Origin of the sequence: Roseomonas sp. KE2513 (assembly GCF_016107305.1) — a bacterium.
GTDB lineage: Bacteria > Pseudomonadota > Alphaproteobacteria > Acetobacterales > Acetobacteraceae > Roseomonas.
Window position 1 is genome coordinate 1 of sequence record NZ_RCVR01000039.1, and the last position, 43,430, is coordinate 43,430.

Below are 43,430 nucleotides of genomic sequence, written 5' to 3' on the forward strand. Positions count from 1 at the left end.
TTCAGGAGAAGTCCCCATCGCCTCACCAACACCCCTTCAGGCCCGGCCGCGGCCGAGTTCCCTCGGCGCGCTTCGCGCACTCGTGCCGATCATCACCGCCGAGGCGGCCGAGGTCGATCATGACGGCGCCTTTCCCGCGGGGTCGGTGGCTGCACTCCGCGAGGCGGGGCTCCTCGCCGCGCCGCTGGCCACACGGCTGGGCGGCCAGGGCTGGGGCCTGGAACCCGACGCCTCCCACGATACCGCGACGGCACTGCGGCTGATCGGTCGCGCGAACCTTCCTCTCGGGCGGCTCTTCGAAGGGCACGTCAACGCGCTCCGCCTCGTCCAGCGGCGCGGCTCCCCGGCCGCGCTGCGCCTTGCCGCCGAGGAAGCCCATGCCGGGCTCCTCTTCGGGGTCTGGAATACAGAGGCGCCCGGCGAGGCGTCGCTGATCCTGAACAAGGATGGCGCACTTCAAGGACGCAAAATCTTTTGTTCCGGCGCCGGTCACGTCGCCCGCGCCCTCGTCACGGCCCGCAACGCCTCAGATCTCGCTGCGCCTCCCATTATGGTCCTCGCGCCACTCGGGCCGGAAGAGCGGGCAGACCTCTCACCTTGGTCAGCGCAGGGCATGCGCGCCTCGGCCACGGGCACGGTGGACTTCACCGGCCTGGTCCCAGGCGAGGCACGCCTGATCGGAGATCGCCCGCCGCCGGCGAGGCTGGGGCCGACCTCTGGCGCAACAACCCGACTAAGCGCATCTGGGGCGAGCCGGAGGACAAGGATCGGTCGCCGAGGTGACCGCCATTACCGCCGGGCGTGACGGGCGGAGTTACACGAAGGCACAGGCGGCGTAGCACCTTGAGGGCGGCCTCGTGCCCAATCCCGACGCGGTGGGCCGCTGCTCAAGTGCCTGAAAGCGGACCTCTGACTCCTCAGCCCGCTTGACCATGGCGGGCAGGGAGCAGGCCAGCGCCCCCTCCCATCCGCATGGTTTCACGCCGCTGCCCGGAGCGCCTCCGCCTTGAGACCCTCCCAACGCGCTGTCTCCTCGTCCGTCATGCCTGGCGCCGAGATGCAGCCAAAGGCAGCAGCGTCCGCCGCTGTCCGCGCCGTGGCATCGCCGCGCCGGTCCGGCCCGACCAGACGGAAGGAGGCGGGCGAGAGGGGACCAAAGAGCAGCGCGCGGCGCAGTTCTGGCCAGCGGTCCGGCTCCGGCTCCACGCCCGCGTTCCGCGCGAAGAGCAGGGCCATGGCGTGCATCGGTACGGCCTGAGGCCCATCACGGCGTGCCCGGCACGCGGCGAGGCCGGCCGCCATTGCCGCGGCGACCGGCGCCGCGACCGACCCTGACCAAGTATAGGCCAGCCAGCGCGCCTGCAGCTCTAGCACCGGGAAGAACGGGCCGACCTGATCGAAAAGGCCGAGGAAGGCAAGACCCTCGAGTTCCGGGTGGAAGGTGTGGTCGTGCAGGTCGATGTGCTGGTCATCCAGGCCGAGCGCCTGAGCGATCTCCGGTGCGAGGAACGGCAGCGAAAGGCCATAGCCGGTGCCGAGCAGGAGCGCGTCCGCCGTCTCCGAGCTGCCGTCGGCGAAGCGCAGCTCACGCCCGGCCACATCGGAGATCCAAGGGCGGATGCGGATGCGCCCCTCTGCGACGAGGCAGAGGAAGTGCTGAGACTGGGTCAGGCCTGCCGCGAAGATGTCGGCGTCAGGGGGTGGCGCGCCGACCTGCTCCGGGTTGCCTGCGCTCGATAGCACCAAGTTCCTCAACGCCTCCGCGGCGGCCGCAGGCGGCATGACGGTCCCGGCCAGCGCCCCAAAGCGCGTGAAGGCGACGTGATCGGTGGGCACGCCCGCAGTCAGCTTCTGCAGCACGTAGCGCTGCCGGCGCTGCGTCAGCGTCACCCGCCGCGCCCCGAAAAGCGCCAGTTCCGACGCGATCTCGAGTGCGCTGATCGAGCAGCCGGCGACGACGACGGAGCGGTCTCGGTAGCCGGCAGGCCCAGCGTAGTCGAAGCTGTGCAGCACGCCGCCGTCACCGGCAAAGCTGCCGAGCCCGGGAATGGCGGGCAGCAACGGCGCGTTGTAGCGGCCCGTGGCGACCACGACGCGCTCAAAGACCTCGGCGCGTTCCTCCCGGCCGCGCCGAGACCGCAGGGCCCATCCCCGCCCCCCTGGCGCGCGCGCGAGGTGCTCGACACTGGTCCCGAACCGGATGCGCGGCAGGAGGCCGGCCTGGGCGGCGTAGCGGCGCAGGTACTCCAGCACCTCCTCCTGCGCCGGGAAAACTGGCGTGCCCGGCAGGTGATCCAGGTCAGCGAAGGCCGTCAGAACGCGGCTCGTGTTAGTGCGCATACCCGGCCAAACGCCGCTCATCGGCGAGGCCGCGTTCCACTGGCCGCCGAGATCTTCCGCGGCCTCGAACAGCACGGGCGCGAAGCCCTGGCGCGCCAGCCAGGCACCGGCCGCGAGGCCCGCAGGGCCGGCGCCGATGACCGCGACCTCGCGCGGTGCCATGACAATGAAATCCCGCTCGTTCATCTCGGCCCTCCTCAGCCGTGGTGATCTGCCGGATTCCTAGCCGCGGCTGCCGCCGGACCGCTTCCTAAGTCTTTCCTAAACGCGCCTTGCGCTTCCTAAGACTTTCCTATCTGCCTTAGCCTCCGTACCATGCGGTCCACCCTGAGCGGCCTGATCGACACGGATCTGGCCACCTTCCTTGAGTCACCGGTCATGATCATTCTCGGCACGGGCGAGGAGGGCATGCCTGAGATCGGACGTGGGCTTGGCGCCGCAGTCCAGGAGGACGGCACGGCGCTGCAGGTGATCGTCTCCGCCTGGCAGTGGCCCGGGACGGTGGCGAACGCGCGCATGAACGGGCGGATCGCGGCCACCTTCGCCCGGCCCGCCGATTATGTGACATACCAGGTGAAAGGACGCGTGGACCTCGTCGCGCCGCCGACGCCCGCGCTCCGGGCCTGCGCAATGCGCTACGCCACGCGGATCTCGGCGGCACTGGCGGAGCTCGGACTGGCGCCGGAGCGCACGGCACCCTGGCGTTCCGATCGCGATCTCGTCGCGCTCCGCATCCGGCCCGAGCAGGTCTTCGTACAGACACCCGGTCCCCGGGCCGGCAGCCTCGTCGCGGAGCGCCGCGGATGACGCTCTCTCTCGCTGCACTCGACGCGTGCTTCGAGGGCGTGGTGCCCTCCATCCTTTGCACCCTCGCCGCGGACGGCACCCCGAACGTCTCCTACCTCTCCCATGTCACACGGCTGGGCGAGGCGCAGGTCGCGCTCTCCAACCAGTTCTTCTCGAAAACGGCGGCGAACCTGCGCGCGAATGCCCGGGCCGCGCTGCTGGTGGTCGATCCGACAGACAGCGCGCAATACCGGCTGGACATCCTCTATCGCAGCAGCCTTCAGGACGGTCCGACCTTCGGGCGCATGGCCGCGGATCTGCGCGCGACAAGCGCGCAGCTCGGCATGGACAGCGTGATGCGGCTGCGCGCCGCGGCCGTCTTCGATGTTCTGAGCGTGCAGCACGTGCGTGGCGGTCGCGCCGAGGCGGCGCCGGGCCGCACCCCAGGCCAGGCCCTGGCGCGCGCGCTCGCCGTCACCGGGGCGCTCACGCGCGCGACGGAGCTGGCCGGCGTCGTGGATGCCGTGCTGGACGCACTGGCGGCGGCCTTCGGGCATGAGGCGAGTCTCGTGCTGCTGCATGACCCCGGACGGGGCTGCCTTCTCGCGCTCGGCAGCCGTGGCTATGGGACGAGCGGGATCGGCGCCGAGGTGCCGCTCGGAGAGGGGCTGATCGGCCTTGCCGCGCAAGAGTGCCGCGTCCTGCGCGTGGGCGATGCGAGCCGCCTACGCCGCTACGGTGCCGCCATCAGGGCCAGCTCGGAGCACGAGGCACGAACGCGGTCCGTCGCCCTGCCGCACCTGCCGGCGGCCATGAGTCAGGTTGCGGTGCCGATGGAGGTGCAGGGACATCTGCGGGGCGTGCTGTTCCTCGAGAGCACCCGGCGCATGGCCTTTGATGCCGAGGACGCGATCGCGCTCTCCCTGGTAGCGCGGCAACTCGGGATGGCGATCGCCCTCGCCGAGGCCGAGGCCGCGGAAGCTTCGGTCGCCAGCCCAAAGGATGCGGCGCCCCGCGCGACGGAGCGCCGCATCGGGGTGGTGCACCACGCGCAGGACGACAGCGTGTTCATCGAACGCGCATACCTGGTGAAGGGGGTGCCCGGCCGTTTGCTGATGTGGATGCTCGATGCCTACCGTGTGGAGGGCCGGGTGGATTTCACGAACCGTGAGATCCGCGCCGATGCCGCGCTGCGCCTGCCGGAGCTAAAGGACAACCTGGAGACAAGGCTCCTCCTGCTTCAGCGGCGGCTGGAGGAGAAGCAGGCGCCGATCCGTCTTCTGCGCCCGGGGGGCGGCCGCATCCAACTGGAGGTGCAGGGGCATCTGGCCGTCAGCTCAAAGGCCTCGTCGGGCTGATAGGAGACGCGGGCAGAACACCGAGGCAGTCCCTGACCGCGTGCCCGCTGACCACTCCCACGCGGCGGAGTAGCTCGCGGCCAGCAGCGAAGGTCCACGCCCATCCTGTCTGCTCCGGCGGCTGCCGCGCCGCTATCGGCCAGACCTCTCCATCGGCTCGGCGCTCAAGGCGGACGGAGGAAGCAGCTTCTGGACGGCTGAGAAGTGAATCGTGCGACCGGAACGGGCAGGACAGTGAGGGCCCACCTCGCAGCAGGTCGGATCGGCGGCCACCTGATCGCTCGAAGCCAGCCTCGTGGTCTAACCGGCCTGATTGCTGCATCGCGGATGATCCCGGCATAGCGCGCCGTCTCCGAACCGACGAAGTCACGAAAGGATGCCGGATTTTTCGGCATGGTACTGCCGCCCAGTCGCGCAAGCTCCTCCCGGCCCCCATCGTCAGAGAGCCTCTCGTTCACCGCCGCATTCAGGCGCGCCACCGTCTCTTCCAGTGTGCCCCGCGGAGCGCCCAAGCCGAACCAGGAGCCGCCCTCATAGCCAGCAGCACCTCGGCCACGTCAGGGTTTCCGGCAAGACCCCGGCTCGTGCCGGACCCATCGTGGCGAGTGGGATCAGCCGTCCGGCCCGGACATGCGGCATCGAGGAGGGCGCGGGATCGAACATCACCTGCACGCGTCCTTCCAACAGAGCGGCGAGCGCCTGTGCCGATCTCAGGTATAGGGCCAGGGCAAGCCACCCCCGGCCGTGTGCGAGAGCAGCTCGATCGCGACGTGCTGGGGTGTTCCGGTGCCCGTATACGGATCAGCTCCAGCACCGACCGCACTGGCAAGGAGGGGTGCACCTCTCCTCCGCCCCACGCTCCATTGGGACACCCCGCAAGCGGACGGTATCCGCGGATGGGGTGCACGATAGCGGCAGAGACGGTGGATGCCGCTGGTCCTGGCCGGGATGGTCGAATGTCGCGGCAGCGCAAACGGGACGCGGTGCTGCGGCTGCTCCGGGGCGAGGACCTGGGGACGGTCTCGCGGGCGCTAGGTGTCACGGCGGCGATCCTGAGCGGCTGGCGAGGCGAGCCTGGCCACGCGACCTGCTGATGGCGAGGCGCTGGAGAGCGAACGTCTCAAGGCCAGGCTGGGCGAGATGCTGCTAGAGCGCGAGTTGCTGGAGGCCAAGGTCGCGGCGCTCGAGGGCGGCCGCCCTTTGGTCCGGCGGAGGTCACGGCCATGAGCCTGACCTGCTCGCCCGGCAGCGGCAGGGCCTATGGCCTGGCGCGAGGATGCCGGGTCTGGCGGGCAGCCCGTGCCACGGTCTACCGCCATCGCCTGCCACCCCGAACGGAGCCGCCCAGGCAGCCGGGGCCGGTCGGGTCCATGCCGGATCCGGAGTTGGTCGAGACGATCCGGCCTGTCCTCGCGGCCAGCCCCTTCCACGGCGAGGGTCACCGCAAGGTCTGGGCAAGGCTGCGCAAGCACGACCTGCTCGCCCCCTCTCGGGTCGCAGCCCCTGAGGCTCGCGCAACCACGACGGCACCATCATCCCTGACACGGTGGACGCCATGTGGGGCACGGACATGACCAGCACCTGGACGGCTGAGGGCCAGGCGGCGGTATTCGTCGCCGTCGACCACCACAGCGCCGGGTGCGTCGGCCTGCATGCCGCCCGGCGCGGCACCCGCTTTGAGGCGCTGGAACCCTTCAGGCAGGCCTGCGCCAGCACTTCGACGGCTTCGCCAAGGACATCGCGGAGTACATGTCGGACGCCTTCCAGGGCGAGCTGACGTTCCTCGGCATAGAGAGTTCGCCCGTCTTCGTGCGAGGGGTAGAGCGGCTTTGTCAGCATGGCCGCGTCCTGGGAGCACCGGCAGAGGATGCCAAGGCAAGAGACCGTGGCCACCATCGACTAGTCTGACTCACCGGACCCCTCCTGGCGGCCGGAGCGGTGCCACATCGACTGGCTGCGGAGCACGCTGGCGGTGAGCGGGCCTTGCGAGGAGGTGGCGCGGTTCCGGGCCGTGGCCGCAGGCTCGGGCCAGAGGAGGGGGAGAGCCGGGCCTGGCTCGCCGGGCACTGGGGCGTGACCCGTCTGCTCCGGCATGTCGAGGAGCTGCCCGGCAAGCTGGATGGGCGCAGGAAGAAGATGGCCGATTTCAGAGTGGGCTTCTGGTCGGCCGACTGGTCGCTCTGGCAGGCGCTGCTGCGGCTGCGACGGAGCTGGCCCGAGCTCCTCTTTGTGCTCGTGCCTGACTACGCGCCCGGCGGGATGGAAGGGCAGGGTGGGACAGCCGCGGAGGCGAGCCCTGGCGAGAAGACTGATCCCTCCTCGGTGAGTCGGGCCCGGCCACGTCGTGGCTGAGGCGCTCGCCCTGGACGGGGACGTCGGCGGAGAGGAGCAGGGGAGGGACGATCTCGAGATCGGCCAGAGCAACGCCCCCCCGCACCTTCGGGTAGAGGGCTACGAAGGGCCGCTCGACTTCCTGCTGGAGTGGTGCGCCGCCAGTGGGTAGACCTCGGCCCGCTCTCCATCCTGACGCTCACCGACCAGCTGGTGAGCGCCATAGAGAACAGCGGCAGGGCGCTCGGCTGGAGCGGCGGGCGGACTGGCTGATCATGGCAAGTCAGCTCCTGCTGCTCAAGGCGCAGCTGCTGGCGCCGGTCGGCACGGGGACCTCCAAGGAGGCAAACGAGGAGGCGAGGCGTCTTCTTGAGCAGCTGGACGCGCTTGCCCGTGCACGGGCCGGCGCCGAGTGGCTCGCCGCACCGCCGCACCGCCGCACCGCCGCACCGCCGCGCCGCCGCAGCTCGGGAGAGAGGTGTTTGCGGGAGGGCAGGGTGACCAGCCAGCCCCACGACCCCAAGCAGAGCTGTACGTGGCCTTCCTCGGGGCAACCCTCGCGATGCTGGAGAGGCGGGAAGGGCAGGGGGCGGACTCGCCACCTAGCTACTGCCCCACCCGACCTCTGGCGCATCTCCGATGCTTGGCAGCGCATCAAGGAACTCCTTCATCAGAGCCCCACGAGCCTTCCCCTCGAGCGCTGCTCTCCGCCAATCCCTTCAGACAGCCCCATTCAACAGCTCTAGGCTCGGGCGGCCATAGCCAGCACCCTTGTATCCGGGCTGGAACTTTCCCATAGCGGAGTGCTCGACATCCATTAGAGAGAGCCGTGAGGTCCTGTAAGCATGGCGGCCTGTTCGGCATAGCGCGAGGTCCACCACGGCGATCTCCGAGGATGGGGCGAGATGCTGTATCTTGTTGGCAGCAAGGGAGGAACGAAGAACCATGCATGTCGGCCGCCGCAGCGCTTTGTCTCTTCTACTCGCCGCCCCCACCATCGTTCGGGCGCAGGAGGCTTGGCCTTCGCGGCCGGTGACCATGGTGACGGGATACGCGCCAGGAGGACTGACGGACGTCATCACGCGGCTGATCGCTGCGCGCATGTCGCGGGAGTTGGGCCAGCCTCTCGTCGTTGAGAACCGGGTTGGCGGCGCAACCTCCGTGGCCGCCACGGCTGTCGCGCGTGCTGCACCGGATGGCTACGTCACGCTGATGGGCGCTTCTTCCCTGGCGATCAACCCCGCCCTGCAGCCGAGCCTGACGCCGCGTGAGCCCCTGAAGGAGCTCTTACCAGTTGGAATGGCCTATCGTAGCGCCTTCGTGTTGCACGTCCATCCCGCGGTGCCGGCGCAGACGACGGCAGAGTTCATCGCCTATGCGAAGGCAAACCCGGGCAAAGTAAACTTCGGCAGCTCTGGTACCGGGGCAGTCAACCACCTCTGCCTTGAGCTGTTCCGCAGGCGCGCAGGTATCGATGTGGTGCACATACCTTACCGCGGGGGCGCGCCCGCCCTGATCGACCTCCAGGCCGGGCGCATACAGGCGATGTTCCAGGCGGCGCTGGAGGCAATTCCTGCGATCCGCGACGGCAGGACACGACCGCTCGCCGTCTCCTCCGCCGCTCGCCTCGCGCTCCTGCCCGATGTGCCGCCGGTCGCCGACACTTTGTCGGGGTTCGACGCGGTATTCTGGCAAGGCCTCTTCGTGCCGCTCGGGACACCTGAACCGGTCGTCGCGCGGCTTGGAGATGCCCTTCATGTCGCAACCGAGGACCCCAATCTGCGCGCTGCAATGGCAGCGCAGGGCGTCGCTACCGAAACGGGCGACGCGGCCGCGCTGCACCGCCTGCTGGTCGAGGACACGGAGGTCTGGGGCAAGTTGATCCGTGAGGCTGATATCAAACCGGATTAGAGGCTCGACCTTCTTCCAACTTGGGTCTTCGCTCCTGGGACATCGCTAGACCATGGTGTGGGGAGCAGGCGTTAATCCGGAATAGGATAGAACTGGAACCAAGCGTCCCGATGTACGACGCAGAGACTGCATCAGCCGTTTAATGTGAGAAGGGACCAGTGCCACCGAATCTGCGGCAGCTGTCTCGGGACACTAGCCTCAATTCTGCAGCTGCTTCGACCCTACATCGCGGCGCCTAACCACACGACTTGAGCCCGCGGGCGGAGCTTCCTGAGGTGCCCCAGCCACGCAGGCAGGCAAGTCGGCCTGCCGCGTGGGCAGTAACGAACCCGGCACGTCTCCAGGTTGATGAAGCTTTGTGTGCCGTGAATGGGCACGCTGCAGGGCAGCTGGGCGAGCAACCAGGCTAGCGCCACCTGCGGCGGCGCCGCGCCTTCGGCATTGGCCACGCGCTTTGATAGATCGACGAACGCTCGGTTCTTCGCCATAGCCTGTCCTCGGCTACATCTGTAGCTATCAGGCCAGATCTGACGCCTGTTCAAACCGTGTGTCCGTTTCAGCGCCGATCATGCCGACCCTGGTCATGGCTTCAAAGGGCGATATGCCGGCGAATGGTGCGATCTGATCGGCCTTCTCGACCGCATCGAAGAACGTCTGGTGCGCGGCCGGGGCGATGCTCAGGAGGCGGACGAGTTCCGGGCCATCGTTGTAGAAGCTGTGCGCCACTTCCGGTGATGCGATCACCGTTTGGCCGACTGAGCAGCTGAACGTCTGGCCAGCATGATCACGGAAACGCAGGGTGCCAGCCAGGACGTAGAATACCTCGGTGTAGCTGTGGCGGTGCGGCGGCACCCCTTCGCCCGGCGATAGCGTCTGCTCGAAGAAGCAGAAGTTGCCACCGGTCTCCTCGGCTCTGGCCTTCCAGACGAGGTGAGCGCCGGCGATGTCGAACGTACGGCCGGTCGCCCGTACGAGCAGGGCGTCTTCGGATTGCTCTTCCATATCTTCCTCGCGGTAGGAGCGCGAGCTCAGCTGAAGCAGCTGAGTTCACGTATGTCGGCGGCCAGCCTCGTGCCGGCCACTCTAGGGAATTAAGCGATCGATCGTACGGCGCCGCTATCAACGCGCAGGGGGCTCCCGGCGGTCGCCGACGGCTGCCGCAAGCAAATCTGGACGACCATGTTGACGATCTCCCCGGTGATCGAAAAGCGCTCCAGCAGCGAGGTCGCACAGTTCTGCTCCAGGAGGTCGGTCTTCAGCTGCTCAATAGTCTGCCCGGGCTGCCGCGTCATGCTCGTAAGAATGTCGCCGGATCCTGCTCGAGAATGCTGGGCTGATGGGACCGAGTGATGCCTAGTGACCTCGGTCGCACGATACTTCGCGCTTGGTGACGTAGCAGAATGCTGGATAGCGGGTCATGGCAGACCCGTTTCCGCGGCAGGGCCCCGGCGTACAACCGGAGTAAACTCACGCTGCGAAAGCGCCCACCTGGCAATCTCGTCCTTCCTGGCGAACCAGACTCCGTCGTGGCTCTTTGCATACTCGAAGAAGCGGTCGAGGGCACGAATTCGATTGGCGTGGCCACTGAGCCGGTCGTGCATGCCGATCACCATCATCCGACGCCTGGTCGAAGCCTCCGCGTAGAGTTGGTCGAACTCATCGCGCAGCGCCTGCTCGTGGGCAGACGGATCATAGCTTTGGAAAGGATACACCATGTCGTTCATATGGAGTGTATAAGGTACCATGGCGAAATCACGGCCGCGCACCGAGATGATGAAGGGCTCGTCACGGCTTGGCTCGTCGATGCTGTATAGGAACCCGAGTTCCTGCAGCGTCTCGGTGATATGGATCGAGTTGCGCATGAAGTAAGCGTTCCAACCGACTGGTTGTACGCCGGTGATCCGCCCGATGGTTTCAACCGATTCCTTGATGAACGCCTTCTCCTGTTCGCGCGGCAGATCATAGGAGGTCGACCAGGTCGTACCATGCGCGCCAGGCTCATGGCCGCGGCGGACGAGTTCCTGCGCCAGCTCAGGGTGCTTTTTAATGGCCTCACTGATCATGAAAGAGGTGACTTTGATGCCGTGCTTATCGAACAAGTCGAGCGCGCGGGGGATGCCCTCGTTCACGCCGTAGTCGAAAAAGGCGTTCGTCGGCTGATCGGGAAAGCCGGGCTTGATCGGTTCCGGCAGCGCGCCGCCTGCGCCCGAGATCGGCTGCCCGCCGCCCTCAAACATCAAGGAGATGCTGATCGCCAGACGTGCGCCGTTGGGCCAGAAGGAACCTGACTTATCGGAAGCCAACGCCACGCGTTCTGCTTCTGCCCCCACTCCTGACGCCACGGCGGGAGCTGCCGTCGCGAGTGCACCTGTCGCTGCAAGATCGGCGAACGCCTGACGCGTCAACTCGATTTTCTCCATGTCGAACATACTGATGCTTCCTTGCCCATCTGATCTGGTACGCCGTCGTCAGCGACCTCAGGCACGCTCGGCGTTCTCGTGATCATCAAAAGGTAAGCGCCGGAGCAAAGGTGAGAAGCGGTGCCCATAGCACGACAGTCGTTCCCGCAAGTCTGCAATCTGATCGCCGCCTTCCGCCATGTTAGGCACCGTCGTCCCCGCGAGGACAACTGTCACATTGCGCGCGCTTCATCTCGGCAATATTTCGGATACGAAGTCGATGAAAGCTCGTACCTTGGGTGAAAGCTGCCTGGCCGACGGAAACAGGACGGAGATGGGCGGCCCATCGACAGCATAGTCCTTCAGCACCTGGACCAGTGCGCCCGACGTCAGATGCGGCTCAGCCATGTAAGTGTGAAGCTGGACTAGGCCGACTCCAGCCAGCCCAGCCTCGACCACGGCGTCATTGTTATTGAAGGTCATCGTTCCGGCCACCGGCCGCTGAAAGGCCTTGCCGCTCTCTGCACTGCGGAACCACCAGGATACGACACAATCGCCACCTGGCGGCAAACGTTGGATGCAATTGAACCGGTCCAAGTCTTCGAGGCTATGCGGCGCTCCATGAGCGGCGATGTAGGCGGGCGTAGCACAGACGATATAGCGCACGGTGCCGACCCGCCTAATCATCATCCTTTCATCGCGCGGAAAACCGATGCGCACGACGGCATCAAGCCCAGCGACGATAGGGTCGGTCAACGTATCAGCGAATGTAGCCGTGATCCGCAGTTGCGGATAGCGCGCCGTCAGTCGGCTCAGCTCAGGCACAATCTTCAGACGCCCAAGCGCAGTCGGCATTTCGATCCTTAGTAAGCCGCTAGGCTTGGCGGCACGCTCGCGCATCTCACGTTCAGCCTGTTCCAGGTCAGCCAAAATCGTGCTGCACCGCGCTAGGAATGTTTTGCCGTCCTCAGTCAGCGCGAGCGAGCGGGTCGTTCGCTGGAAAAGGCGCACGCCCAGTCGATCTTCCAGCCGTAAGACGCTCTTGCTGACAGCTGATGGCGAAATCCGCAACGCCCGACCAGCCGCGGCGAAGCTGCCCTGCTCGGCGACCTTCACAAAGGCGGCGATGCTGCCCAACCGGTCTAATCCCATGCCTTATCCAAACCTTTCAACATCAGATTGGCGAATTTCGGGAACGAAAGCGAGGACATTGGCGCGACTTATGTGGACCGCTGCGATCGCTCATCTGCTGCCCATCAGCATCAAGCATAGGAATCGGTCCCATGAACATCGACCTGACCGGTAAGCGCGCCGTTGTCAGTGGTTCCACCGCCGGCATCGGTCTCGCCATCGCTGCCGGCTTGGCTCGCGCCGGCGCAGAAGTTGTCGTGAACGGTCGCAATGACGAGCGCGTCCAGAGCGCCATCGCGGCAATCCGCAAGGTTGCTCCCGCAGCGATCCTGTCTGGCATCGCATCCGACCTGAGTACGGCCGAAGGCGCTGCCAAGCTCGCCGCCGAAGCCAGCGAGGCCGACATCCTCGTCAACAGCGTGGGCGCCACGTTATTCAAGTCATTTGACGATCTCAGTGATGAGGACTGGCTGTTCATGTACCAGCTCAACGTTCTGAGTGGCGTACGGCTAACGAAACATTATCTTCCGGGCATGATCGAGCGCGGCTGGGGAAGGATCGTCTTCATCAGCAGCGAATCCGCGCTGAACCCCCCGAAGGAAATGATTGATTACGGGATGACCAAGGCTGCCGTGCTCGCGGTCTCGCGCGGTCTCGCGCGGTGTCGCCGAACTGGCGGCGAAGACCGGCGTCACCGTCAACGCCGTCCTGCCAGGCCCGACGCGCTCGGAAGGGTTCGGCGCCATGCTGGAGGGCATCGCGCAGCAGACTGGGCAGAGCGTCGAGCAGGTGGAGAAAGGATTCCTTGAACAGAACCGCCCGACGTCGTTGCTCGGCCGCTTCTCAACCACGGAGGAGATCGCCAACATGGTCGTCTATGTCTGCTCGCAGCAGGCCTCCGCGACCAGCGGCACCGCGCTGCGTGTCGATGGTGGCGTGGTCCGCTCGATCGCCTGATTGCGTTGCGGGGCCTGCTCAGAGCTGCCCGGGTACCCGCACATCGCCCAGCAGGCGGGTGTGCAGCACGAGGCTCTCAGCCGCGGCGGGCGCGAGAGGCGGCGCGTGGTGGGCGGCCGGGGCGGGGAAGGGGGCGCGTCGTCGAGCATGCGCCACGCTGGCGCGCCCTTCGCCGTGCCCCCTGTGACCGTGCCGGCCCACCCGTCAACCACGCGGGAACGGTCGTCCGGGTGGACGACGTCGGCCCAAATGGTGCCCAGCCACTCCTCGAACGTTTGGCCGGTGAAGGTGCGCCAACTTGCGGAGTCCTCGCGCGCCAAGCCCTCAGCGTCTGTGGTCCAGACCGTGGCGGCAGTGGCGGCCACCAGCGCCCAGAAGCACTCCTCGCTCCCGCGCACGGCCTGCTCGGCCTTCTTGCGGCTTGTGACATCGAGGACGAACTCGACCACCTCAACCCCGACCCGGCGTGGCGTGAAGAGGCCCCACCAGCGCGAGCCGTTCTTGCGGAGGTATTGCTTCTCGTAGGGCACGGCCTCGCCGAGGGTGGTCACCTGCTCAACCGCCTTCCACAAGGTGGCGTGAAACTATAGCTCGGCCGTCAAGGCGACATGGAGGCTGTGGTGGGCTGGCATCACCGCTAAGTAGCCGGGTGTAACCAGGGTGTTACCCTGCTTTTGCGATACAAGCTACTTCGTTAGAGGCTGCCGATGCCTTGCGCCTCTGCCTTCAGCCTCCGCAGTCGAGACTCTACTGCCCTTGCGGCCCACACGAGGGCAAACGGCTGACCGTCTTGAAGGCCTGGAATTCACTCGATCCGACCTATTGGCGGCCAGAGGCTCATGTCCGCTTTGCGGTTGTCTGATGAGCCACCTAGAGGTTCGGGATGGGCGCTGAGCCGACGGGCGAAGCTGGCCGAAAGTGGAACGGCTGCTTGCGAGCTGCCTCTCGCGAGAAGCTGGCAATAGGGTGCAGCGCCGCGCGGCGAGGTGGAGCGGCGTATCAGAAGTCCGTGTTATAGGACTGCGGTGCTTCTTGCCGGATCACGTGGTGGGTGGCGTCACGCACCGTGACGGGCTTCTCCAGCCGGGTCACAGTGCCGAGCCCGTGCGCACCGCAGCTAAGCCCTCTGCCATACTGACGAAGAGCCCGGTCACGATCGCGCCCGCTCAGGTCCACAGCTTTGCCGCGTCTCGTGATGTTTCCTGGCGCTCGGCCAGGGGCAGGGCGATGTGGCAGCATACCCCGTCTGTCCCGAACATGAGTTGCGTCTCAGCCTTTAGTTGGTACGGAAGAGCCTGCTCGATCAGCTGGCGGCCGAAGCCTTGGTACGACGGTGTTCCCCCGTCCGGCATGGGTACACCCGTCTCGATCCAGTCGAGAAGCAGGCGGCGCCCCTCTCCCTCTCCCTGTAGCCTCCAGGTGATGGAAAGGCGCCCCTCTGGCCGCGAAAGGGCTCCGTGCTTCAGGGCATTGGTTGCCAGCTCGTGCAGAGCGAGTGCCACCGGCTGCACCTTTTCCCCTGGAAGCCCGACCGCCGGACCATCGAGGGACGCGCGTCCGTTTCCGTCGCCGGCGGCTTGCAACTCAGCCTTGATGACGTCGTGCAGTGAGGCGGACCATGAACCGCTCTGGGCGAGGAAGCCTTGCACCCGCCCGATCGCGGCGAGGCGGGCCTCAAATTCCTTGAACGCCTCGCAGTCCGCGAGTGTCCTCGATGCGATCGCCCGCACCACGCCGAGGAGGTTTCGCGTCCGGTGCTGCAACTCGGCGAGCACCACCCGCAGCTGCCCCTCCCTCTCGCGCAACCCGGCCTCGCTCTCGCGCAGCGCGGCCTCGGCTTCGCGTCGCGCCGTGAGATCAGCGGTGACGACCAGAAGACGATCCGGCGTTCCGTGACCACACCGGAGGCGATTGATGCTGCTCTGGGCCCAGACGAGAGTTCCGTCGGGCCGATGATAGCGCTTGTCGAGTGTTGCCGCCGCGTCCGCCTCAAGGCTCCTGGCTACTGCCTGCAGGCTCGGCGCTAAGTCCTCTGGGTGGGTCACGTCGGGTACGCCGAGTTGCAACAACTCCTCCCGCGTTCGGCCCAGTAGGCGGCAAAGTTCCTCGTTTACCCTGAGGAACCGCCCTTCTCGGCTCACCTCCGAGAGGCCGACTGAGGCGCTCTCAAAAACGGCCGTCAACTGCTCCTCACTCTCGCGCAATGCGGCCTCCGCCCGCTTGCGTTCCGTGACGTCGAGGGCGAGCACGTAGAAGCCTTCGACCACATCGCCCGGACCGCGCCGGGGCACGTAATGCTCCTCCGTCCACCCCGCCTTGCCTGTGCCAAAGCGGTCGGGCTCGAGGTCCTCGAAGTGAACCGCCTCACCGGCGAGGGCCCGCTCCATCCAGGGGCGCAGGCGGGCGAAGGCCCGCTCGCCCACGAGCTGTGGGACCGTGCGACCGATGATCTCCTCGCGTGCCACCCCGAAGAAACGCGCAAAGCCCTCGTTCACCCAGGCGTAGCGGAGGTCCCGGTCGTGGTAGCCTATAAGCGCGGGGACGTTATCCGCGACCTCCCGCAGCGCCGCCTTGGCCGGCAACGCCGCGGGAACGATCACAAACACCCCGGCCGTCCTTCCGTCCGCTCTCCGGACGGGGCTGACCGAGATGGGATGAACGGCAGAACAGGGCACCTCGCTGGCGTAGACATGCCGCACGATTGGGCCGAGCTGGTCCCATAGCTCGCCTCTTATCGTTGCCAACGACCGGCCAAGGGCGTCCGCCTCGCCCGCGAGAAGGGGCACCAAGGCGTCGTTGTAGAGGATGGTGAGGTCCGGACCCCAAGTAAGGACGGCAGGTTGAGTGGTCTCGAGCACAAGGGCCGCCGTGGTCCGCAGCTCGGCAGGCCAGCTCTCGACCACGCCGAGCGAGGTGGCTCCCCAGTCGTGCATGCGGACGCGCCGGGCCATGGCGCTGTTGCTCTGAAGCCATGCGGCCGCGGCTGGAGGGGGATCGGCCATGGCCTACTTTAACGCGGTCGGAGCGGCAGCGTGGACAAAGTTTTGCGCCAGCACCCGCCCACTGAGCGCCCCGCCCGGTTGCTGCTTGGCTTGCCAGATGACTGTCGAGGTCCGGACCGCCATGCCCTCTTCCGGGATGCAGGTCGCCGCCCTAAACGACCGCCATGAGCGCAAACCAGAAGGCAACGGTTTGGGCGAAAGCGGAACGGCCGCTGTGGAGCGCGTGTCGCATGATCCCGGACATCCTCCGTCGCTCTGTCAACGACCGGTAAGAGGCGACGTCGCGCGGCCGATGGGCCGGCCGGCGCCATCGTTCATGCCGCGGTTGCGTTATGATGCCGCATGTCCCAGCCCGACCCACTCCCCGCGACCTGGCCGACCGGCGAAGGTGAGATGGCCCGCCGGGTCCGCACGCACGACTGGGCTGCGACCCCGCTCGGCCCTGCCGCGGCCTGGCCCGAGGCGCTCCGCGCGCTCGTGGACCTCACCCCCGCGAACGGCTCTCCCGCCGTCGTCCTCTGGGGCGAGAACCTGATCCAGATCTACAACGACGGCTACCGCGACCTGATGGGAGGCAAGCACCCCGCCGGCCTCGGTCAGCCCACGCGCGAGTGCTGGCCCGAGGTCTGGCACATCAACGCCCCGATCTACGATCGGGTCCACGAGGGCGAGATCCTCACCTTCGAGGACGCGCTCTACCCCATCACCCGCTCCGGCACCCTCAAGGACGCTTGATTCACGCTCTCCTACACCCCGCTCCGCGACCGGGATGGAGGCATCACCGGCATTCTCGTGACCGTCTTCGAAACCACCGGCCGCGTTCTCGCCCACCGAGAGCGCGAGGCGGTCGCCGCCGCCCTGCGGGAGAGCGAGGAGCGGCACCGTGCCCTCGTCACCGCGAGCTCCTACGCGACCTACAGCATGAGCCCGGATTGGACGGAGCTGCGGCGCCTCGACGGGCGCGGCTTCCTCACCGACACCGAGCGGCCGACCGGATCCTGGCCGGACACCTACATCCCTCCGGAAGACCGACCGGGGGGGTGGGCGGCCATCGCCGACGCCATCCGGAACAAGTCCGTCTTCGACCTCGAGCACCGCGTCCGCCGTGCGGACAGCACCCTTGGCTGGACACATTCCCGCGCTGTCCCGCTTCTGGAGGCGGACGGGACCGTCCGCGAATGGTTCGGGGCCGCGACCCACGTCACGGAACGCAAGCGGACGGAGGCGGCCCTGCGCGAGCCCCGTTGGCAGCAGACCCAAACCCAACAGGCTGCTAGGCGCCTCCCTTTCGAGTGCCGCAACTCACCCCATTTCCCGGCGTTCGCCCGGCTGGCCTGACGTGGAGGCGTCCCATCCGAGCCGTCCCGTTCCTTCTCCTCCTGCTCGCCGGCTGCGATGACGCGCAGCCGGCGGCGCTGCGCGTTGCGGGCGGCGACCCGGCGCGCGGGCGTGAGGTGGCCCAGGCGAGCGGATGTGGGGCGTGCCACGTGATTCCCGGTATACGTGGCGCGCAGTCCTGGGCAGGGCCGCCTCTGATGGAGTGGGCACGGCGCGGCTACTTGGCCGGGCATTTGCCAAACCGGCCTGAAACCCTCGTCGCCTGGCTGCGCGACCCTCAGGCCTTATCCCCCGGCACGGCGATGCCGAATCTCGGCCTGACAGAAGCGCAGGCGCGCGATACGGCTGCTTTTCTCTTCACTCTGGGAGTGACCCGCCTGCCGCCTGTGCCGGCCGGAATGCCGTTGGGCCCGGACGGAGCCGGCCCACGCGGGGAACCGCGGATCCGTCCACGGGCCTGAGACCAGACCCCGCTTCCACCGAGTGCGGAGGTGGCATCACCTGCCATCGAGGCAATGCGACACAGCAGAAGTCACAAGCAGATAGGGTGAGCGCAGGCGGGGCGGCGTGGCTCTAGCGGCAGGCTGGCAGCACCAAGGCTGGCACCGCCTCGAACAGCACTGCGAAACCTGCCACGATGCAAGCCGCGGCACCGAACCAGCGGGTGAAGTCCGGCTCCGCCTCTCCGGCTTCGGAGGCTCCACGCCGTCCCACCCGAGTGCCATGCCAGGACCGACGGAATAGAAGCGCCAGCACTACCAGCGCGAGGCACGTAGCGCCCATCACCAGCACCGCCACCCAAGGCAGGCCGAGCAGGCTGCTGGTTGCCATGTCGCGCTCGCAGGCATGGGCATGCACCGCGTAGACTGTGCCGAAATGTCCTGCCCAGACCACGAAACCTGCCGAAGGCAGCATCACCGCCCGTACGATAGAAGCGGCCGGCATCACAGCAGCCGTGGAAAGCCGTGCAGCAGCACCAGCCCCACCCCTCCCTGCCCGGCAGCGTAGAGCCAGAATAGCATCGTGTTGTCGAAGGTCAGCCGCCGCGTCCCGTCGATCATGCCCGCCCAGGACCGAACCTGGGTGTAGAGCGCCATCAGGGCCGCGACGGCGGTGATCACCCCCTGCCAGAACAGGATCGCCCAGGAGATGGCGGCATGGGCGTGGCTCTCCGGCCGCAACCCTGCTTCACGTAACGCCGTGAAGTCGGCGCCGAAGGCCGTCAGCAGAAGCAGCAGCGCGAGCGGCATCGTCCAGAAAGGCAGTCGGCCGGACCGCCGTAGCAGGCGGCCCGCCAGCGGCAATACCGCGCCGGCAAGGAGGTAGAGAAGGAAGGCAGCGAACCCCCATTCGATGCGCGGGAGACCGACCCCGGCGGGCGGCCACATCCCGTCTCCGTTAACTAGCCAGAGGAACAGGTAGCTGCCGATGAGGCAGGCGTAGCAAGACCCCATCACCAGCATCAGCACGTTCATCGCCCACCAGGAGGTGGAGAGCGGGCCAGTGACGTAGGTGGGCAGGACGATCCCGCCGCCAATGTCGCCGCGTCCGCAACCGATCGGCCCGAGATCCGTCCCCATCCAGAGCCAGCGCAGGAAGCCGCCCAGTGCCAGCACGGCGAATGCGGCCGCAGGTACCAGCCACTCCACCGTCAGGACCAGGAAAAAGCCCGCCGTGCCGATGGCGGCGACGAGATGCGCCCAGGACGGTCCAGGCAGGACAGCAACATATTGCGGCGTGCCCTCGGCGGGGCTCACCACCAGCCCCTCGCGCAGCCCGGTGATTGTGCCGGGCAGGTAATGCCTGCCCGCTGCCACCTCCTCGGCCAGGCCCGGATGGCGCCAGAGCGGATAGCGGCCGTCCACGGCGGGGATGCTGCGCGGGCCGTAATCCTCGTTAGGCAGCCATTCCAACGTGCCGGCATTCCAAGCATTGCCGCTGCTGTCCGTGGTCCGGAAATTCCGCACGAGGTCCACGAACAGCACGACGCCGCCCGCCAGCACGACCAGCGCCCCGATCGTCGAGATCATGTTCCAGATCTCGAGTCCGATCCCCGCCGGATAGGTGTAGATGCGCCGGGGCATGCCGAGGAAACCCGACATGTGCATAGGGAAGAAGGTCAGGTTCACGCCGAGGAAGGTGAGCCAGAACACCCATCGCCCCAGCCGCTCCGACAGCGGCGTACCGATGCAGGGCGCCCAGTAGTAGAGCGCGGCGAGCACAGGGAACACCATCCCGCCGATCAGCACGTAATGCAGGTGCGCGACGATGAAATAGGTATCGTGCGCCTGCCAGTCGAAAGGCGTGACGGAGACCATCACCCCTGTCAGTCCGCCCAGCGTAAAGATGAACAGGAAGCCGAGCACGAAGAGCGTCGGCGTCGCGATCCGCACGCGCTGTCCGGAGGCGAAGGTGGCAATCCAGGCAAACACCTGCACGCCCGAGGGAACGGAGACCGCGAAGCCCGCCGAGGCGAAGAAAGCCAGGCTCAGCCCCGGAATCCCCGTGGCGTACATGTGGTGAACCCAGAGCCCGAAGGAGAGGAAGGCTGTTCCCACCAAAGCCAGCACGACCAACGAATGCCCGACCAGCGGCGCGCGCGCCATCGTCGGCACGATCATCGAGACCATCCCGGCCGCCGGCAGGAAGATGATGTAAACCTCGGGATGCCCGAAGAACCAGAACAGGTGCTGCCAAAGCATCGGGTCGCCGCCGCGCTCCGGGAGGAAGAAGGGCCAGTTGAACGCCCTCTCCATCTCCAGCAGAGTGGAAGCGATGATGACGGCGGGGAAGGCGAACACCACCATCCCCGCGAAGACCAGCATCGCCCAGGCGAAGATCGGCATCCGCCCCAGCGTCATCCCCGGGGCGCGGCAGCGCAGGATGCCAACGATCAGCTCGATCGCGCCGGCGATGGCCGAGATCTCGATGAAGCCGATGCCCAGCAGGTACATGTCGGTGTTCACGCCGGGCGAATAGGCCTTACCCGTCAGCGGCGGGTACATGAACCACCCGCCATCCGGCGCCGCACCGAAGAACAGCGAAGCGAAGAAGGCGGTGCCGCCGATCAGATAGATCCAGTAGGCATAGGCGCCCAGCCGTGGCGTCGGCATCTCCCGCGCGCCAAGCATCGCCGGCAGCAGCGTGATCCCCACCGCTTCCACCACGGGCACGGCGAAGAGAAACATCATCACCACGCCATGGGTGGTGAAAACCTGGTTGTAGGTATCGGGACTGAGAATGGTGAGGCCGGGAAAGGCGAGCTGCAGCCGGATCACCACGCCCAGCAGACCGGCCAGTAGAAGGAACATCAAGGCGGTGCCGAGGAAGAGCGGGCCGATGAGGTTGTTGTTAATCTCGGTGACCACGCGGAAGCCGCGGGGAAAGGCCCAGGCATGCTGCAGCCGCCCCAGTTCCTCAGGCGGGCGCGGCAGCGAATTCGGCAGGCCGCTCAACGCAGCGATCCCAGCCAGGAGGCAAGAGCAAGCAGGTCGGAACCCTCCAGGGCTCGGGCATAGGCGGGCATGGCGTTCCCAGGCTTGATGTCCTGCGGCGCCGCGATCCAACCCGCCAGGTTTCCATGGGTGTTCGGAAGCGCCCCGGCGGCAAGTGTGGCGCGAGACCCCACCCGCGACAGGTCGGGCGCGATGCGCGCGGCCCAGGAAGTACCGCGCACGGCGTGGCAGGCGCCGCAGCCGGCCTCGCCGAACACCTGCATGCCGCGCCGGTGCTCCTCCGTCTCCGGCTCGGGCACCGGGGCGCGCTGGCGGGCGACCCAGGCGTCGAACTCCTGCGGTTCCTGCACGACGACATCGAAGGCCATCAGGCTGTGCTGCTGCCCGCAGAATTCGGTGCACTGCCCGCGCAGCGTGCCGAGCCGGTCCGCGCGCAGGCGCTGGCGGTTCACCCGTCCGGGGATCATGTCCAGCTTGCCGTGCAGGTTCGGCACCCAGACGCTGTGGATCACGTCACCCGAGGTGAGGTTCAGCTCCACCTCGCGCCCCAGCGGCAGGTGCAGTGCATTGGCCGTCACCGCGCCCTCCCCGAGATCGGGGTAGCGCACCTCCCACCAGTATTGCCGCCCGATGATCTCGATCCGCAGCGGCGCGTCCGACATCGGCTGCGTCAGTGCGCGGGAGACGCCGAGCGAGTAGCCCAGCAGCGCCGTCAGCACCGTGGCGGGAAACACAATCCCCATGCCGATGAGGAAGCGCTGGGAGCCCATCAGCGCCCGCATCCGCGCCGGCGCCAGAATCGCCAGCGCGAGCGCGGCCATGGTGATGAGGAACACGACGGCCCCACCCCAGAACAGCACATGCGTCAGCGTCGCGATCCGGTCCGCCTGGATGCCCCAGGGATCGAGCGGAGTCTGCGCGCCCGAGCACCCAGCCAGGGCGCCCAGAGCGAGAAACAGTGCGATCGGCCTCACGCGGGGCGATGATCCGGTGTGCCGCGCAGCGCGCGAGACAGGGCAAGCAGCGCGAGCGCCGCGAAGGCCACCCCGCCCGGCACCCACATCAGCAGCCCGCCGAGCTGCTGATCCTCCAGCGGCGTCAGCCCCCAGGGCAGGGTGGTCAATGCGTGCGGCATGAAAAGCGGCCGCGGCGCGATCGTCAGGAGGGCGCCCAGCGCTCCCATCTGCGCCGCCGTCGCCAGCCCCGAGAGCAGCGCGGCATCGGCCCGCTCCACCCCCAAGACGCCCCGCCACAGCCACACGGCCGTGCCTAGCAGCGAGAGATGCATGGCCCACCAGGCGGCATCGGAAACGAAGGTCAGCGCATAAGGCCCGGGCAGGTGCCACAGCCACATCATGATGGCGAAGGCCGCAGCCGAGAGCGCCATCCTGCCCGCCGAGGCCGCCTGCGCACGGAACGCCACTGCCAGAAGCGGCGCCGCCACCAGCGCCACCAGCAGGTGCTGCCCCACCCGCGCCGAGAACAGCGCCACTGCTAGGCCGCAGAGCGGCGAGACCAGCACTGCCGCGAGCACGCCCCATCCCGTCAGGAAAGCCCGGCGATCCGCCGCCCACCGTCCAGGCACCAGCCCGGCCAGAAGGGCAGCCAGCAGCAGCGGGTCGAGGCTCCAGGCCAGTTCGCCCGGCCGTGGCGGCAGGCCGCAGAAGGGCATCAGCTCCGTTCCGGTCACGCGCGCCCCTCCCTCCGAAGATGACGGATCATACAGGCTTCCGCCCGGCGCGGCTCGCCACCCGCGCGGCCAGGAGCACCGCCAGCGCCACCGCAACGATCACGATCGAGTCCACCCAGCCCTGCGGCCTCCCGTGCGCCGCGCCGGGCGCCAGCGCCGCATCCGGCCGCACCGTCCAGAGCAGCAGCGCGCCATGGGCCAGGATCAGCAGCCCGCACACACTCCGCATGCGCCAGGGCCGCCATTGCGGCACGATGGCCAGGGCCAGCGCCCCCAGCAGCGCCGGGGCCGCGACGGCCACCTTTACCCAGAGCCAGGCGCCCTCCTGCCGGCGGAGATACCAGGCCGCCTCGGGCGGCAGGTCGGCGGCCCAGACGGTCAGGAACTGCACGAACCACAGCCACAGCGTGAGCACCGCCAGGGTGAGCAGCGCGCGCTCCATCCCCGTTCGCGCCTCGTCCGTCTCCGGGCAGCCCCGGAGCAGCACCGCCAGGGAGAGCGAGGCCGCAGCGCCGTCAGCAAACAGGGCGAGACCGAGGAGGCTGCCCGTCCAGCCCGGATCTCGCGAAAGGGCCCAGTCCTCTAAGCCGATCGTGGCCGAGAGCAGCAGCAGCATCAGGCAGAGCCCCGCCGCCCTGGGCGATGCTCCCGACCGCGCCAGCACGCGCCCGATTCCCGCCCAGAGGAGCAGGATGACCGCCGAGGCCAGGCCCACGGCAAGCGTCTTCCCGCCGCCCCAGGGGTAAAGCTCCTTCACCATGGCGGCGAGCGGCAGGGCGAGCACCGGCAGTAGCCAAGCCATCCGCGCCACCGGGACCAGAACCGGGCGGAGTGGATCCACCCAGCTCTCCTGCATCAGGATGCCCGCCGCCAGCACGGCCAGCGCGCCCGCCCCCAGCGTCGCGGCCAGGAGGAAGGCGAGCAGCCAAGCCTCGGCAAAGGCGGTCATGGCGCGTCACGCATCAGCGCCTCCACATGCCGGGCCACTGCCCAGCGCTGCCGGGCATCGAGCCGGTCGGCCATGGCGTGGGCGCCCAGATGGTTCACTGCGATCGCCGCCATGCTCCGCGCGGGGTCGCCCGGCAACGGCGCGATGGGCGGATGCCCGCGGGACACCACCACTCCGTCCCCCAGCCCGCGCGCACCATGGCAGGGCGTGCAGAAGATGGCGTAGCGCTCCGCACCTTCCGCCAGAAGCGCGGCATCCACCGGCGGCCCGGGCGCCGCCAGGGCGCGCGCCCGCGCCGCTGCCCCGCGCGAGACCGCGCCCTCCGGCGGCGGAAGCGGCGCGGGCGGTTTCGGGCTCTCCGGCCAGGCATCGCAGCCCGCGAGCAGGAGGAGGAGAAGAAGCCGCCTCACGCGCCCCGCACCTCCGATACGCGCAGCGGCGACAGGCCGCGCAGGAAGCGCGCCGTGCTTTCCGGGTCGTAGAGCGGGTCCTCGGCCGAGAGGAACAGGCAGAACCGGTCCTCGCTCACCCGATGGAAGCCGCGCGCGAAGAAGGCGGGGTGGTTCAGCCGCGGCAACCCGTTCAACGCCAGCATCCCCAGCAGCGCCGCCGCGCAGGCCCAGAGGATGGCGACGAGATAGGTGGTGGGCATGAAGGCCGGCCAGGCGTTCAGCGGCCGCCCGCCCACATTCACCGGATAGACATGCACCGAGACATACCAGGCCGTGCCCGCCGCCAGCACTGCCCCCACCGCGCCCGCGCCGAGCGCGATGAAGCCGATCGGCGCGGCGCTCACCCCCAGCAGCTCGGCCGCCTCCGGTACCGGGAAGGGCGAATAGGCCTCCAGCCGTCGCCAACCGGCCTCGCGCGCGGCGCGCACCGCGGCGGTCAGCGGCTCCGGGTCATCGAACTCGGCCATCAGGCCGAAGGCGGGGTGCTGCGTCACCGCTCCTCCCTCTCGGCCTCGGTCTCGCTCTCCTCATGCCGCGTCTCGAACATGGACACCGCCGGCACCAGCCGGCCGAATAGCAGCAGCACCATTGCGAAGAGCGCGACCGAGCCGCCCAGCAACCCCCATTCCGCGACGCTCGGCGCGTATTCCGGTCCGACCGCGGGCATGTGGTCCCGCAGCAGTCCGCCCACCACGATCGACCAGCGGTCCAGCCACACCCCCGCCGCCGCCAGCACGCCAACCGGCACCACGATCAGCGTGCGCGTGCGCAACGCCCCAAGCCAGAGCAGCTGTGGCAGCACGGCCGAGAGCAGCACCGCGCCACAGTAGGCCGGTGCCCCGCCGCCGAACACGCGGGCGGCCAGCGCGTCGCGGGTGGTGGGGTCCTCCTCCAGGAAGCCGACCAGCAGCTCATGCGCATAGGCCATCCCGGCCGCCAGCCCGGCCGAGGCGAGGAGACGGGCCAGCAGGTCCATGTCCCGCTCGTCCACGTAGCGCTCAAGCGAGAGCGCCTGCCGCAGCACCGCGGCCAGCGCCAGCACCACGCCCAGCCCTGAGGGCAGGCCGGTGACCACCACGTGCAGCGGCAGCCGCGCCTGGTGCCAGGCCGGCACGAGGGTGGTGGCAAATTCCAGCGCGACCACCGTCTGTGCCCAGAGGAGCAACGGCAGCACCAACGCCGCGACGAGGCGATACGCCGCCTGGTGCCGGTGCCAATGCGCGACCGAGCCGCGCCAGCCCAGCGCGAGGATCCCGTAAGCCCGTGCCGCCCGCATCCGCCCGTGCCGCGCCGCCCGATCCCGCATGGAAGCGAGGTCCGGGATCAGCCCGATGAACCAGAACAGCGAGGTGACGACGACGTGGGACATAATGCCCCAGAAATCCCAGACGAGAGGGCTGCCGAATTGCGGCCAGAGGCCCGTGTAGGCCGGGTAGGGCAGCGTCCAGAGGAACAGCCATGGCCGGCCAAGATGCAGGATCGGGTAGGCGGCGGCAGCGAGGATGGCGGCCAGCGCCGCGGCCTCGGCGAAGCGGTTCACGGCGGTGCGCAGCCCGTGCCGGCGCAGCACCAGCACGGCGGCGAAAAGGCTGGCAGCATTGGCGATGCCGATCCACCAGGCATAGGCGATCAGGTCGAAGCCCCAGACATGGGGGATGTTGTTCCCCCACACGGCGACCCCGCGCACGAGCACGGCCGCGACCGAGGCGACCAGCACCACCACGCCCGCTCCGGCCGCGGCCATGGCGAGGCGGAAGCCCCAGGCGCCCGGCCGCAGCGCGGCTTCGGCGACGGGGATGGTGTTGTCGCTCACGACGGCTCCTCATCGGCCGCGACGCGGGCGAGATAGGTGGTGCGCGGCCGCGTGCCGAGCTGGCCGAGCATCGCGTAGTGCCGCCCGTCCCGCCGTGCGCCGGAGACGGCGCTGCCAGGATCGTTCAGGTCGCCGAAGGTGATGGCGCGAGTCGGGCAGGCGCGCTGGCAGGCGGTCTCCACCTCGCCGTCCTGCAGGGCGCGCCCCTCATTCGCGGCGGCGCTGCGCGCGCCCGCGATGCGGTGGCTGCAATAGGTGCATTTCTCCATCACGCCGCGCGGGCGCAGCGACACCTCAGGGTTGCGTGCCGGGGTGTCGAGGCTGCGGCGGTGATCAGCCCAGTTGAAGCGGCGCACCTTGTAGGGGCAGTTGTTGGAGCAGGTGCGCGTGCCGATGCAGCGCGCATGCACCATCACGTTCAGCCCCTCATGGTCATGCAGGGTGGCGTTGACGGGACAGACAGGCTCGCACGGCGCCTGCTCGCAATGCATGCAGGGCACGGGCTGGAAGCTGGAGGCGGGGTTCTCCTCCGCGCCGTGGTGATAACGGTCCACCCTCAGCCAGTGCATCGCCCGCCCCTGGCTCACGGCCAGTGGGCCGACCACGGGCACGTTGTTCTCCGCCTGGCAGGCCAGGGCGCAGGCGTTGCAGCCGATGCAAGCATCGAGGTCAATCGCCATCCCCCAGGCATGGCCGGGATAGGGCCAGTCCGGGTGCAGAGACGCATCCCGCGTCGGCTGCGGCAGGGCGCCGCCAGGCTTGACGCTGCGCACCGCCTCGACGGGATCAATCTGGTGGTGGGAGTCGGCCGTTACCGGCGGCGTGCGGCGCCCCGTGGACCGCAGCGACAAGCCCGGCATCGTCCAGGCGCCGGAGGCGGGGCGGAGGGCGTAGGCGTCGAACCCGCGCCCCTCTCCCACCGGTCCGCCGGCGCGGCGACCGCCGCCCAGCGGCAGGGTGACGCAGCCCGGCACGTGGCCCGGCACCGGCCAGCACGGGGCGAGCACGGTGCGCCCCTCCAACCCCAGCTCCACCTCGTCCCCCGGCGAAAGGCCAAGTTCGGCGAGGGTGGCGGGCGCCATCAGCGCGGCATTGCCCCAGGTGATCTTGGTCAGCGGCCGGGGCAGTTCCTGCAGCCAGGCCTCATGCGCCTCCGCCCCGCCGTGCGTGCCCGGGTCGGGCGCAAATGCCGCGACCAGCCCGGCTGGCATCGGGGGCGAGGGCTGGTCCCATCCCTCCCGCAGTTGGAGAGACAGCGGGACGGCTGCCCCCCCTGCCACGCCCGTTTCCAGCGCCTCAGCCCAGGCCGCGTCAAAATCCCGTCCGGCCCAGATGGCGCGCCAAGTCGCCTCGACCGCCGCCCGGGCCGTCACGGGCGCGCCGAGCAGGGCAGAGAGCAGCTCCACCGGCCCCCGCGCCTCATCGGCCAGGGTGGCGGTGACGGGTTGCCGGATGGAGGGTGTGCCGTCGAAGGCGCGGCAATCGCCCCAGGCCTCTAATTCATGCGGCATCGGGACGTGCCAGGCGCAGAGGCGCGACGTCTCGTCCTGTCGGGCGCCGAGATGGAGCACGAAGGGCACCCGGCGCAGCGCGGCCTCGAAACCGAGGGCGGCCGGCGCGTCATAGGCCGGATTGGGCCCGAGGATCAGCAGATGCGTCACCTCCTCTGCCACCATGGCCGAGGCGAGCGCCGCGAGGGAGGCCGCCATCGGCTCCGGCCGGGCCAGCGGATGCGGCAGAGTGCGCAGCACGGTGCTGCCCAGCCGGGCGTTCATCGCATGGGCCAGGGCATGCACCGTCGCCCCCTCCCTGCGCCCGGCCAGGACCAGAGCATCCGGCCCTGCAGCCATCAGTTCCGCCGCGATCTCCGCTGCCGGATGCGTACCGGCGGCCGCGAGCCCCTCCACCCCCAGCGCCTGGGCCACCCCACGCGCAAAGGGCTCGGCCTCGGCGGGGTGGAGAGGGATGCGGCGGTCGGCGCGGGCGCCGGTGATGCTCGGCGCGGCCTCGGCCACGATAAGCCTCGCTCTGCGCCCATCCCGGCGGGCCGTGATCCAGTCGCGCGCATGGCGGAGATGCCCGGGCATGTCGCCAAGCGGATCGGCGCCGAGGCACAGCACCGCCCGCGCGCGGGACAGGTCCGGCACCACGGCCAGGGGCTGGCCAAAGGCGCGCACCGCACCCTCCTGCGCGCCGTCGCCCGCCAGCGGGTCGTGCTGGTGCCAGGCGGCCTCCGGGAAGGCGGCAAGCACCTCCCCTATCACCCGCGCGAGGGTCGGGGAGGAGACGGGGCCGGTGAGAATCCGCAGACCCCGGCCATCCCGCGGCACGAGTTCCTCCCGCGCGCCGGCCAGGGCGGCGTCCAGCATCGGCCTCGGTACCGGACGGCCGTCTCGCCGGATGCGGCGGGAGCGGTGCGGGTCGTGCAGGGACAGCACGGCCGCTTCGGCAAAGATGTCGGTGGCGCCCAGGCTGGCGGGGTGAGCGGGATTGCCCTCCAGCTTCACCGCGTGCCCGCCGCGGGTGCGCACGACCACGCCGCGGGCCAGCCCGTCCAGCTCCAGCACCGTCGCGTAATCGGCCGAAGCCGCCGCGCCATCAACGGCGCGGGCGGGGGCATGCAGGGGATGGCCGTGTTCCGGCGCCTCGTCGCAGCCGCCCAGAGCTGCAAGGGCCAGGGAGGCGCCCACCAGCAAGAGCGCATCGCGCCGCTCCACCGGGCCATGCGCGCCGGCGGCCAGGGCGGCGGGCTGCGGGGGCTCGGGGGTGGAGTCCGGGCCACGACGGGGGGGAGCGCTCATCGGTGGCGCCTCATCGATGGCAGGTCGAGCAACGGGTCATGGGGGAGACCTCCACGCCGAAATGCCTGTAGCGCAGGGCGCGCAGACCGTGCGGGCGCGGCGTGAACGCCGCCTCGCCGGCCGGGAGCCCGCCGGTCGTGGTCTCGACCGCCCTGGGCTGACCGGAGGTAGGGTCGCGGTGGCAATCCAGGCAGAAGCCCATCGAGAGCGTCTCCGCCCGCACCGTGCGAGGCATCTCCTGCACCGCCCCGTGGCAGGAGACGCAGCCGACTCCGGCCGTGGTATGGGCCGCGTGATCAAAGCGGACATGGTTCGGCAGGCGGCTGACCGAGGCCCATTGCACCGCAGTCCCCCCGGCCAGCGCGGCCCGCAACGGCGTAAATTGCGCGGCGACGTTCCAGACTCGGTCGTGACAGCCCAGGCAGGTCTCCGCGCTGGGCATCCCGGCATCTGCGGTCCGCTCCACCCCAGCATGGCAGAAGCGGCAATCCAGGCCGAGCCCGCCGGCATGGACAGCATGGCTGAAGGGAATGGGCTGTTCCGCCGGATGCCCGACGGCCCAGGTCTGGCCGGCCCGTACCAGGGCGAAGCCCGTTGCGCAGGAGAGCAGCAGCACCGCGCAAGCAAAACCGATCGCGAGGCGCAGTCGGGAATCCGCCCTTTTGGAGAAGAGCTGCGCCATCGTCTCCCGCACCGACCAGACCGGCACGCGAGGAGTTGCGGCCAGGTTACCGGCCGTTCATGCGGCCAGACCAGCCGATCGACAAGAGGCGACGGCCATTTTGCCCGGCAGCCGCGACTTCTGGCTGCTGCGCCTCATGCCCGAGCTGCGCTCCATAGCAAGGGTTGCCTCGGCGACCTGTTGCCGTGCTGCTGCCCGAAGGCCAAACCTGGTGCCGCCGCTCTGGCAATGGCTCGCATCTCTGCTTCTTCCGTCGATAACCCTCCACATACCGCTGGCCGACGGGGGAAGCTGGTGCGCGGAGCGGACTGACTTAGCCACCTCGTGGTGCTGACAACCTGGGCAGGGTTCAGTCCTCTGTTGATTTGGACGCTCGCTCCACGATCTGATTTTCAGACCGAATTGCCTCTCGATGCCGGACGTGGGCAACAGTTCCGACGCACAGTCAGCCAGCAATCCCCACTCTCTGCTTGCACCCAACTACAGGCTGTGGGCCGGCCCTCGCGACATTCTATGGGGTGGCGTGCCAGTAAGGGTGAACAAGCCTCAATTCTATGCCGAAAACGCATCAGGACGGGCGCGTTGCCGGACAAGCGCTTGGGATAGCCTTGAGCTCCGACACGAGCGCCCGAATGGCTGGAGATGGCAGCCGCCGGGGTGCCAAAGCCCAGCGCACATCCATCATCATCGGCGATCCGCTCAGATCAAGCTCTACCAGGCGCCCGGCCGCCAGATCTTCTTCCACGCTGCGTCATGGTCAGGAGCAGCCCTGTTCCTGCCCTGACCAGGGCTCGGACCGTATCGTATTCCGTCGTTCGTGCAGGAGCGATCTTCGTACGGGGAAGACCTGCCGCGGTGAGGAGCGCATCTAACTCCTGGCTGAGGAGAGATCTCCGTCCTCCGCGAACGAAGGGCCAACTGACAAGTTCAGCCGCCGACAAGCCTTGCCGTATCGCTAAGGGGTGAGTGGCCGAGGCCACAATGCCGAACCGCTCACGTCGAAGGAGCTGGGAGGACAGGTTAGCCGGCGGATTGTTGGTGAGGAAACAGCCGATATCAGCACTGCCGGAGAGAAGGTGATCGATGACCTCCTCCTGTCCGCCCGTCCGGATGTCCAGCCGGACATCCGGGTGTTGCTGGGAGAAGGTGGCCAGGAGGTCCGGTAGGACGAAGTTCGCGACGAGCCGCTGCGCCGAAAGCTGAATACGCCGGACCGATCCGGCACGATCCTCGGCCAGTGTCGCCGCCGCCGCAGCCGCGTCCTGCAGCAGAAGGCGCGCTTGCGGCAAGAAGGCCAGCCCGGCGGAGGTGAGCAGAGAGGGGCGGCCTCTCCGGCGCTCCAGGAGAGGCGTCCCGGCCTCCTCCTCTAACCGGCGGAGCTGCTCGCTGACGGAGGGCTGGGTGATGCCCAGGCGCTCGGCCGCTGCTGCCACCCGGCCCTCCTCGGCCACGGCGACGAAGACTTCCAGGCATCGCAGCGAAGCTCGAAGCATGCGTCATCGTATAGGCGATATCCTATGTGTTCCACAGGAACCTGCCCAATTGCTGCCGACCAGCGACCGGCGCCACAGTCTCGAACAAGGGACCGGGCAGCAGCGCCGGCCGGAGGGAGCGTCGTGATGCAGTATAGGAGCGCCGGCCTCGGCGCGTTGCGGTGGCTGGCTGCTGGGCTAGCGACTTTGTGGACGGGTGTCGGGTCTCTGAGTGCCCAGCCTGCCTTCCCCGACCGGCCTATCCGAATCATCAACCCTTTCCCGCCGGGCTCGCCGGTGGATTTCATCGGCCGCTTTGCTGCTGACCGTATGGAGCAGGCTTGGGGGCAGCCGGTCGTCGTGGAAAGCCGCAGCGGCGCGGGCGGCACGGTGGGGGCCGCCGTGGTCGCTCGCGCACCAGCCGATGGGCATACGCTGCTGGTGACCACCCCCTCACTGATCACGGCGACAACGTTACACCGCGACCTTCCCTATGACCCCCTGCGCGACCTCCTGCCGGTCTGGGGGGTGCTCTCCAGCGGCCTCGTGATTGTGGTGAACCCCAGGGTGCAGGCGACCACGCTGGGGGAGTTTATCGCTCATGTCCGGCGGAACCCCGGCCACCTCTCTTATGCCACCTCTGGCCACGGTACGACCCAGCATTTCGGGGCGGAGCTGTTCCTGTCGCGCACGGGCCTCGCGATGGAGCACGTGTCATATCGCGGCGGTGCCCCGGCGGCGACAGGCCTCATCGCCGGCCACGTACAGGCCATGTTCGACGCTCTATCCAACCAGCTTCCGAATATCCGGGACGGGCGCGTGCGGCCGCTGGCCCTGATGCGGGACCGCCGTTCCCCCGCCCTGCCCGAGGTGCCGACGACGGCCGAAGCCGGGGTAGCGGGCGCCGAGATGCCGGGTTGGGTAGGCCTCTTCGCCCCCGCTGGCACACCCTCCCCGATCCGCCAGAGGATAATCGCCCTTCTCTCCGCGGCGATGGAGGAGGCGGCTGTCCGCGAGCGCATGGCCGGGGTCGGGCAGGAACCGGACGTGACGGCTGGGGATGAGTTCGCCAGCCGTGTGCGGCGCGACGCCTCGCTTTTTGTGGACATCGCCCGCACCGCGGGCATCAAACCGGAGTGACGGGGCAGCCGCCATGAAGATCACCCGGGTCGAGGCGATCGCCATCCAAATGCCGCTGCCGCGCGACTTCCCCGGCAGCTCCTACAGCGTCGTGAAGAAGGAGGCGATCATCACGCGCCTCCATACCGATCACGGGCCAGTTGGCCATTGCATCAACGGCGAGGGGCAAGGTGCCCTGCAGCCGGTGATGGTGCGGATCATCGAGGAGGAGCTGGCGCCGATGCTGATCGGCGAGGATCCCGGCCGGATCGAGGCGCTCTGGGCGAAGCTATGGCGTGCCACATCCCGCGGGGGGCGCGATCCGCGAGCGGCGGTTCGAGCGGTGGCCTGCGTGGACAGCGCGCTGTGGGATCTCGCCGGCAAGGCGGCGAACATGCCGCTCTACCGGATGTGGGGTGGGGCACGAGACCGGCTGCCGATCATCGCTATCGGGGGGCAGTACCACGACGACTACGGCATTGCGGACTACGGACGGGAGATGGAGGATTATCTCGCTCTCGGCCTTGCCGGCTGCAAGTTCAAGGTCGGTGGCCGCTCGCCCGAGGAGGACGCCGCGCGTACCGGGGCAGCGCGCGCTGCGGGCGGCGAGAGCTTCATTTTGGCAGTGGACGCGAACCGCGGCTGGACGCGCGCGGAAGCGCTGGACTTCATCCGCCGCACGCCTCGGCTGAACATCCGCTGGTTCGAGGAGCCTGTCCTCTGGGCAAACGACCGCAAGGACATGGCCCTGCTCCGCGCCACCACCGGCCTGCCCATCTGCGCCGGCCAATCCGAGATGTCGGCGGAGGACTGCCGTGATTTGATGCTCGATGCCGCGATCGACGTCTGCAACTTCGACGCCAGCTGGGGTGGTGGGCCAACGCCATGGCTGCGGGTAGCCGCCATGGCCGCCCTCTTGGGGGTGGAAATGGCTCACCATGGGGAGCCTGTGATCGGGTCCCACCTCCTCGCGGCTGTGGGGAATGGCACCTACGCGGAGACGCACCATCCGCAGCGCGACCCGGTCTTCCACCGAATGCTGCTCGGCCGCGGCGCGATCGAGAGCGGGGACTACCTGCTACCCCAGGGGCCGGGCTGGGGCGTGAATTTCGACCAGGATCTCGTTCGCGCACATCGCGTGAACTAACGCTGGCCCCTGCACAAAGGGCTGAAGAGGGGAGCATGAGTCGCTTGAAGTCCCGTGTGATCGCGCCCGCGCTGCTGCTGGCGGGCATGGCCCTGGCGACGCCGGCGGGCGCGCAGGAGGCCCGCAGCGTGGCGGAGCTGTTCAGCCGGCCACAGACGCAGGCGCAGCTTATGCGCATTGAGGTGGCGCTCGCCCGCGTGCAGGCGCGGCGAGGCATCATTCCAAACGAGGCCGCCGAGGAGATCGCCCGCACAGCGACACTCCAGGCTGTGCCGCCCGCCGCTGTCGCGGAGGAGCAGCGTCGGGTCGGCCATCCCCTCGTCGCCCTTCTGAATGCCTGGGCGCGGGTGGCGCAGAACGGTGCGGGCGAGTGGATCCACTACGGCGCCACCACGCAGGACATCTACGACACCGCCCAAGTGATCCAGACCCGCGAAGCCATGCGCCGCATGATCGCGACCATGGAGCGCGCCGAAGACGCCATGCTGCGCCTAGCGGCGGCGCACCGCGCGACGCCGATGATCGGCCGCACGGTGGGCCGCCACGCCCTGCCGATGACCTTCGGCCTGAAGGTCTCCTCCTGGCTGGCCGAGAACCGCCGCAATATCGACCGAATGAACGGCTGGCTGGCCCGCACGAACACCGGAATGCTCTCGGGCGCGGTGGGCAGCTACGCGGCGCTAGGCCCCGACGCCTTCGACATCGAGGCGGAGCTGATGAGCGAACTCGGCCTCGGCGTGCCCTGGCCGGTAGACTGGAAGGGCGCCAAGGACATGTTCGCCGAATACGGCGCCCTGCTCGGCATCGCCGCACGCAGCTGGGCCCGCGTCGCGCAGGAGGTGTTCCTTATGCAGGGAGACGACCTGCGCGAACTGGGCGACCCGGGCTCGGAGGTCGGCTCCTCCACCATGCCGCACAAGGTGAATCCGGGTCCGTCCCGCGCTGTGGTCGCCCTCGCGCGCGTGGTGCCGCATCAGGCGGAGGTGCTGAACGAGTGGCAGGTCTCCATCGGGGAGCGAGACCAGATCAGTAATGCCGACACGCTGGGCGAGATCAGCGCGACCATGGACCGGCTGCTGACCGCGGCAGCCACGATGATGGAGGGGCTGCAGGTCTTCCCGGAGAATATGCTGCGCAATCTCGGGCGCACCAACGGTCTGGTCATGGCCGAGCACGCGATGTTCCTGTTGGGCGGGCGGGTAGGCAAGCACACGGCGCATGAGGAGGTGCGGCTCGCTGCACGCGCGGCCTGGGAGAGGGGAACGACGCTGGTCGAGGAGATCGCGGCGCGACCGGGCATGGGGCCGATCGTCCTCGAGCTCGACCTCGCTAACCAGCTCGACCCGGCCCGCTACCTCGGTCTCGCCCCAGAGACGACCGACCGAACCATCGCTGCGATCCGCGCGGCCCGGGCCGCAGCGGCACCAAGGTAGGAAGGCCAGCTCAAACGGGTTCGGAGAGGAGATACTGCATGAAGACGGACCTCCTGATGGGGAGAAGGGCGCTCGCCGCCGCCTTGGCGCTGCCGGCCCTCCGCGCCACCGGCGCTAGTGCCCAAGCCGCCTACCCGGATCGCACCATCCGCATCGTCAATCCTTTCCCGCCCGGCTCCCCCTTCGACCTCCTGGCGCGGTTGGCGACGGACCGGCTAGACCGGGAGTTCGGCAAGCCCGTCGTGGTCGAGAGTCGCAGCAGTGCTGGCGGCACGATCGGCACCGCCGCCGTCGCGCGTTCCCCGGCGGACGGGTACACGTTGCTTGTCCACTCTACCTCAATGCTCTCCACCTCCTCCTATCTCTATCGAGCGCTTCCCTACGACATGGCGCGAGACCCGGTCTCCGGTGGTGCTGGAGGTGCCCACGACGCGGGAGGCGGGGCTGGATGGCCTTTCGCTGCCAATGGGAGCCCTCGGCCTCTACGCGCCCGCTGGAATCCCTGCGGAGATGCGCAATCAGATCGCGGCTGTGCTGACCCGGGTGGTGCAGACCGATGCGGACATGCAGGCGCGACTGGCAGGGGCAGGGCTGAACGAGGGAATTCTGACAGGGGAGGAGTATTCCGCCCGGCTGTTGCAGGAGCGCGATTTCTACGCCGGCCTGATCCGCCAAGCCGGCATCGAGCCAGAATAAGGGAGTACGAGATGCGCTTGGCAGACAAGGTGGCAATCGTCACCGGTGGTGGCTCGGGCTTCGGCGAGGGCATCGCCAAGCGCTACGCAGAGGAGGGGGCGCACGTCCTCGTCGCGGACATCAATCCCGACGGCGGGGACCGCGTGGCGGGCGAGATTGCGGCGGCGGGAGCAGGGCATCGCGTGGCCTTCGTGCGCACGGATGTCACCCAGGACGCCTCCATGGCGGCGATGGTGCAAGCCTGCCTGGAGCGCTTTGGGCGGCTAGACATCATGGTGAACAACGCCGACACCAGCCAGCCGAACGGGCCAATGCTGAACGTTTCAGAGGAAGTCTTCGACCACCTCTTCGCGATTAACGTGAAGTCCATCTTCCTCTCGGCCCGCCACGTCGTGCCTGTAATGCGTGCACAGGAGAGCGGGGGCTGCCTCGTCAATGATACCTCTGTTGCCGCGATCCGGCCGCGCGCCGGGCAGACCTGGCACTCTGGCGTGAAGGGGGCCGCGTCGACCATGAGCAAGGCGATGGCGGCGGAGCTTGCGCCCGAACGAATTCGGGTGAACGCGATCTGCCCTGTAGCCGGCGAGACGCCGTTGCTCCTACCGAAGCTGATGCCAGAGAGGCGTGCTGCCTTCGAGGCGAGCATCCCGCTTGGCCGCCTGGCACGGCCGCGCGACGTTGCCAATGCGGCTCTTTATCTCGCCTCCGACGAGGCGGAGTTCATCACTGGTGTCGCGCTGGAGGTGGATGGCGGCCGAGCCATTTAACGGCGGGACTGATCACCTGACAGAGACATCGCCCAGAACGATTTCTTTATGCTGAAGCCTGAAATGATGAAGAATTTACCCTGGTTAGGCTATTAAGCCGAATTTGCTTCACAGCCAGCGGAGCCTGGATCACCAGCTTTGGAGAATACGGGGCATGCCCTGCTTGCCAAGCGAGTTCAACTTGCAGAAGGGCGGACCAAGCTATCACACCGCGGTCGCCCGATCGTAATTTTCAAGAACAATGAAGTGGAGGAAGTGTGATGCGTCTTTTGATGATTGCCTTGTTCCTTCTAACTGGCGTGTTCGCGAGCCACGCCAGCTTTGCCCAGAGCAATCCGCGCTTCGTGCCTCTGCCACCGGCCATGGGCGCGCTTTACCTTCCGGACGGGAATTCCCAGCCGCGGGTCGGTGTCATCCTGATGCACCGAACAGCGAACTACATGTCGCACCCGGCCTGCACCGAGCTGTCGGCACGGGGCTTTGCTGTCCTTTGCATGAACCCGCGCTTCGTCAACAATGAGGTGCAGGTGAATTGGGATCGCATAGCACTGGACGTAAAGGCAGGTGTCGAGTTCATGCGGCGGCAACCCGGCATCGAAAGGGTTTTGCTCTTCGGTCATAGTGGTGGCGGACCGACGATGAGCTTCTATCAGGCGGTGGCAGAGAACGGGATCGCCTACTGTCAGGATCCCCAGCGCATTATCCCCTGCTCTGACGATCTGCGCGGACTGCCCCGTGCCGATGGGGTTATCTTTGTCGACGCGCATCCTGGTCAGCCCGTAATGGTGATGCGAGCGCTGGTCCCTGCAATCCGTTCGGAGCAAAATCCTCCCGAACGGCAGTTGAGTCAGGATCTGGACCCGCTGCTACCGGCAAACGGATACAATCCGCATGGCAATTCGCACTACTCTCAGGACTTCGTTCGGCGCTACATTGAGGGGCAAGCAAGGCGCATGGACACTATACGGGAGGAGGCGCAAACGCGCTGGGAGCGTGTGCGCAGTGGCACCTATCCCTACCCAGACAACGATATCGTTGTCATTCCTCGGGCAGGAAACCCCGGTGCCGGTCCTGCGGGTTCAATCTACATCAGCCAGTTTGACCCAAGCATGGACGCCTTCAACACCACTCGGCAACCGCGTAAGCTGCTCCGGAATGAAGGAAGCATAGCAGTTCAGCCAATCCGCAGTGTCATCGTGCCCGATCAATCCATTGCGCAAAGCGCATTGACCTTTGATTTTGGCACGAAGATCCTGAGCCTTCGCGCATTTCTCACTGCCAATGCGGTTCGTGCGACCGATTCAGCGGAGGGGATCGACCACTGCTCGAGCAACAACTCTACAGTTTGTGCGGTGCAGGCAATTTCTGTCCCTGTAATCTTCGTTGGTGCAGGCGGCTTCGTCTTTATCCGTGATAATGAGATTGCTTTCGAACACGCCAGGAGTTCTGACAAGGACCTCATCTATATCGAAGGATCGAACCACGGCCTCGGTCCGTGCACTCCTTGTGAGACTACGCCTGGGCAGTACGCCAACGTGACACGCAACTTGTTTGATCACCTTCGCGACTGGATCAACGCTCGGTTCTGAGTCGGCTTCGTCCGGGATCTGCTCCGCTTGAGGGTGCGGAGCTTTCGAGTCTCGCGCTCTGTTAGCGCAGTTGTGCCTGGCGCAGGTCCTCGTGCGTGGCGCTCTGTGGGCGGGGCAGCTAGGTCAAGCGTGAGCGTTCCCTGGCACGGGTCCCTGGATCGGCTTGCGAGAGGTTGCGGTTCCGGACAAGCTGGCGGCCTTAGGCTGGCAAAGCCGGGGAGGAAACAAGGATTGCGTAACGGGCTTGGAACCGGTCGTCGCGCTGTCCTGGTGCTCGGTGCCGCTGCGCTACCCGCAAGCCGCGCCTGGGCCCAGCCACCACCCGCCTGGAAGCCGACGAGGCCTGTCCGGCTGGTCGTCGGTTTCCCACCCGGCGGCTTCACGGACATCCTAGCCCGTGTCATTGCGCCTCTGCTGCAGGCACGCCTGGACCAATCCATTGTGGTGGAGAACCGCGGCGGCGCCGCTGGCATTATCGGCGCCGAAGCCGTGGCACGCGCAGTACCAGATGGAACGACCCTGCTGCTGGGCCATTCCACGGCCAACGCGATCGCGGCGAACCTTGCCCAGCGCCTCTCCTACGACCCGCGAACCGCCTTCACACCCATCACGCTCGTGGCTGCGCAGCCTCACGCGCTGCTAGTCAACGCAGCCGCTCCCTATGTTGACATCGGCGCATTCCTGGCCGCCGCCAGGCAGGCACCGGGCCGCCTGACCTACGCCTCCTCAGGAGTTGCCTCGGTGCAGCACGTGGCTGGGGAGATGCTGCGCGCAGCAACGGGCATCGATGTGGTGCACGTCCCCTATCGCGGTACCGGCCCTGCCCTGGCCGACCTTGCCGGTGGGCAGGTGGACTTCGTGATCGACGGCTTGGCCGGTGCGGCACCGCTGATCAGCGGGGGGCGGATTCGTCCCCTTGCGGTTAGCACGGCCCAGCGCGTGCCGCGCCTGCCTTACCTGCCCACCCTGGCCGAGGCGGGCGCTCCTGGCTTTGAGATCCGGTCCTGGTTTGGCCTCTTCGCGCCGGCCGGATTGCCTGAAGCAGCGGTGGAGGCCCTTTACGCTGCGGCCACGGACGCCCTGGCTCGGCCCGAGATGCTACGGGTGCTGAGCGATGCCTCGGCCGAGGCGGGCGGGATGCCGCCGGCCGCTTTTGCCGACTTTGTCAGAGGCGAGATCGCCAGATATCGCGATGTGGCCGCTCACATGCGCATCGCTGTGGAATAGGGGTTCGGCCATGAACGCAACTCGCCGCCGTCTGCTGGCCCTGGCTGCGCCGGCCCTCATCGCTCAGGTGGGGCGAGCCCAGGCATCCTGGGCACCCAGTCGCCCAGTCCGCATGCTCGTGCCTTTCGCGGCCGGCGGTCCAACAGACATCATCGCCCGCCTGCTGCAGGAACCACTGGCCGCAGGGCTGGGGCAGCCGGTCGTCGTCGAGAATCGGCCTGGGGCCGGCGGCAATATCGGCATCCAAGCGGTGGCGCGTGCAGCACCTGACGGGCACACACTGCTGTTCTGCTCCTCTGCTTTCGCAGCGAATCCAGGACTGCAGCCAGCGGATCGGCCAGCGCTCTACGATCCATTGCGCGACTTCGCGCCTATCACTGTCGCTGTCACCTCCCCCAATGCCATCGTGGCGCATCCCGGATCCGGGATCGGCAGCCTTGCGGCCATGGTGACGCGTGCACGGGCTGAACCGGGGCGGCTCGACTACTCCAGTCCGGGCAGCGGCACCGGCCCGCACCTGACGGCCGAGATGTTCCGCCGCGCGGTCGGGATCGACCTGACCCATGTGCCCTTCAACGGTGGCGCGCCGGGGATTCAGGCTGTGCTGGCTGGAACGGTGCCACTCGGCTTCTCCGCGATGCCGGCTGCGCAAACGCATATCCGTGGCGGCGCTCTGATTGGGCTTGCAACCACTGGTCCGGAGCGCTGGCCTGACCTGCCGGATATGCCGACTGTCGGTGAGGTCGTGCTGCCGGGCTTCCAGGCGGAGACTTGGCAGTCGATGCTCGCGCCGGCCGGAACCCCCTCAGCTACGACCGCGCGCATTGCGGAAGTCGTCGCTACGGCGCTGCGTGGAGCTGCTGCGGAGCAGCGCCTGCGCAGCATCGGCTTCCGCCCGGTTGCGAGCACGCCCGCCGCCTTCGCCGCACAACTCGCCACCGAGGTGCCCGCCCTCGCGGCGCTGGTGCGCGAAGCCGGCATCCGCGCCGACTGAAGGAACCGAGACCCTGCGAATCCTTGACATCCGCGAGATGGCCGTGCCCGTCCGCTCCTCTATGCGGAACGCCGCCTTCGACTTTGGAGAGATGAACACCTCCATCGTGGCTGTGGTCACGGACCGAGTGGCAGAGGGGCGGCCGGTGGTCGGCTACGCCTTCAATGGCACCGGCCGCTACGCCTGCGGCGCGACGATGCGTGACCGCTTCATCCCCCGCCTCCTAGGTGAGGCACCGGACGCGCTACTGGACGCGGAGGGCTTCGTCGACCCTGAACGCTGCCTTCCGGTGATGAACCGGCGCGAGAAGCCGGGCGGTGACGCCGAGCGCGCCTGGGCCATTGGCACGATCGAGACGGCGCTGTGGGACGCCACCGCCAAGGCGCGGGGCCAGCCGCTCTGGTCCTTGCTTGCCCGCCGCTACGGTCCGGGCAGTCCGGGCGGGCGCGTGAGCTGCTATGTCGGAGGCGGCTGGTACAAGCCGGGCCAGACCGTGGCAGACCTGCAGGACGAGATGCGCCGGCACCGCGACGCCGGCTACGTTCAACTCAAGACCAAGGTGGGCGGCCTGCCGATTGACGAGGACCAGCGACGAATCGAGGGCGTTCTCGCCATAGTGGGCGAGGGGGCCAATCTCGCGGTCGATGCCAACGGCGCCTTCGACCGTGAGCGCGCGCTCGCCTATGCCGCAATGCTCGCGCCTTACGGCCTGCGCTGGTTCGAGGAGCCGGTGCACCCGCTTGACCTGGCGCTCTACGCTGAGGTCTGCGGCGCCTACGCGCCTCCCATTGGCACGGGCGAGAACCTCTACTCGCTGCAGGACCTGACCAACATGGTCCGCTTCGGCGGGCTGCGGCCGGATCGCGACATCCTGCAGGTGGATCCGCCTCAGGCCTTCGGTGTCGCAACCTTCGTCCGCATCGTCGCTATGGCAGAGGCGGCTGGCTTCTCGCGAGCGCAGATCTTCCCGCATGGCGGCAACCAGATGTCCCTGGCGGTGGTGGGCGGCCTTGGGCTCGGCGGGTGTGAATCCTATCCCGGCGTGTTCGGCGCCTTTGCCGGCTATGCCGATGACGCTCGCGTGGAGGAGGGCTGGCTCCGCCTTCCTGACCGCCCTGGTATCGGGTTCGAAGGGCAGGCTGAACTCTATGCCATCATGAAGGATGTCGGCGCTTAATCAGGTGTTCGCCACGAGGAGGAAAACAGTGCCGCGATTGCTCTCCCAACTGGCGGTCCTGGCTCTCGCCTTTTTGCTGGCGCCGATGCCGGGCAACGCGCAGGAAGCGCCTTACCCCAACCGGCCCATCCGCGTGCTGGTGGGTTTCGCGCCGGGCGGCGGAACCGACGTCACCACACGTGCCATGGCACCGCGCCTCGCCCAGGCGCTCGGCCAGCCTATTGTGATCGAGAACCGTCCTGGCGCCGGGGGCAACTTGGCCAGCGAAGTAGTGGCTCGCGCCGTTCCGGACGGATACACGCTCCTGATGGGCACGATCGCTGCACTGGCGGTAAATCCCAGCCTCTATACCAATCTGCCCTTCAACCCGCTGGTTGACCTTGCACCGGTCAGTCTAGCGGTGACAACACACGATTTGCTGGTGGTGCATCCTTCTCTCCCCGTCCGATCCGTCGCGGAGCTGATCGCCCTGGCCCGCAGGGACAGGGACGGTGTGGCTTGCGGCTCCTCCGGCGTTGGCACCGCAGGCCACCTGTCCTGCGCGCTGTTCAACCTGTCCACGGGAGTGAGACTGTCGCACGTGCCTTATCGCGGCGGCGGTGCCTTGATCAACGATCTTATCAGCGGACAGGTGCCGGTCTCCTTCGCCAGCGTGACGACAGTGCGGCAGTATGTGGAAAACGGTACCCTGAGGGGCCTCGCCGTGATCTCTGGCCACCGCTCTCCGCAACTGCCTGACGTGCCCACTGTCGCCGAAGCCGGTGTGCCAAACTATGAATCGAGCAACTGGTACGGGTTGGTCGCGCCGGCTCGTACGCCGCCGGCGGTTATCGCCCGGCTGAACGCCGTCATGCGGGAAGCCCTAAGCGACCCAGCAATTGTCACCGTCCTGAGGCAGCAGGGCTTGGAACCTGCTGCGAACAGCCCAGATGACTTCAAGGCATTTATAAGGTCGGAAACCGAGAAATGGGGCCGCGTGAGGCGTGCTGCCGGCGCCTCAGCCCACTGAATCGTATTACGATGAGCAGCAAATAGGGCTGAATCGTTCGCTTGCGCCTCAGCCTCTTCGGAGGCGAACAAAAGAGTAGTCCGTCCTCCTCCGCTGCTCGCTACTGGCATCCTGATCGGCGAGCGCCATGACTATCGGCATCTCGACGCAGCCACACCTCAGATCACGATCAGGTAGCCGCACTGTGCGCGTCTGCAGAAAGTGGTCCCACTTTCGATGCAGTTTGCGCTTGGCTTCACTGAGGAACAGAGCGATGCATCATTCCACCGTGCGTGGCACCTCCCCGTACATCCTGACCCCCTTTCGTCAGGGCTCTGGGTCGTAGGACCCGGCTTGTCGGGCCCGACCAGGGACCTGACGATGACAAGGACGCTCTCCCCCACCCAATCGCAAATCCTCAGCGCCGCCGCCCGACACCCGGAAGGGCTGGCCAAGGCGCCCTCGAACCTGCCCGCTGCCGCCCGGAACTCGGTGCTTCAAAGCATGCTGAAGGCCAGGCTGCTGCAGGAGGTTCCTGATCCAGGTGGCAGCACTATGGGGGTCTTGCGGATCATAACAGCCGGGCTGACGGTGGTCGGTGTGCTGAGCGCGGCGGTGATGGCCGGAGAGGCCGCTCAGGTGACGCAGGAGGGTAGGAAGGCAGCCAAAACCAGCACGGCCGCGCTGGATGCCCAGGTACCGCCCCTTGTGCCCACTGCTCAACCACGGCTCCGCACCACGCTCCGGGACGCGGCAGCCGCCCGGCTGGTAGCCTGGGATGTGGGGGCGGAACGCTCCGCCCTGCCGGCTTCCATCGAGGCGCTCAGAGCTGCTCTGAGCCGCAGCAGCGCAAGTCGGCCGGCTCGTGGTCCCTCCGCTCCCCTCCGTCCGCATGAGGGCACCAAACAGCAGGCCGTCCTTTCCCTCCTATGCCGGTCCGAGGGCACCAACATCGCCCAGATCATGGAGGCGACCGGCTGGGCACAGCCCACCGTCCGCGGCTTCTTGGCCGGGCTGAAGGGGAAGGGCTACACGGTCGAGGTGCTGGAGCGGGTGCGACAGGTTGGGCCAGGAGCACAGGGCGCGAAGGGGAGTTATAGCGTCTATTGTATTGTCGCCGGGGAGCAGGGCTGATGGCTGCTGCCCGTCGCACTCCTCCCCAGCCCCGCTACGCGGTGGCGCTGTACCAGGTGTCTACGGCTGAGCAGGGGCACTTGGGCGTTGGCCTGCACGCGCAGCGGGCGAGCGTCCGAGCGTTCATCGATCGCGAGGGCTGGACGCTGGTGGCCGAGCACCAAGCCATCGCCTCGGGCAATGACGACCGTCGGCCAGGGTTATAGGCGGCGCCGACCTGTTGCCGCCAGCTAGGGACTGTGATCGTGGCGGCACGGCTCGATCGGATCACCCGGCGCACTCACACCCTCTC

General features: G+C 67.9%; 39 protein-coding genes and 3 pseudogenes. 25 read left to right on the plus strand and 17 right to left on the minus strand.

Going from position 1 to position 43,430, the window contains the following annotated elements:
* Positions 1 to 805: pseudogene (locus D9599_RS24815) on the plus strand (hypothetical protein); the annotation flags it as partial.
* 173 nt (positions 806 to 978) lie between these two features.
* Here the strand turns inward: D9599_RS24815 and D9599_RS24820 are convergent.
* Positions 979 to 2,526 (minus strand): NAD(P)/FAD-dependent oxidoreductase, encoded by a 1,548-nt coding sequence (locus tag D9599_RS24820; RefSeq protein ID WP_198383988.1) that lies wholly within the window; start codon positions 2,524 to 2,526, stop codon positions 979 to 981.
* A gap of 129 nt (positions 2,527 to 2,655) precedes the next feature.
* Between D9599_RS24820 and D9599_RS24825 the strand changes: the two genes are divergently transcribed.
* The 6 genes and pseudogenes from D9599_RS24825 to D9599_RS24860 all read left to right on the plus strand — a co-directional run bounded on the left by D9599_RS24825 (position 2,656) and on the right by D9599_RS24860 (position 8,726).
* Positions 2,656 to 3,147 (plus strand): hypothetical protein, encoded by a 492-nt coding sequence (locus tag D9599_RS24825; protein ID WP_198383989.1) that lies wholly within the window; start codon positions 2,656 to 2,658, stop codon positions 3,145 to 3,147.
* Positions 3,144 to 4,484 carry a GAF domain-containing protein gene (locus D9599_RS24830; RefSeq protein WP_198383990.1) on the plus strand — a complete coding sequence of 447 codons (1,341 nt, stop codon included), beginning with the start codon at positions 3,144 to 3,146 and terminating at the stop codon, positions 4,482 to 4,484. Before D9599_RS24825 ends, D9599_RS24830 begins: the two co-directional genes overlap by 4 nt.
* An 896-nt stretch (positions 4,485 to 5,380) precedes the next feature.
* Positions 5,381 to 6,308, plus strand: a pseudogene (locus D9599_RS24845) (IS3 family transposase); the annotation flags it as partial.
* Between the two features lie 249 nt (positions 6,309 to 6,557).
* Positions 6,558 to 6,836 (plus strand): hypothetical protein, encoded by a 279-nt coding sequence (locus D9599_RS24850; protein ID WP_198383993.1) that lies wholly within the window; start codon positions 6,558 to 6,560, stop codon positions 6,834 to 6,836.
* Positions 6,829 to 6,987, plus strand: a complete 159-nt coding sequence (locus D9599_RS24855; protein ID WP_198383994.1) for a hypothetical protein — start codon at positions 6,829 to 6,831, stop codon at positions 6,985 to 6,987. Before D9599_RS24850 ends, D9599_RS24855 begins: the two co-directional genes overlap by 8 nt.
* A gap of 773 nt (positions 6,988 to 7,760) precedes the next feature.
* Positions 7,761 to 8,726 (plus strand): tripartite tricarboxylate transporter substrate binding protein, encoded by a 966-nt coding sequence (locus tag D9599_RS24860; protein WP_198383995.1) that lies wholly within the window; start codon positions 7,761 to 7,763, stop codon positions 8,724 to 8,726.
* A gap of 516 nt (positions 8,727 to 9,242) precedes the next feature.
* On the opposite strand, the gene D9599_RS24865 is transcribed toward D9599_RS24860, so the two are convergent.
* From D9599_RS24865 to D9599_RS24880, 3 genes are all read right to left on the minus strand, one after another.
* A complete protein-coding gene (locus tag D9599_RS24865; protein WP_198383996.1) occupies positions 9,243 to 9,728 on the minus strand; it encodes a cupin domain-containing protein in 486 nt (161 codons plus the stop codon).
* A 413-nt stretch (positions 9,729 to 10,141) separates the two neighbouring features.
* Entirely contained in the window at positions 10,142 to 11,155 is a 1,014-nt protein-coding gene (locus D9599_RS24875; RefSeq protein WP_198383998.1) for a polysaccharide deacetylase family protein, read from the minus strand.
* A gap of 219 nt (positions 11,156 to 11,374) precedes the next feature.
* Entirely contained in the window at positions 11,375 to 12,262 is an 888-nt protein-coding gene (locus D9599_RS24880; RefSeq protein ID WP_198383999.1) for a LysR family transcriptional regulator, read from the minus strand.
* 146 nt (positions 12,263 to 12,408) lie between these two features.
* Between D9599_RS24880 and D9599_RS24885 the strand changes: the two genes are divergently transcribed.
* Both D9599_RS24885 and D9599_RS32035 read left to right on the plus strand, forming a co-directional pair.
* A complete protein-coding gene (locus D9599_RS24885) occupies positions 12,409 to 13,065 on the plus strand; it encodes an SDR family NAD(P)-dependent oxidoreductase (protein WP_255531659.1) in 657 nt (218 codons plus the stop codon).
* The gene (locus D9599_RS32035; RefSeq protein ID WP_255531660.1) at positions 12,965 to 13,213 is read left to right on the plus strand and encodes an SDR family oxidoreductase; all 249 of its coding nucleotides are present in this window, start codon (positions 12,965 to 12,967) and stop codon (positions 13,211 to 13,213) included. The genes D9599_RS24885 and D9599_RS32035 overlap by 101 nt, the downstream gene beginning before the upstream one ends.
* Here the strand turns inward: D9599_RS32035 and D9599_RS24890 are convergent.
* Together D9599_RS24890 and D9599_RS24895 are read right to left on the minus strand one after the other, a co-directional pair.
* The gene (locus D9599_RS24890) at positions 13,132 to 13,764 is read right to left on the minus strand and encodes a hypothetical protein (protein WP_198384000.1); all 633 of its coding nucleotides are present in this window, start codon (positions 13,762 to 13,764) and stop codon (positions 13,132 to 13,134) included. The two genes, D9599_RS32035 and D9599_RS24890, sit on opposite strands and share 82 nt — an antisense overlap.
* Positions 13,765 to 14,379: 615 nt before the next feature.
* Positions 14,380 to 16,164, minus strand: coding sequence for a sensor histidine kinase (locus tag D9599_RS24895; protein WP_198384001.1), 1,785 nt, complete (start codon positions 16,162 to 16,164; stop codon positions 14,380 to 14,382).
* Positions 16,165 to 16,557: 393 nt separating this feature from the next.
* Here D9599_RS24895 and D9599_RS24900 point away from each other — a divergent pair, with 393 nt between their 5' ends.
* From D9599_RS24900 to D9599_RS32505, 3 genes are read left to right on the plus strand one after another with little or no spacing between them, the layout of a single operon-like run.
* Positions 16,558 to 16,950: a hypothetical protein gene (locus D9599_RS24900; RefSeq protein WP_198384002.1), complete on the plus strand. Its 393-nt coding sequence runs from the start codon at positions 16,558 to 16,560 to the stop codon at positions 16,948 to 16,950.
* A gap of 57 nt (positions 16,951 to 17,007) precedes the next feature.
* Positions 17,008 to 17,553: a PAS domain-containing protein gene (locus D9599_RS24905; RefSeq protein WP_198384003.1), complete on the plus strand. Its 546-nt coding sequence runs from the start codon at positions 17,008 to 17,010 to the stop codon at positions 17,551 to 17,553.
* Positions 17,508 to 18,014 carry a c-type cytochrome gene (locus D9599_RS32505; protein WP_375373071.1) on the plus strand — a complete coding sequence of 169 codons (507 nt, stop codon included), beginning with the start codon at positions 17,508 to 17,510 and terminating at the stop codon, positions 18,012 to 18,014. Before D9599_RS24905 ends, D9599_RS32505 begins: the two co-directional genes overlap by 46 nt.
* 112 nt (positions 18,015 to 18,126) lie before the next feature.
* Here D9599_RS32505 and D9599_RS24915 read toward each other — a convergent pair whose 3' ends face one another.
* From D9599_RS24915 to D9599_RS24965, 11 genes are all read right to left on the minus strand, one after another.
* Positions 18,127 to 18,498, minus strand: coding sequence for a hypothetical protein (locus tag D9599_RS24915; protein ID WP_198384005.1), 372 nt, complete (start codon positions 18,496 to 18,498; stop codon positions 18,127 to 18,129).
* Positions 18,498 to 21,008, minus strand: coding sequence for a cbb3-type cytochrome c oxidase subunit I (locus D9599_RS24920; protein ID WP_232480875.1), 2,511 nt, complete (start codon positions 21,006 to 21,008; stop codon positions 18,498 to 18,500). Before D9599_RS24920 ends, D9599_RS24915 begins: the two co-directional genes overlap by 1 nt.
* Positions 21,005 to 21,982 (minus strand): cytochrome c oxidase subunit II, encoded by a 978-nt coding sequence (gene coxB, locus D9599_RS24925; protein ID WP_198384006.1) that lies wholly within the window; start codon positions 21,980 to 21,982, stop codon positions 21,005 to 21,007. The genes D9599_RS24920 and coxB overlap by 4 nt, the downstream gene beginning before the upstream one ends.
* The gene (locus D9599_RS24930; protein ID WP_309228708.1) at positions 21,979 to 22,698 is read right to left on the minus strand and encodes a cytochrome c oxidase assembly protein; all 720 of its coding nucleotides are present in this window, start codon (positions 22,696 to 22,698) and stop codon (positions 21,979 to 21,981) included. Before D9599_RS24930 ends, coxB begins: the two co-directional genes overlap by 4 nt.
* A 28-nt stretch (positions 22,699 to 22,726) precedes the next feature.
* A complete protein-coding gene (locus tag D9599_RS24935) occupies positions 22,727 to 23,647 on the minus strand; it encodes a hypothetical protein (protein ID WP_198384007.1) in 921 nt (306 codons plus the stop codon).
* Positions 23,644 to 24,057: a cytochrome c gene (locus D9599_RS24940; RefSeq protein ID WP_198384008.1), complete on the minus strand. Its 414-nt coding sequence runs from the start codon at positions 24,055 to 24,057 to the stop codon at positions 23,644 to 23,646. Before D9599_RS24940 ends, D9599_RS24935 begins: the two co-directional genes overlap by 4 nt.
* Positions 24,054 to 24,593, minus strand: coding sequence for a DUF3341 domain-containing protein (locus tag D9599_RS24945; protein ID WP_198384009.1), 540 nt, complete (start codon positions 24,591 to 24,593; stop codon positions 24,054 to 24,056). The genes D9599_RS24940 and D9599_RS24945 overlap by 4 nt, the downstream gene beginning before the upstream one ends.
* A complete protein-coding gene (gene nrfD, locus D9599_RS24950; protein ID WP_198384010.1) occupies positions 24,590 to 25,912 on the minus strand; it encodes an NrfD/PsrC family molybdoenzyme membrane anchor subunit in 1,323 nt (440 codons plus the stop codon). Before nrfD ends, D9599_RS24945 begins: the two co-directional genes overlap by 4 nt.
* Entirely contained in the window at positions 25,909 to 28,713 is a 2,805-nt protein-coding gene (locus D9599_RS24955) for a 4Fe-4S dicluster domain-containing protein (RefSeq protein ID WP_198384011.1), read from the minus strand. Before D9599_RS24955 ends, nrfD begins: the two co-directional genes overlap by 4 nt.
* 10 nt (positions 28,714 to 28,723) lie before the next feature.
* Positions 28,724 to 29,422, minus strand: coding sequence for a cytochrome c3 family protein (locus D9599_RS32350; RefSeq protein WP_198384012.1), 699 nt, complete (start codon positions 29,420 to 29,422; stop codon positions 28,724 to 28,726).
* Positions 29,423 to 30,099: 677 nt separating this feature from the next.
* Complete coding sequence (locus tag D9599_RS24965; protein ID WP_198384013.1) at positions 30,100 to 30,888, minus strand: LysR family transcriptional regulator; 789 nt, start codon at positions 30,886 to 30,888, stop codon at positions 30,100 to 30,102.
* A 126-nt stretch (positions 30,889 to 31,014) separates the two neighbouring features.
* Between D9599_RS24965 and D9599_RS24970 the strand changes: the two genes are divergently transcribed.
* The 13 genes and pseudogenes from D9599_RS24970 to D9599_RS25020 all read left to right on the plus strand — a co-directional run bounded on the left by D9599_RS24970 (position 31,015) and on the right by D9599_RS25020 (position 43,344).
* The gene (locus D9599_RS24970) at positions 31,015 to 32,007 is read left to right on the plus strand and encodes a tripartite tricarboxylate transporter substrate binding protein (RefSeq protein WP_198384014.1); all 993 of its coding nucleotides are present in this window, start codon (positions 31,015 to 31,017) and stop codon (positions 32,005 to 32,007) included.
* 13 nt (positions 32,008 to 32,020) lie between these two features.
* Entirely contained in the window at positions 32,021 to 33,133 is a 1,113-nt protein-coding gene (locus D9599_RS24975) for a mandelate racemase/muconate lactonizing enzyme family protein (RefSeq protein ID WP_198384015.1), read from the plus strand.
* Between the two features lie 35 nt (positions 33,134 to 33,168).
* Positions 33,169 to 34,566, plus strand: a complete 1,398-nt coding sequence (locus D9599_RS24980) for a lyase family protein (RefSeq protein WP_198384016.1) — start codon at positions 33,169 to 33,171, stop codon at positions 34,564 to 34,566.
* Between the two features lie 56 nt (positions 34,567 to 34,622).
* Positions 34,623 to 34,952: pseudogene (locus D9599_RS32510) on the plus strand (Bug family tripartite tricarboxylate transporter substrate binding protein); the annotation flags it as partial.
* 25 nt (positions 34,953 to 34,977) lie between these two features.
* Entirely contained in the window at positions 34,978 to 35,262 is a 285-nt protein-coding gene (locus tag D9599_RS31595) for a hypothetical protein (protein WP_232480876.1), read from the plus strand.
* Positions 35,263 to 35,273: 11 nt separating this feature from the next.
* Complete coding sequence (locus D9599_RS31600) at positions 35,274 to 36,029, plus strand: glucose 1-dehydrogenase (protein WP_232480877.1); 756 nt, start codon at positions 35,274 to 35,276, stop codon at positions 36,027 to 36,029.
* A 260-nt stretch (positions 36,030 to 36,289) separates the two neighbouring features.
* Positions 36,290 to 37,618, plus strand: coding sequence for a hypothetical protein (locus D9599_RS24990; protein WP_198384018.1), 1,329 nt, complete (start codon positions 36,290 to 36,292; stop codon positions 37,616 to 37,618).
* A 231-nt stretch (positions 37,619 to 37,849) separates the two neighbouring features.
* Positions 37,850 to 38,845: a tripartite tricarboxylate transporter substrate binding protein gene (locus tag D9599_RS24995; RefSeq protein WP_198384019.1), complete on the plus strand. Its 996-nt coding sequence runs from the start codon at positions 37,850 to 37,852 to the stop codon at positions 38,843 to 38,845.
* 10 nt (positions 38,846 to 38,855) lie between these two features.
* Complete coding sequence (locus D9599_RS25000) at positions 38,856 to 39,839, plus strand: tripartite tricarboxylate transporter substrate binding protein (protein ID WP_198384020.1); 984 nt, start codon at positions 38,856 to 38,858, stop codon at positions 39,837 to 39,839.
* 37 nt (positions 39,840 to 39,876) lie between these two features.
* Positions 39,877 to 41,016, plus strand: coding sequence for an enolase C-terminal domain-like protein (locus tag D9599_RS25005; RefSeq protein ID WP_232480878.1), 1,140 nt, complete (start codon positions 39,877 to 39,879; stop codon positions 41,014 to 41,016).
* Between the two features lie 28 nt (positions 41,017 to 41,044).
* Positions 41,045 to 42,025, plus strand: a complete 981-nt coding sequence (locus D9599_RS25010) for a tripartite tricarboxylate transporter substrate binding protein (RefSeq protein ID WP_198384021.1) — start codon at positions 41,045 to 41,047, stop codon at positions 42,023 to 42,025.
* A gap of 360 nt (positions 42,026 to 42,385) precedes the next feature.
* Entirely contained in the window at positions 42,386 to 43,138 is a 753-nt protein-coding gene (locus D9599_RS25015) for a DUF3489 domain-containing protein (protein WP_198384022.1), read from the plus strand.
* Positions 43,138 to 43,344, plus strand: a complete 207-nt coding sequence (locus tag D9599_RS25020; RefSeq protein WP_198384023.1) for a recombinase family protein — start codon at positions 43,138 to 43,140, stop codon at positions 43,342 to 43,344. The genes D9599_RS25015 and D9599_RS25020 overlap by 1 nt, the downstream gene beginning before the upstream one ends.
* Positions 43,345 to 43,430: the final 86 nt, after the last annotated feature.

Bases quoted from the DNA above. Each gene is read 5' to 3' on its own strand.
- D9599_RS24860 (WP_198383995.1), top strand. From the start codon at position 7,761: ATGCATGTCGGCCGCCGCAGCGCTTTGTCTCTTCTACTCGCCGCCCCC.
- D9599_RS24935 (WP_198384007.1), bottom strand. From the start codon at position 23,647: ATGACCGCCTTTGCCGAGGCTTGGCTGCTCGCCTTCCTCCTGGCCGCG.
- D9599_RS24955 (WP_198384011.1), bottom strand. From the start codon at position 28,713: ATGAGCGCTCCCCCCCGTCGTGGCCCGGACTCCACCCCCGAGCCCCCG.
- D9599_RS24865 (WP_198383996.1), bottom strand. From the start codon at position 9,728: ATGGAAGAGCAATCCGAAGACGCCCTGCTCGTACGGGCGACCGGCCGT.
- D9599_RS24820 (WP_198383988.1), bottom strand. From the start codon at position 2,526: ATGAACGAGCGGGATTTCATTGTCATGGCACCGCGCGAGGTCGCGGTC.
- D9599_RS24975 (WP_198384015.1), top strand. From the start codon at position 32,021: ATGAAGATCACCCGGGTCGAGGCGATCGCCATCCAAATGCCGCTGCCG.
- D9599_RS25000 (WP_198384020.1), top strand. From the start codon at position 38,856: ATGAACGCAACTCGCCGCCGTCTGCTGGCCCTGGCTGCGCCGGCCCTC.
- D9599_RS24990 (WP_198384018.1), top strand. From the start codon at position 36,290: ATGCGTCTTTTGATGATTGCCTTGTTCCTTCTAACTGGCGTGTTCGCG.
- D9599_RS24875 (WP_198383998.1), bottom strand. From the start codon at position 11,155: ATGTTCGACATGGAGAAAATCGAGTTGACGCGTCAGGCGTTCGCCGAT.
- D9599_RS24885 (WP_255531659.1), top strand. From the start codon at position 12,409: ATGAACATCGACCTGACCGGTAAGCGCGCCGTTGTCAGTGGTTCCACC.
- D9599_RS24980 (WP_198384016.1), top strand. From the start codon at position 33,169: ATGAGTCGCTTGAAGTCCCGTGTGATCGCGCCCGCGCTGCTGCTGGCG.
- D9599_RS24830 (WP_198383990.1), top strand. From the start codon at position 3,144: ATGACGCTCTCTCTCGCTGCACTCGACGCGTGCTTCGAGGGCGTGGTG.
- D9599_RS24915 (WP_198384005.1), bottom strand. From the start codon at position 18,498: ATGCCGGCCGCTTCTATCGTACGGGCGGTGATGCTGCCTTCGGCAGGT.
- D9599_RS25005 (WP_232480878.1), top strand. From the start codon at position 39,877: ATGGCCGTGCCCGTCCGCTCCTCTATGCGGAACGCCGCCTTCGACTTT.
- D9599_RS25015 (WP_198384022.1), top strand. From the start codon at position 42,386: ATGACAAGGACGCTCTCCCCCACCCAATCGCAAATCCTCAGCGCCGCC.
- D9599_RS24965 (WP_198384013.1), bottom strand. From the start codon at position 30,888: ATGCTTCGAGCTTCGCTGCGATGCCTGGAAGTCTTCGTCGCCGTGGCC.
- D9599_RS25020 (WP_198384023.1), top strand. From the start codon at position 43,138: ATGGCTGCTGCCCGTCGCACTCCTCCCCAGCCCCGCTACGCGGTGGCG.
- D9599_RS24900 (WP_198384002.1), top strand. From the start codon at position 16,558: ATGTCCCAGCCCGACCCACTCCCCGCGACCTGGCCGACCGGCGAAGGT.
- D9599_RS24970 (WP_198384014.1), top strand. From the start codon at position 31,015: ATGCAGTATAGGAGCGCCGGCCTCGGCGCGTTGCGGTGGCTGGCTGCT.
- D9599_RS24895 (WP_198384001.1), bottom strand. From the start codon at position 16,164: ATGGCCCGGCGCGTCCGCATGCACGACTGGGGAGCCACCTCGCTCGGC.
- D9599_RS24825 (WP_198383989.1), top strand. From the start codon at position 2,656: ATGCGGTCCACCCTGAGCGGCCTGATCGACACGGATCTGGCCACCTTC.
- D9599_RS31600 (WP_232480877.1), top strand. From the start codon at position 35,274: ATGCGCTTGGCAGACAAGGTGGCAATCGTCACCGGTGGTGGCTCGGGC.